The organism is Lawsonella sp. (assembly GCF_011525565.1).
Classification (GTDB): domain Bacteria; phylum Actinomycetota; class Actinomycetes; order Mycobacteriales; family Mycobacteriaceae; genus Lawsonella; species Lawsonella clevelandensis_A.
Map to the genome: position 1 here is coordinate 115,343 of NZ_WVRS01000001.1, position 57,671 is coordinate 173,013.

General features: G+C 48.2%; 52 protein-coding genes and 4 tRNA genes (2 of these 56 running past the window's edge). 18 read left to right on the forward strand and 38 right to left on the reverse strand.

Annotated elements, in window-relative coordinates:
- From QZV76_RS00550 to QZV76_RS00595, 10 genes are all read right to left on the reverse strand, one after another.
- Positions 1–183, reverse strand: partial view of a prepilin peptidase gene (locus QZV76_RS00550; RefSeq protein ID WP_290595292.1) — the 5' portion only. 327 nt of this gene lie to the left of the window's left edge; the window shows 183 of its 510 coding nt (coding positions 1–183); the start codon lies at positions 181–183; its stop codon lies off the left edge, out of view.
- Between the two features lie 43 nt (positions 184–226).
- Entirely contained in the window at positions 227–1,051 is an 825-nt protein-coding gene (locus QZV76_RS00555; protein WP_290595293.1) for a shikimate dehydrogenase, read from the reverse strand.
- 35 nt (positions 1,052–1,086) lie between these two features.
- Positions 1,087–2,367: an endolytic transglycosylase MltG gene (gene mltG / locus QZV76_RS00560; protein WP_290595294.1), complete on the reverse strand. Its 1,281-nt coding sequence runs from the start codon at positions 2,365–2,367 to the stop codon at positions 1,087–1,089.
- Complete coding sequence (gene ruvX, locus QZV76_RS00565) at positions 2,368–2,874, reverse strand: Holliday junction resolvase RuvX (protein ID WP_290595295.1); 507 nt, start codon at positions 2,872–2,874, stop codon at positions 2,368–2,370. It lies immediately after the preceding gene.
- A gap of 33 nt (positions 2,875–2,907) precedes the next feature.
- Positions 2,908–5,592: an alanine--tRNA ligase gene (gene alaS, locus QZV76_RS00570; protein ID WP_290595296.1), complete on the reverse strand. Its 2,685-nt coding sequence runs from the start codon at positions 5,590–5,592 to the stop codon at positions 2,908–2,910.
- A 196-nt stretch (positions 5,593–5,788) separates the two neighbouring features.
- Positions 5,789–7,192 carry a replication-associated recombination protein A gene (locus QZV76_RS00575; protein WP_290595297.1) on the reverse strand — a complete coding sequence of 468 codons (1,404 nt, stop codon included), beginning with the start codon at positions 7,190–7,192 and terminating at the stop codon, positions 5,789–5,791.
- Positions 7,193–7,210: 18 nt separating this feature from the next.
- Positions 7,211–8,344, reverse strand: coding sequence for a hypothetical protein (locus tag QZV76_RS00580; RefSeq protein WP_290595298.1), 1,134 nt, complete (start codon positions 8,342–8,344; stop codon positions 7,211–7,213).
- A complete protein-coding gene (aspS, locus tag QZV76_RS00585; protein WP_290595299.1) occupies positions 8,337–10,145 on the reverse strand; it encodes an aspartate--tRNA ligase in 1,809 nt (602 codons plus the stop codon). The genes QZV76_RS00580 and aspS overlap by 8 nt, the downstream gene beginning before the upstream one ends.
- Positions 10,146–10,270: 125 nt before the next feature.
- Positions 10,271–11,551: a histidine--tRNA ligase gene (gene hisS / locus QZV76_RS00590; RefSeq protein WP_290595643.1), complete on the reverse strand. Its 1,281-nt coding sequence runs from the start codon at positions 11,549–11,551 to the stop codon at positions 10,271–10,273.
- 62 nt (positions 11,552–11,613) lie between these two features.
- Entirely contained in the window at positions 11,614–12,285 is a 672-nt protein-coding gene (locus tag QZV76_RS00595) for an MBL fold metallo-hydrolase (RefSeq protein WP_290595300.1), read from the reverse strand.
- A 79-nt stretch (positions 12,286–12,364) separates the two neighbouring features.
- Here QZV76_RS00595 and QZV76_RS00600 point away from each other — a divergent pair, with 79 nt between their 5' ends.
- Positions 12,365–13,561: a peptidylprolyl isomerase gene (locus tag QZV76_RS00600; RefSeq protein ID WP_290595301.1), complete on the forward strand. Its 1,197-nt coding sequence runs from the start codon at positions 12,365–12,367 to the stop codon at positions 13,559–13,561.
- A 166-nt stretch (positions 13,562–13,727) separates the two neighbouring features.
- Here QZV76_RS00600 and QZV76_RS00605 read toward each other — a convergent pair whose 3' ends face one another.
- The 19 genes from QZV76_RS00605 to QZV76_RS00695 all read right to left on the reverse strand — a co-directional run bounded on the left by QZV76_RS00605 (position 13,728) and on the right by QZV76_RS00695 (position 33,026).
- Entirely contained in the window at positions 13,728–16,010 is a 2,283-nt protein-coding gene (locus QZV76_RS00605; RefSeq protein WP_290595302.1) for a bifunctional (p)ppGpp synthetase/guanosine-3',5'-bis(diphosphate) 3'-pyrophosphohydrolase, read from the reverse strand.
- 47 nt (positions 16,011–16,057) lie between these two features.
- Positions 16,058–16,585 (reverse strand): adenine phosphoribosyltransferase, encoded by a 528-nt coding sequence (locus QZV76_RS00610; RefSeq protein ID WP_290595303.1) that lies wholly within the window; start codon positions 16,583–16,585, stop codon positions 16,058–16,060.
- Between the two features lie 22 nt (positions 16,586–16,607).
- Entirely contained in the window at positions 16,608–18,314 is a 1,707-nt protein-coding gene (locus tag QZV76_RS00615; RefSeq protein WP_290595304.1) for an ABC transporter substrate-binding protein, read from the reverse strand.
- 11 nt (positions 18,315–18,325) lie between these two features.
- Positions 18,326–19,444: a protein translocase subunit SecF gene (gene secF, locus QZV76_RS00620; RefSeq protein ID WP_290595305.1), complete on the reverse strand. Its 1,119-nt coding sequence runs from the start codon at positions 19,442–19,444 to the stop codon at positions 18,326–18,328.
- 2 nt (positions 19,445–19,446) lie between these two features.
- Positions 19,447–21,147 carry a protein translocase subunit SecD gene (gene secD / locus QZV76_RS00625; RefSeq protein ID WP_290595306.1) on the reverse strand — a complete coding sequence of 567 codons (1,701 nt, stop codon included), beginning with the start codon at positions 21,145–21,147 and terminating at the stop codon, positions 19,447–19,449.
- A 71-nt stretch (positions 21,148–21,218) separates the two neighbouring features.
- Positions 21,219–21,692, reverse strand: a complete 474-nt coding sequence (gene yajC, locus QZV76_RS00630) for a preprotein translocase subunit YajC (protein ID WP_290595307.1) — start codon at positions 21,690–21,692, stop codon at positions 21,219–21,221.
- A 50-nt stretch (positions 21,693–21,742) separates the two neighbouring features.
- Complete coding sequence (ruvB, locus tag QZV76_RS00635; protein WP_306558885.1) at positions 21,743–22,798, reverse strand: Holliday junction branch migration DNA helicase RuvB; 1,056 nt, start codon at positions 22,796–22,798, stop codon at positions 21,743–21,745.
- Positions 22,799–22,881: 83 nt separating this feature from the next.
- On the reverse strand, positions 22,882–23,481 hold the full coding sequence (ruvA, locus tag QZV76_RS00640; protein WP_290595309.1) for a Holliday junction branch migration protein RuvA: 600 nt from the start codon (positions 23,479–23,481) through the stop codon (positions 22,882–22,884).
- The gene (gene ruvC, locus QZV76_RS00645) at positions 23,482–24,057 is read right to left on the reverse strand and encodes a crossover junction endodeoxyribonuclease RuvC (RefSeq protein WP_290595310.1); all 576 of its coding nucleotides are present in this window, start codon (positions 24,055–24,057) and stop codon (positions 23,482–23,484) included.
- 66 nt (positions 24,058–24,123) lie between these two features.
- Positions 24,124–24,903 (reverse strand): YebC/PmpR family DNA-binding transcriptional regulator, encoded by a 780-nt coding sequence (locus QZV76_RS00650; RefSeq protein ID WP_290595311.1) that lies wholly within the window; start codon positions 24,901–24,903, stop codon positions 24,124–24,126.
- Positions 24,904–25,053: 150 nt separating this feature from the next.
- Positions 25,054–25,659 (reverse strand): pyridoxal 5'-phosphate synthase glutaminase subunit PdxT, encoded by a 606-nt coding sequence (gene pdxT / locus QZV76_RS00655; protein WP_290595312.1) that lies wholly within the window; start codon positions 25,657–25,659, stop codon positions 25,054–25,056.
- An 18-nt stretch (positions 25,660–25,677) separates the two neighbouring features.
- Positions 25,678–26,571 carry a pyridoxal 5'-phosphate synthase lyase subunit PdxS gene (gene pdxS / locus QZV76_RS00660; protein ID WP_290595313.1) on the reverse strand — a complete coding sequence of 298 codons (894 nt, stop codon included), beginning with the start codon at positions 26,569–26,571 and terminating at the stop codon, positions 25,678–25,680.
- A 90-nt stretch (positions 26,572–26,661) separates the two neighbouring features.
- On the reverse strand, positions 26,662–27,309 hold the full coding sequence (locus QZV76_RS00665; protein WP_290595314.1) for a hypothetical protein: 648 nt from the start codon (positions 27,307–27,309) through the stop codon (positions 26,662–26,664).
- A complete protein-coding gene (locus tag QZV76_RS00670) occupies positions 27,306–28,430 on the reverse strand; it encodes a glycosyltransferase family 4 protein (RefSeq protein WP_290595315.1) in 1,125 nt (374 codons plus the stop codon). The genes QZV76_RS00665 and QZV76_RS00670 overlap by 4 nt, the downstream gene beginning before the upstream one ends.
- A gap of 3 nt (positions 28,431–28,433) precedes the next feature.
- Positions 28,434–29,393, reverse strand: a complete 960-nt coding sequence (locus QZV76_RS00675; protein ID WP_290595316.1) for a phosphatidylinositol mannoside acyltransferase — start codon at positions 29,391–29,393, stop codon at positions 28,434–28,436.
- A 60-nt stretch (positions 29,394–29,453) separates the two neighbouring features.
- Positions 29,454–30,110 carry a phosphatidylinositol phosphate synthase gene (gene pgsA, locus QZV76_RS00680; protein ID WP_290595317.1) on the reverse strand — a complete coding sequence of 219 codons (657 nt, stop codon included), beginning with the start codon at positions 30,108–30,110 and terminating at the stop codon, positions 29,454–29,456.
- A 9-nt stretch (positions 30,111–30,119) separates the two neighbouring features.
- On the reverse strand, positions 30,120–30,716 hold the full coding sequence (locus QZV76_RS00685; RefSeq protein WP_290595318.1) for an HIT domain-containing protein: 597 nt from the start codon (positions 30,714–30,716) through the stop codon (positions 30,120–30,122).
- On the reverse strand, positions 30,703–32,790 hold the full coding sequence (gene thrS / locus QZV76_RS00690; RefSeq protein ID WP_290595319.1) for a threonine--tRNA ligase: 2,088 nt from the start codon (positions 32,788–32,790) through the stop codon (positions 30,703–30,705). The genes QZV76_RS00685 and thrS overlap by 14 nt, the downstream gene beginning before the upstream one ends.
- Positions 32,791–32,954: 164 nt before the next feature.
- Positions 32,955–33,026: transfer RNA gene (locus QZV76_RS00695), tRNA-Val, on the reverse strand.
- Between the two features lie 390 nt (positions 33,027–33,416).
- Here QZV76_RS00695 and QZV76_RS00700 point away from each other — a divergent pair.
- The 7 genes from QZV76_RS00700 to QZV76_RS00730 all read left to right on the forward strand — a co-directional run bounded on the left by QZV76_RS00700 (position 33,417) and on the right by QZV76_RS00730 (position 37,632).
- Positions 33,417–33,492, forward strand: a tRNA-Gly gene (locus QZV76_RS00700).
- 16 nt (positions 33,493–33,508) lie between these two features.
- Positions 33,509–33,579, forward strand: a tRNA-Cys gene (locus QZV76_RS00705).
- An 18-nt stretch (positions 33,580–33,597) separates the two neighbouring features.
- A tRNA-Val gene (locus QZV76_RS00710) sits at positions 33,598–33,672 on the forward strand.
- Positions 33,673–33,935: 263 nt separating this feature from the next.
- A complete protein-coding gene (locus QZV76_RS00715) occupies positions 33,936–34,415 on the forward strand; it encodes a GNAT family N-acetyltransferase (RefSeq protein WP_290595320.1) in 480 nt (159 codons plus the stop codon).
- A 67-nt stretch (positions 34,416–34,482) separates the two neighbouring features.
- Positions 34,483–35,709: a glycosyltransferase family 87 protein gene (locus tag QZV76_RS00720; protein ID WP_290595321.1), complete on the forward strand. Its 1,227-nt coding sequence runs from the start codon at positions 34,483–34,485 to the stop codon at positions 35,707–35,709.
- 74 nt (positions 35,710–35,783) lie between these two features.
- Complete coding sequence (locus QZV76_RS00725; protein WP_290595322.1) at positions 35,784–36,371, forward strand: DUF3000 domain-containing protein; 588 nt, start codon at positions 35,784–35,786, stop codon at positions 36,369–36,371.
- Between the two features lie 7 nt (positions 36,372–36,378).
- Positions 36,379–37,632, forward strand: a complete 1,254-nt coding sequence (locus tag QZV76_RS00730; protein ID WP_290595323.1) for an HRDC domain-containing protein — start codon at positions 36,379–36,381, stop codon at positions 37,630–37,632.
- Between the two features lie 19 nt (positions 37,633–37,651).
- On the opposite strand, the gene dxs is transcribed toward QZV76_RS00730, so the two are convergent.
- The 6 genes from dxs to QZV76_RS00760 all read right to left on the reverse strand — a co-directional run bounded on the left by dxs (position 37,652) and on the right by QZV76_RS00760 (position 43,363).
- Positions 37,652–39,526, reverse strand: a complete 1,875-nt coding sequence (gene dxs / locus QZV76_RS00735; RefSeq protein ID WP_290595324.1) for a 1-deoxy-D-xylulose-5-phosphate synthase — start codon at positions 39,524–39,526, stop codon at positions 37,652–37,654.
- 49 nt (positions 39,527–39,575) lie between these two features.
- Positions 39,576–40,934 carry a TRAM domain-containing protein gene (locus QZV76_RS00740; RefSeq protein ID WP_290595325.1) on the reverse strand — a complete coding sequence of 453 codons (1,359 nt, stop codon included), beginning with the start codon at positions 40,932–40,934 and terminating at the stop codon, positions 39,576–39,578.
- A gap of 20 nt (positions 40,935–40,954) precedes the next feature.
- On the reverse strand, positions 40,955–41,653 hold the full coding sequence (locus tag QZV76_RS00745; protein ID WP_290595326.1) for a DUF3159 domain-containing protein: 699 nt from the start codon (positions 41,651–41,653) through the stop codon (positions 40,955–40,957).
- 2 nt (positions 41,654–41,655) lie between these two features.
- Positions 41,656–42,483 carry a DUF3710 domain-containing protein gene (locus QZV76_RS00750; protein ID WP_290595327.1) on the reverse strand — a complete coding sequence of 276 codons (828 nt, stop codon included), beginning with the start codon at positions 42,481–42,483 and terminating at the stop codon, positions 41,656–41,658.
- Positions 42,484–42,486: 3 nt separating this feature from the next.
- A complete protein-coding gene (dut, locus tag QZV76_RS00755) occupies positions 42,487–42,963 on the reverse strand; it encodes a dUTP diphosphatase (RefSeq protein ID WP_290595328.1) in 477 nt (158 codons plus the stop codon).
- Positions 42,964–43,057: 94 nt separating this feature from the next.
- The gene (locus QZV76_RS00760) at positions 43,058–43,363 is read right to left on the reverse strand and encodes a DUF4193 domain-containing protein (RefSeq protein WP_290595329.1); all 306 of its coding nucleotides are present in this window, start codon (positions 43,361–43,363) and stop codon (positions 43,058–43,060) included.
- A gap of 537 nt (positions 43,364–43,900) precedes the next feature.
- Between QZV76_RS00760 and QZV76_RS00765 the strand changes: the two genes are divergently transcribed.
- The 4 genes from QZV76_RS00765 to QZV76_RS00780 are packed head-to-tail and all read left to right on the forward strand — an operon-like array spanning position 43,901 to position 48,641.
- Complete coding sequence (locus tag QZV76_RS00765; RefSeq protein WP_290595330.1) at positions 43,901–44,479, forward strand: 2-oxoacid:acceptor oxidoreductase family protein; 579 nt, start codon at positions 43,901–43,903, stop codon at positions 44,477–44,479.
- Positions 44,466–45,752 carry a transketolase C-terminal domain-containing protein gene (locus tag QZV76_RS00770; protein WP_290595331.1) on the forward strand — a complete coding sequence of 429 codons (1,287 nt, stop codon included), beginning with the start codon at positions 44,466–44,468 and terminating at the stop codon, positions 45,750–45,752. The genes QZV76_RS00765 and QZV76_RS00770 overlap by 14 nt, the downstream gene beginning before the upstream one ends.
- Positions 45,753–45,764: 12 nt before the next feature.
- Positions 45,765–46,979 (forward strand): thiamine pyrophosphate-dependent enzyme, encoded by a 1,215-nt coding sequence (locus tag QZV76_RS00775; RefSeq protein ID WP_290595332.1) that lies wholly within the window; start codon positions 45,765–45,767, stop codon positions 46,977–46,979.
- 3 nt (positions 46,980–46,982) lie between these two features.
- A complete protein-coding gene (locus QZV76_RS00780) occupies positions 46,983–48,641 on the forward strand; it encodes an NAD(P)-binding protein (protein ID WP_290595333.1) in 1,659 nt (552 codons plus the stop codon).
- 87 nt (positions 48,642–48,728) lie between these two features.
- On the opposite strand, the gene QZV76_RS00785 is transcribed toward QZV76_RS00780, so the two are convergent.
- A complete protein-coding gene (locus tag QZV76_RS00785; protein WP_290595334.1) occupies positions 48,729–49,649 on the reverse strand; it encodes an inositol monophosphatase family protein in 921 nt (306 codons plus the stop codon).
- Positions 49,650–49,887: 238 nt separating this feature from the next.
- On the opposite strand from QZV76_RS00785, the gene ppgK reads away from it, so the two are divergent.
- Positions 49,888–50,661, forward strand: coding sequence for a polyphosphate--glucose phosphotransferase (gene ppgK / locus QZV76_RS00790; RefSeq protein ID WP_290595335.1), 774 nt, complete (start codon positions 49,888–49,890; stop codon positions 50,659–50,661).
- 278 nt (positions 50,662–50,939) lie between these two features.
- Positions 50,940–52,610 (forward strand): RNA polymerase sigma factor, encoded by a 1,671-nt coding sequence (locus tag QZV76_RS00795; protein ID WP_290595336.1) that lies wholly within the window; start codon positions 50,940–50,942, stop codon positions 52,608–52,610.
- An 81-nt stretch (positions 52,611–52,691) separates the two neighbouring features.
- On the opposite strand, the gene QZV76_RS00800 is transcribed toward QZV76_RS00795, so the two are convergent.
- Positions 52,692–52,934, reverse strand: coding sequence for a DUF3039 domain-containing protein (locus QZV76_RS00800; RefSeq protein WP_290595337.1), 243 nt, complete (start codon positions 52,932–52,934; stop codon positions 52,692–52,694).
- A 103-nt stretch (positions 52,935–53,037) separates the two neighbouring features.
- Here QZV76_RS00800 and QZV76_RS00805 point away from each other — a divergent pair, with 103 nt between their 5' ends.
- The 4 genes from QZV76_RS00805 to galE all read left to right on the forward strand — a co-directional run bounded on the left by QZV76_RS00805 (position 53,038) and on the right by galE (position 57,494).
- On the forward strand, positions 53,038–54,591 hold the full coding sequence (locus QZV76_RS00805) for a class I SAM-dependent methyltransferase (RefSeq protein WP_290595338.1): 1,554 nt from the start codon (positions 53,038–53,040) through the stop codon (positions 54,589–54,591).
- 80 nt (positions 54,592–54,671) lie between these two features.
- Positions 54,672–55,649, forward strand: coding sequence for an RNA polymerase sigma factor SigB (sigB, locus tag QZV76_RS00810; protein ID WP_290595339.1), 978 nt, complete (start codon positions 54,672–54,674; stop codon positions 55,647–55,649).
- A gap of 162 nt (positions 55,650–55,811) precedes the next feature.
- On the forward strand, positions 55,812–56,501 hold the full coding sequence (locus QZV76_RS00815) for a metal-dependent transcriptional regulator (protein WP_290595340.1): 690 nt from the start codon (positions 55,812–55,814) through the stop codon (positions 56,499–56,501).
- 3 nt (positions 56,502–56,504) lie between these two features.
- Positions 56,505–57,494 carry a UDP-glucose 4-epimerase GalE gene (gene galE, locus QZV76_RS00820; protein WP_290595341.1) on the forward strand — a complete coding sequence of 330 codons (990 nt, stop codon included), beginning with the start codon at positions 56,505–56,507 and terminating at the stop codon, positions 57,492–57,494.
- Between the two features lie 17 nt (positions 57,495–57,511).
- Here galE and QZV76_RS00825 read toward each other — a convergent pair whose 3' ends face one another.
- Positions 57,512–57,671, reverse strand: the 3' end of a protein-coding gene (locus QZV76_RS00825) for a DUF4192 family protein (protein WP_290595342.1). Its footprint extends 839 nt past the window's final position; 160 of the gene's 999 nt are visible here — the last part of the coding sequence; the start codon falls outside the window, past its right edge; its stop codon occupies positions 57,512–57,514.

The following is a 57,671-nucleotide window of genomic DNA, read 5'->3' on the forward strand; positions in this document are numbered from 1 at the left end:
TACTGCGCGACCGCAGGCACCTTCACTGAACGAATACATGCTTGCTAACACTATTCCGAGTCCCACAAGATATGTAGGGATACGCCGTGCTGCACTGTCCTGCCGCGCTAACCATGCTAGCCATAGCAAAGACAATACTGTGATAGCGGTAGAACATATAAAAGGTATAGAAGATACAGTCACTATTTTTTCCTCACGAGGGTAAATCGCCCTCAGTGTAGGATTTTTAGGACCTTTGTAGGGAAGCTACCATTGCGGCAAAAACATCATCTGTCACAGTTTTTTGGGTGAAGGCTTCTATCTGTGCGACAGCCTGGTGTAACAACATTGTCCGTCCACCGACCACTGTACCGCCATTATCTGCCACTACTTGCGCTAATGAGGTAGGCCATGGTGCATACGTCACATCAATAAGACGTGGAGTTCGACGGAGAAATGTACTGTATCCGGCAGCTGCGTCACCCGGTAAAGTCGAAATAACTAAAGTGGCGTTATGACAGCTAGCGCGCAAAATCTCAGGATCATTGAGAGGTATCCAGGAATAATCCAGTCCTAGCCGTGCAGCAACATGCAACGTGTGTTGTGCACGTTCCTCTGCACGCGACGCAATAGCGACTCTCCCTACTCCTTCTACTCCGGCACTGCGAAGGGCGGAAAGATACGGGCGAGATGTTCCACCTGCACCTAGCAGAAGAACATTGCCGCCGGTGTAACCAGATTTTTTAAGAGAAGCACATGCACCATCAATGTCTGTACAGTCCGCATACCACTCTGTGCCCCGACGAATGAGTGTATTGGCAGATTCCACGATATGTGCACGCTCTGAAACAACGTCAGCAAACCGCAACGCAGCATCTTTGCATGGTCTGGTAACAGAAAATCCACGCATACCGGGATCCGCAGCAGAAACTATTCTAGGAAGATCACTGGCAGTGCACTCAATTTGAGTGTACGTCCAATCATTTAAACCCAGTGCGCGGTAGGCAGATTCATGAAGAAGAGGGGAAAGCGAATGATCGATAGGAGAACCAAGAACTGCTGCGGCAAGCATAGTGACCTTTCTACGAATCCGCGATAAGTACCCTTTTATTGGCTATCGAAAACTCCATTGCGATGAGCTTCTTTAATATCTCGTTCATGGCCTTTTAGCGTGGCATTGAATTTAGTAGTGCCCCGCTTGTCAACTGTCACAAAGTAAAGCCAATCACCTGGAGTGGGATTTTCCATAGCGTGTACAGCATCCATTGTAGGTGAGCAAATAGGGGTGGCTGGTAGCCCCTTCTTTGCATAGGTATTCCATGGGGTCACTGCGGCACGATCTGCATCTGTAGTAGCAACCTGCTGCTCAGACAAACCATAGTTAACAGTTGAATCAAACTGCAGGGGCTGATCACGGTTTAACCGGTTAACAATAACGCGTGCTACTTTCCCGTAATCAGATACTCCTACTTCCCGCTGTATTAGTGATGCTCCTGTCACAATTTCGTACGGCGATAATTTTTGCTTCTTAGCAGCCTCTACTAAACCTGACTGCTGATAGATCTCTGCCGATGCCGTCACAAGATCGTGAATAATCTGGAGGGGACTATGCGTCGGATTGAAAACGTGAACTCCCGGAAGAATAAGCCCCTCGATTTTACGATCAGGATATTTTGCGTGAGCTACCGCATGGTATGCCCACTCGGGAACACCTAACTGGGCAGGATTCGCTTTCGCAACAGCATTCCGGAAGGCTGCACTGCTAATACAATGCTTTTTTTGCGCGTTCATATAACAGGATGCGACAGAAAGATGATGGTAGATACCGAATGTCTTCCCATGCACAACATGAACATCTTCCAGCGTTACACCACCAGGGAGATTAACTGCACCTGCTCTGTTAGAAGGATCGAGAAGCTTCTCAACAGCTTTCACAGCCGCCATTTTTTTACGAAGTTGGTAGTAGCCAGGCTGCATGGACGTAATACGAGGATTATCATTAGCTGCTTGAATAAAAGCACCAGTAGATTTGACGACGCCCATTTCCACTAATGTTGGAGCTAATGAGGCAGCTGACGCCCCTGGAGTAACTTCAACGAGAACCGATCCTGTCCCCGGTCCCTCAAAATCAGGATATGAGTGCCTATTGCGGTGATGGTACAGCATCGCTCCAGCGAAGAGGACAACGACTAATAGCACGACGCCACTGACAATTGAAAACCGCCGACTTTTTACAGTTTTGCCAGATTGCGAAGAAATATTATTCGCATCATTGCTATATCCTTCGGCGTTATCACTGGGCGCCGCGTGTTTATCAGAAGATTCAGCAACGATACTAGATTCTTCCGTATAGTCTTGCGGGTCAATCCCTTTACTGTGCCGTCCCACTCACTGTTCCTTCTCATTATGACAACAATGTCGTCTACGAAGATCGAGCCATGTATTAAGAATTTCTACAGCGGCAGCTTGGTCAACGAGAGCTCGTTGTGCACGGCTCGCTACCTGCGACGAACGGAGTGCCTGGGTAGCAACCACTGTTGATAATCGCTCGTCTACTAAGCGTACAGGTATTTTTGGCCACGACGTGCGAAATTCATCGACAAAACCAATAGCCATCTCTACTGAACTAGACGCGCGTCCATGCAATGTACGTGGTAAGCCGACGATAACTTCAACGGGTTCATATTCCGTTAGAATGCTATCTATTCTCTGCAGGGTAACCTGTGGCCAGGGATAATGCTTTAAATGAATAGTCTCAACGGGAGTCGCCAAGATACAGTCTGGGTCACACGATGCAACGCCTATACGTGCTTTCCCAACGTCAAATGCTATCCGGCGGCCACGTCCCGGGTCATCATCACCCGGGACGTCAGGACGGTAATCATCTAATTCCACAAAAACCCTACACAGTAGCTTTATACGGTACTTTTACACAGTAACTTTCTGCACTGCAGCAGTAACAGTGGTCAGAGCTTCCGCAAGTCCACTAGCGTCACTCCCCGAGCCTTGGGCAAGATCGGGTTTTCCGCCGCCACGACCACCAATTGCAGGAGCGGCAGCCTTCACAATATCGCCGGCTTTCACACCACGTGATACGGCTGAAGAGTTAACAGCAACAACAAATGGGAGCTTTTCCCCAGAACCAGTGAACAGTGCAACAACTGCCGGGTTTTCTCCAAAATGCTTACGAATAGTGCAGGCCAAAGTACGCAGTTGGGCACCATCTGCTCCATGCGGAGCCTCCGCAGCGATCACCTGTACACCGTTAATATCGACAGCCTGCTCAATAAAGGAACCAGCATCCTTCAATACTGCCGCCATACGTACATCAGAGAGCTCTCTCTCAAGATTTTTCACTGTTTCTTGAAGAGCAGCCACACGCGGTACAACATCGTCTGATTTCACCTTAAAACGAGCCATCAGATCGTTGACAATACGCTGGTCATTGCGAGCTGCAGCAAGCGCTTGGAGGCCAACATAGGCTTCTACTCGACGGATACCTGATCCCACAGATGAATCACCAATGAATCGAACTGATCCAATCTGTGCCGTAGATGCAACATGGATTCCACCGCAAAGCTCTTTAGATACGCACGGCTTACCCTCCTCACCAATGGTGACAACGCGAACTTTATCACCATAATTCTCACCGAACAGTGCCATTGCACCAGAAGCTTTAGCATCGTCCAAAGCCATAATTTCCGTTGTTACCGGAAGGTCTTGATCAATAGCAGTATTGACCCACTCTTCAATTTCGGTGAGTTCCGCCGGGGTAAGAGGAGACGTCCAGTTGAAATCAAACCTCAAATATCCAGGCTTATTGAGCGATCCTGCTTGCACAGCTTCTTCACCGAGGATTGAGCGGAGAGCTGCGTGTACCAGGTGAGTAGCAGTATGCGCCTGCGCTCCATGACGCCGATTAACCGCATCTACCTGCGCCTGTGCAGAACCAACAGTGATAGTTCCACTTGTCACGATGCCACGATGCAGCCAAACTTTTTTCCCGATTTTCTGAACATCCCGGACATCTACGCACCCTTGTGCCGTTGTAATTGTTCCACAATCTGCACACTGTCCTCCCGCTTCTGCATAGAATGGGGAGTCTTCCAGAATGACCTCAACATGAGTTCCGGTATCTGCGTGGTCGACATGCTCACCATCGACAACGAGACCAAGAATCTTGGTGTCAGTAGTAAGACTGTTATAACCAGTGAAAGTAGTGGGGTGCTGATCGATAAAATCTCGATAAACACCAAGGTCAGCATGTGCATGCTTCTTCGCGTGCGAATCAGCTTTAGCGCGCTGTTTCTGCTCCTGCATAAGACGATCAAAAGCTGCATCATCAACAGTCATTCCCTGTTCAGCAGCCATTTCACGAGTTAAATCGATGGGGAATCCATGCGTATCATGCAAAGTAAAAGCAACATCGCCAGGAATGACATCCTCGCCTCTAGCTTTTACCGCAGCAGCCTCCACAGCGAACAGCTTCATCCCCGAATCAAGAGTCCGGAGAAATGCTTTTTCCTCTGTTACACAAAGCTTTTGGATATGCTCACGCTTTGTCACCAACTCGGGGAAGGAAGGTGACATAGAGTCGCACACCGTAGCAGTTAGTTCCTCCATAACAGGACCATGCGCGCCCAGCAGACGAGCAGAGCGAACAATACGTCGAATAAGACGTCGCAAAATATAGCCGCGGCCTTCATTACCAGGAGTTACTCCATCAGCAATAAGCATGACGGCAGTACGCGAGTGATCCGCAATAACGCGGAAATAAACAGCATCCTGATGGTCTTCTGGAGCATCACTATAAGTAGACCCAGTTAACCGTTCCGCAGTGGTAATAGTGGGACGAAGCAGATCAGTTTCGTAAACATTTTCAACGCCCTGCAGAATGAACGCCACACGCTCAATACCCATACCAGTGTCGATATTCTTCTGCGGAAGAGACCCAATAACCTTGTAGCCGTCTTTACCGATGCCCTCTCCGCGTTCCTTCTCCATGAAGACAAGATTCCAGATCTCGATATATCGATCTTCATCGACAACAGGTCCACCCTCTTTACCATAGGCTGGTCCTCTATCGAAAAAGATCTCGGAGGAAGGTCCACACGGTCCGGGAACACCCATCGACCAGAAATTGTCTTTCATCCCGCGACGCTGAATGTGATCCTCCCGCATACCAACACCATCACGCCAGATGGAGTAGGCCTCATCATCATCCTTGTAGACGGTAGCCCACAACGAATCTGGATCGAATCCGTAGCCCCCCTCGTCAACTGGGCTCGTCAGCAGAGACCAAGCATGTTTAATAGCACCCTCTTTGAAGTACGCTCCAAAGGAAAAATTACCGGCCATCTGGAAGAAAGTATTATGCCGCGTGGTAATACCAACTTCGTCAATATCGAGCGTACGGACACACTTCTGGATAGAAGTAGCGGTAGAGAAAGGTGCGGTCTGTTGTCCCAAAAAATAGGGTTTAAAGGGAACCATACCGGCATTAACGAAAAGCAGAGTGGGATCTTCTAGTACGAGAGATGCGGACGGAACATGCGTATGTCCAGCTTTCACGTAATGATCAATAAAACGTTGCCGAATTTCGTGGGTTTGCACGGATGGAATCCTTTTTCTTTAAACACCGCGCTGTGGCTACTACGGTCGCCACACCAATAAGGCGCAACAACACGCAAGGGCAGCTGCAGTTCCACAGTGTGCGTATCGTTTTTCTCGCCCTTTAGCTTACCTTGTGACACACGCGGACCCATATCTCAGAGACATAGGCAAAGAAAACCCTCTTTTGTCCTAAGAATTAATTCTTCTTAGTTGCTCCCCGAACAGCTGTCCGTAATTTAGGTAGCCACTGGGCAATTCGTTTTTCTGCACCATGCTCAGTGGGATGATAGTAGTTTTTGCCTACCAAATTGTCAGGCGGATACTGTTGCTTCTGAATTCCCTCAGAAGTGTTATGGGGATACTGATAGCCGATCGCGTTTCCCAACTTTTTCGCGCCCGCATAATGGCCATCACGGAGATGCTGTGGAATAGGACCTACTACACCGTTCCGTACATCTTCTAAAGCGGCGTCAATAGCGGTATAACACGCATTGGATTTTGGTGCCGTTGCTAAATGAAGTGTCGCCTCCGAGAGGATAATACGCCCCTCCGGCATACCGATCATCTGTACTGCCTGTGCTGCCGCCACTGCAGTTTGTAACGCAGTGGAATCAGCCAAACCAATATCTTCAGAGGCGAGAATTATGAGCCGACGAGCAATAAAACGTGGATCTTCCCCCGCGTTTATCATACGGGCAAGATAGTGGAGAGCAGCATCAGGATCCGATCCACGCACCGATTTAATAAAAGCGCTTACAGTGTCGTAGTGCTGGTCTCCATTACGGTCATAGCGCGCCAACGCATCCGGTGTAGAACGCTCAATATCAGAAACAGTAAGCGGATCATCATCATGAAAACGCGCATCAGCTGCCGCCTCTAAATACGTTAACGCGCGACGTGCGTCACCCCCCGCCAACCTTACGAGATCTGTATAAGCGGCATCCTCCACCTCAATATGCCCCCCAAAGCCACGCGGATCAGATACTGCACGCTCTAATAAAATTCGCAGATCGTCGGGTTTTAGCGGTTTAAGCTGTAGGACAAGTGACCGCGATAAAAGAGACGCAACTACCGAAAATGAAGGATTCTCAGTAGTTGCCGCTACCAGCAGAACAACACGGTTTTCCACCGCTGCTAGCAAAGCTTCCTGCTGAGTACGGGAAAACCGATGCACTTCATCAATAAACAGTACTGTGTCAACGCCATACGCAAGACGAGTGCGTGCATCATCAATAACCTGACGTACTTCTTTAACACCAGCAGACAATGCAGAAAGCTCAACAAATTTTCTACCAGTGACCCCCGAAATAAGACTTGCTAATGTTGTCTTGCCTGTTCCCGGAGGACCATAAAGGATGACGGAGTTTACTCCCTCACCTTCAATAAGGCGACGCAGTGGAGATCCCTCTCCCAACAGATGTTGCTGTCCTACTACCTCATCAAGGGTACGTGGACGCATCCGTACAGCGAGCGGAGCTCCCTCCCGAATGTACCGACGAACACCACGCGATGAAGACGAATCCCCGTCAGTAGAAGTATGGTGGGCAACTGTCTCGTCAGAATCATTCATGGTAAAAAGACCCGGAGAAGAGCTATCCATACTTCCTCCATTAATGACTTAAGCCACAGCCGCAAGCGCTACAGATACTGTGCGAGCATGGTCAGCTAACTCGCTATCTTCCCAGTACTCAGCTAGCGTACCAAGTCTTTCTAAATTGCGGATTGCTAAAAAACGCACAATATCATCAGTATCTAATTTGTCTTTACTGGCAGCATGCTCGAAGTTAGGTTCATCTCCAAGGATCCAACTGACACTCAACCACGCCCATGTGAGGGCGCCATCTAAGATACGTTTACGCGATGATTGTTTCCTCCGCATACGAGGCCACATGGCATCAACTTGCTCAACCCACGTATGGGTAACAGCGTCGATTTCCTCTCTTGTCAGTTCATAACCATTAAGATCCGAGGGGAAACCTAACAACACAGCAGCAATATCAACACCGATGTCTCGGTAACCACAGAAAGCAAAATCTAGTAGCCTGATATTACGCTGCGACATGAGAATGTTTTCAGGAATAAGCTCCGCCGCACCAAAGGCTCGATAGCTTCCTTGAACAGCGCGTTTCACACTACGACGACCATGGTCTTGAACCGACTCGACAAGGTCGATTCCTAATTTATCGTGGAGTAGTTTCGGAACACGACGCAATGTATCCGCTAACACTTGCGAAGAAAAAGGAACCGAAAGACCAGGTATCTTTGTTTGCGCACGATGCAACAGTGCGTGAAAATCCTCTTCGCGCCCTGCTGTAGAAACCTGTAGTGAACCAATAAGGGTAGCCAATTCCTGTAATGCTGCAATGGTTACAGCACCATGCTGCCCCTCATTCAAAACATCCTGCAGAGTAGATGTTGTTCCCAAATCGGAAAGGACAAATGCACGTTCATCAAGGTCGTACGCTATTAGTTCCGGACCAAAAGTGGCTGCGCTACTAAGAGAACCGACGAACTGGTACCCCACAATTTCCCGCAACAGAAGTCCATCGCGTTCTTCTCCACGATTGGGGAATACTTTAACGACAACTTTCCGAGAGGGAAGAAAGGGACTATCTGAAGTAACACCACGCACTAAAACTGCGTCAGAGTCGGACGCAATGCGTTCGGTATGCGACAGGGTGACCGGGCTTCCCACTCGGGCACTCAGTATTCGCTCACCGAGCGCAATAGCGTCATCAACAGTGCTAGTCATTATCCTTAGAGTTTTCGCTCTTTACCTCACGCTCACCAGTGCGAACTGGCTTCGCATCAATTCCAGATTCCTTACGCTGCTGGGCAGTAATAGGAGCAGGAGCATCCGTCAGAGGATCAACACCACCACCGGACTTGGGGAATGCAATAACGTCGCGGATTGATTCCTCACCGGCAAGCAATGCAGTAATACGATCCCATCCGAAAGCAATGCCTCCGTGTGGCGGAGCACCATACTTGAAAGCGTCAAGCAAGAAGCCGAACTTTTCCTGTGCCTCTTCCTCACTGATACCCATTACTTTAAAGACGCGTTCCTGTACATCGCGACGGTGAATACGAATGGAACCGCCACCGATTTCATTGCCATTACAGACAATGTCATAGGCATAAGCAAGAGCACTACCTGGATCGGTATCAAACGTATCCATAGATTCAGGCTTTGGAGACGTGAAAGCGTGATGCACAGCCGTCCATGCAGAATTACCGAGAGCAACGTCACCCGAGGCAGTAGCGTCTGCAGAAGGCTCAAAGAGAGGTGCGTCTACAACCCAGGTAAAGGCCCAATCTCCGTCCTTGATAAGACCCAGCTTCTTTGCAATCTCATTACGTGCTGCACCCAGCAGAGCACGCGAAGATTTAACATCGCCTGCGGCAAAGAAGATACAGTCACCCGGCTCCGCGTTAACATGCGCAGCAATGCCGGCGCGTTCTTCATCGGAAATATTCTTAGCAACGGGACCAGATAGCTGTCCATCCTCACCCACGAGAATATAGGCGAGCCCCTTAGCACCACGCTGCTTAGCCCATTCCTGCCAAGCATCCAATTGACGACGGGGCTGCGATGCGCCACCCTTCATAACGACCGCACCAACGTAGGGAGCTTGGAATACACGGAAGGGAGTGTTTTGGAAGAAGTCGGCACACTCTACGATCTGAATATCGAACCGTAGATCGGGCTTATCTGAACCATAGAGACGCATAGCATCTGCGTACGTCATGCGCGGGATAGGAGTCTTGATCTCATACCCAATGAGTTTCCAGAGATTGACAAGAATATCTTCTGCCAGAGCAATAATATCCTCTTGATCAACGAAGCTCATCTCAACATCAAGCTGAGTAAATTCAGGCTGTCGATCAGCACGGAAATCCTCATCCCGGTAGCATCGTGCTATCTGGTAGTACCGTTCCATTCCAGCCACCATAAGAAGCTGCTTGAAAAGCTGTGGAGACTGTGGCAATGCATAGAAGGTGCCAGGCTGCAGACGTGCCGGAACCAAAAAGTCGCGTGCACCTTCTGGCGTGGACCTCGTCATTGTCGGTGTCTCAATCTCAACAAAGTCATGTTGAGCAAGAACCTCGCGGGCAGCTGCATTAACTTTCGAGCGCAGTCGAAGATCGTACGCTGGCTTATCACGGCGCAGATCAAGGTAGCGGTACCGCAAGCGGATCTCTTCGCCAGGCTCATCATCAAGTTGGAAAGGCAGTGGCGCACAGCTATTGAGCACTTCCAGTTCGGAAACGTTGATCTCAATCTCGCCAGAGGCCAAGTTCTGATTCTCGGAACCTTCTGGACGTGCCTCAACAACGCCCGTGACCTTAATGCAGTATTCAGAGCGCAAATGGTGAGCCTGCTCTGCAACATCAGCCTTACGGAAAACAACCTGTGCAATACCGGAAGAATCGCGAAGGTCAACAAAAATAACTCCACCGTGATCACGGCGACGGGCAACCCAGCCCGCGAGAGTAACAGTCTGTCCAATAGCAGCGGCGTTCAATTCGCCAGCAAAATGCGTGCGCAGCACGAGAATCCTTTCATGCTGAAAGTTATAAACAAGCCATAGGCATACGTTGTTTTAGTCTACCCGCTTCTTCACAAGCAGCAGAACTTACCATGCACTATTAGCACATACGTAGTAAAAAGAACGTTTTATTTACCTATGATGTTGAGGGCTCTAGCGACAGCGTCAGTTTTCGCAACTTCCTGCTGCTGACCATTGCGAAGATCCTTCACGACAACAGTTCCTGCAGCAAGTTCATTCTCCCCTATGACCAGAGCAACCACCGCTCCAGATTTATCAGCAGCTTTAAAAGCTCCCTTCATTCCACGAGAACCGAACACCATATCTGTACGAATACCTTGTGTGCGGGCTTCAGCAAGCAATGGCATCATTACTTCTTTTGCAGCGTCCCCCAGCGGTACACCAAACATTTCACAATGTGCCTCCGAACCCGGGACACATCCTTCCTGCTGGCACGCTAAAAGAATACGATCAACGCCAAGACCGAAACCGATACCGGAAAGTGGCTGTCCACCCAGAATCTCCATAAGTCCGTCATAGCGACCACCACCGCCAATACCAGATTGTGCGCCTAGACCATCGTGCACAAATTCAAAAGTGGTCTTGGTGTAGTAATCCAATCCTCGTACCATGCGAGGGTTGACGGTGTACTCCACCCTCAGAGTATCGAGGATACGGAGTACCGACTCAAAATGACTCTTGCATTCATCAGATAGATGATTAAGCATGAGCGGAGCATCCTCCGTCATCTCACGGACCTCGGGTCGTTTATCGTCAAGAACACGAAGCGGGTTGATTTCAGCGCGACGACGCGTTTCCTCATCGAGAGGAAGGTTAAAAAGAAATTCTTGAAGCGCCTCACGATAAGCCGGACGACACGTCCGATCTCCCAAGCTTGTGAGTTCGAGACGATACCCGCGTAACCCCAATGTCCGCAGAGCAGTGTCAGCCATGGCGATTACTTCCGCATCCAAAGCCGGATCATCCACACCAATAGCTTCCACACCAACTTGCTGAAGCTGACGATAACGACCCGCTTGCGGACGCTCATAGCGGAAGAACGGGCCTGCATACGTGAGTTTTAATGGCAATTGGCCACGGTCAAGATTGTGCTCGATAACTGAGCGCATAACGCCCGCCGTACCTTCCGGACGCAGCGTCAAAGACCGCCCTGAGCGATCTTCAAAGGTATACATTTCCTTCGTAACAACATCAGTTGATTCCCCCACGCCGCGCGCAAAAAGCCCAGTCTCTTCGAACATGGGTAGTTCAATATGCGAATATCCATACTTATGAATAGTTGCGGCGAGAGTATCACGGACAGCCTGGAAATGTGCTGAGAGCGGGGGTACATACTCAGGTACACCTTTAGGAGCTCGGAATGATGCAGCTGCTGATCCTTTAGCCATCCGTTTTACTTTCTCTTCGGGAATAATTGTGTCCTGTCTATTATGTCCCATTTACTCTACTGTCAGCGGAAGCGACGTAAGTAGACGTTGTCGGCCCGTTCCGCCGCCATCGTACTAGTAGCCCCATGGCCTGGTGCCACCACAACGTCACCAGGTAGTGGGATAAGTTCACGCTCTATCGAAGCAAGCAGAGTCTGTGCGTCGCCCCCGCATAAATCAGTACGACCAACTGCACCTTTGAACAAAGTATCTCCAGAAAACAATACCGTCGGAGCACTCGAGTCCGTCGACGTATCCGTAACAAGAAGCCCCACTCCCCCCGGAGTATGCCCGGGCAGTGGAAGTACCGTCACTGACAATCCACCAATTAATAATTCATTATCCTGGTATGTTGTCAAGAGACGTGGGGGTTTCCACCCGTTGAAGGGAAACACCGAAGAAAGGCCAGCTCCGACTCCTACCGCCGGATCCTCCAGCATGAACATATCGTCGTGGTGAACAACAACTGGAATGTCATATTTCTCTGATAACTCTGGAGTATTCCAAACATGATCTGCATGGCCGTGGGTGAGATAAATACCTGCTGGATGCAGTTTATTGGTATCGATAATGTCGCAGACTTGCGGTGCTGCATCCTGTCCTGGATCAATGATCATGCACTCATTGCTGTCATCGGAAGAAACAATATAGCAATTTGTGCGAAAAGCACCTGCTGGGAAGGTAGCAATTCTCATACCGACCTCTTTTCTGCACAATAATAAGCAATCGACTAGTCTTAACATGGCCATTTTAAGACTTTGCGGTAGTCTTCTAATGTCTACGTCTGTTGTGAAAGGACGCCTAGTGGCTGTATACGACAAGAATAATAGTGGTGCCGGGGATAATCCTGAGGACAAGCTCAACAGCATGGTTGAAGCAGGAGAAAACGTCTCCCCCGCCGATGATGCCGCTGCAAAAGCTGCGCAGCGCCGTATCGCTGCCCGCGAGCGACTGGAAGCAAAAATCGCGGAAGATAACGAGGCTGAGCGTAAACATCGTCGCAATGTTGCCCTCATCATCACTTCTATCGTGGTCATTATTGCTGTAATTGTCACGATTGTTCTCGTTGTCAACAAGAAGAAAGATGACAAGGCTCGCGAAGATGCCATTGAAGCAGCTAAATGGTCAAGCTGTCACTGGGTGCATTCAAGTGAAACTCCAGACCTTCTGAAGCAACTAACTGATGCTAAAAAACAGACGGAAGAGCAGTGGGAACAGCAAAAACTGCAAATTCCGCAGGCTCAATTAGGGGAAGCCGAAAAGCAGTACAACGAGCGTATGGCCTCAATTGATGCACAGATTGCCTACGCCCCCACTGCCATGGAACTGCTGAAGAATCAAACTCGTACGGTCGATGCTCCTCTCAACGGTACGTACCCGCGTACCGGAAAAGCCATCACCATACTGAAGACGTCAGCTGGCGATATACGGATAAACCTTATCCATCGTCATGCTGCTTGTAATGATGCCGCATTTGAAAAGCTCATTGAGGCTAAGTACTTTAACAACACATCCTGCCACCGCATGTTCAACAGTGAACAAGGCAGTGTTCTCCAGTGTGGTGACCCCACCGGAACTGGTATGGGAGACCCCGGTTTCTATACCCCCGATGAGCTCCCCGAATACCTCATTAATGCCGCTGGGGCCGAGTACGGAATGCAAGCTCAGCAAATTACATACCCCAAGGGAACAGTGGCTGTTGCTAACTCCGGCCCCAATACCGGTTCAGGCCAGTTCTTTATCGCCCTCACAGATACACAACTTGCCCCCAGCTACACCGTCATCGGTGTCGTCGATCCAGCGGACTTCTCAATCTTGGATAAAGTCAAGGGATACGGAATTGTACTTGCCCCCGGTACAGCAGCACCCTCCGACGGCAAGATAACTGACGGTGCACCAGCAACTCCTGTTGATATTAAAACTTGGACTCTGGTGAAAACTGTTGGAGTAGAACAGCATAAAGCGAAATAGGGTGTATAAATACAAATTCATAGCGTAAGACGTAGTGAAGGGGCAGTGCTGAGATGAAGCACTGCCCCTTCACTACATTTGTGCATTTGCTATTCAGCTATTACTAGTGTGCTACTTGCTGGCCAAACACTAGTCAGACATTATGGCACTACAGTTACTATGCGTTCTAAACACTATTAATGCGATAGACATCGTAAACACCCTCAACTTGACGAACCGCATTCAGCACAATACTTAACCGTTGCGGATCTCCGATCTGGAATGCCCACTTAGAAATAGCCACGCGATCATCGAGAGTTTTTACTTGAGCTGATATAACATCAACCTTTGATTCAGAGAGTGCATGTGTAACGTCAGATAAAAGCCCTTGCCGATCCAAAGCCTCCACTTGAATACAGACAAGAAAAACAGCTGCTGACGAGCTCGCCCACTCTACTTTTACCTCACGATTTTTATTTTTTTCAATAAGGTGAAGTCCATTAGGACAGTCAGCACGATGAACTGATACCGATCCCATACGAGTAATGTAGCCAATTATTGCGTCACCTGGCACGGGCGTGCAGCACTTAGAAAGTTTTACACTGATTCCCGGCATACCATCGACAAGAACACCAGCATCATCGGTCGTTTTTACGGCATGATGCGATGTGTGGAAAGCAGTACGCTCAGTGAGCGTTTCTTCTGCTTCTTCCATAGTGCCGAAAAGAGAAACTAAACGACTAACAACGTGCCCAGCAGTAATATTGCCGCTTCCCACTGCGCTATAGAGAGCCGTAGCATCCGCAAAGTTAAGTTCTTGGACAAGTTGCGCCATCGACTCGTTATTGAGGAGTCTGTGCAACGGAAGTCCTCCACGGTGTATTTCCCGTGTTATAGCTTCTTTTCCCGCCTCAATATTTTCTTCACGACGTTCTTTCGCAAACCACTGACGAATCTTTGTTTTAGCCCGCCCCGAAACAACAAATTGAGCCCAGTCGCGGCTTGGTCCTGCACTGGGATCTTTTGATGTAAAAACTTCAACAACGTCGCCATTTTTTAATGTATTTTCCAGTGGGACAAGTTTTCCATTAACTTTTGCGCCAATACAGTGGTGTCCAACCTCTGTATGTACTGCATAGGCAAAATCGATGGGTGTTGAACCCGAGGGAAGGGTAATAACGTCACCTTTAGGCGTAAACACAAAGATTTCTTTAACTGCTAAGTCGTAGCGAAGCGACTCAAGAAATTCACCCGGATCAGCAGCCTCCCTTTGCCAATCAAGCAGCTGACGCATCCATGCCATACGGTCTAATTCTGCAGAATCACCTTTATGGCTACCCTTTGTTTCTTTGTACCGCCAATGCGCCGCAATACCGTACTCAGCAGTTTGATGCATTTCTTGAGTACGAATCTGCACCTCAAGTGGTTTCCCCTGCGGACCCACCACAGTAGTGTGTAGGGACTGGTAAACCCCAAACCTTGGCTGCGCAATATAGTCTTTAAAACGACCAGGCATAGGCTGCCACAATGAGTGAATAACCCCTACAGCCGCATAGCAGTCCCGCAGGTCGTCACAAATAACTCGTACTCCGACCAAGTCATAAATATCGTTAAACTCGCGGCCTCTAACAACCATCTTCTGGTAGATGGACCAATAATGCTTAGGACGACCATAGACGTTAGCATCTATGTTGGCTGCTTTGAGTGCCTGCTCTATCTCTTCAATTACTTGTGCTAAATAACGCTCTCGCGATGGTGCCCGCTCACTGACAAGGCGGACAATCTCATCGTATTGGCGTGGGTAGAGGATATGAAAACTCAAATCCTCTAATTCCCATTTCACCGCTGACATACCCAGGCGAGCAGCAAGCGGAGCAATCACGTCAAGGGTTTGCCGGGCTTTTGCAGCTTGCTTCTCCGGTGGAAGAAAACGCATAGTGCGCATATTGTGAAGTCGATCAGCAACTTTAATAACGAGTACCCGTGGATCTTGCGCCATCGCAATGATCATTTTTCGGATAGTCTCAGCTTCAGCTGCAGAACCTAATGCAACGCGATCGAGCTTAGTAACTCCATCCACCATCGCTGCAATTTCTTCACCGAAATCAGCAGTAAGTTCCTCAAGGGTATAGTCTGTGTCCTCTACTGTGTCATGTAGAAGTGCGGCAGCCAAAGTAGCCGTATCCATACCAATTTCGGCTGCAATGGTAGCTACTGCTAGAGGATGTGTGATGTAGGGATCACCAGATTTACGATAAACGCCCTCGTGCAGACGCTCCGCAGTTTTATATGCGCGGACAAGAAGGTCAACATCTCCACCAGGATGAAAACTATGATGAACCGCGATAAGTGGTTCAAGAGCCGGCGGGACTGTGGTTCGGCTTCCTATCATCCTGCGCGCAAAACGGGCACGCATACTTTGTGAGGAGAATCCCCCTTTGCCAGCAACAGACGGATTATTGTCAACCATCGAATCACCTCCGCCAGTTGCTAATTACACATTACACAAGTGTGATGCTACGCTGTTGTAATCGAAAATATAGGAAGATCTGGAAGATTATTCCTACCACCCAGATCTGCTAATTCTAGAATGGTTGCGAAACCAGTCACTACTCCCCCAGCTATATCGATGAGTTCAAATGCTGCTTGAGAGGTACCTCCGGTAGCAAGGACATCATCAACAACGAAAATATGTTTGCCTTCTATATCAAGACCTTCAGCAGGGATTTCTAGAGCTGCCTCACCATATTCCAATCCATAATCTACATGGTAGACAGGAGGAGGAAGCTTACCAGCCTTTCTTAACGCTAAAACTCCCACATTATTAAGAGCAGCTACTCCCGCAGCAATCAAAAAACCGCGTGCATCTAGTCCCGCAATAATATCTGCGTCACCTGCCCACTCTGCCATCTGGTGCATGATGCCATTAAAGATAGTCGGATCAACTAATACCGGAGTTAGATCAGCAAAATGAATACCATCTTGCGGAAAATCAGGAACCCAGCGAATTGTACTGTGGATCTGTTTCCCTAGATCGGATGTCATTGGAACCACTCTTTCCATTTTCTTATATTCCCCAACGATCCATATTCCATCCCACACTTGCTGCAGATCGTCCTTGCGTCACTCCCTGTAAATCATTTCTGACAAATTGCCATCGTAACTGTACGTAGAGAGGAATGGCATACCCCATGTCATAGACATACTGCTGGAAATGAGCAACAGAATGGGCAAATTCTACATAGCGATCACTACCATCTTGCTGAATTGGCATTGTTTCACCTTGTAGATTATTGAGGCGTCTAACAGTAGCAAAGAGACCGCGTGCATCACCACTAGTGAAATCAGGTAATCTATACGGACTTAATCCAACAAGGCCACTTGCACTATCGAATGAACCACCCGGGCCAACAGCTCCTGCTGTGCCAAAAAGAGCCGCTTGCGCATGGGAAGAGGAAAGAATCTCTCCGGTGTAGACTTCGGTCGGAACTCCTACCACAGAGAAACCGCTACTTTTACAGTCCTCCGACACCAATTTAATAATGTGCTGTGCATGTGAAGATCCTGCGGGATAAACAACATTCACACGTTGTCGCCGTGGTGGTCGCGTACTGGAAGGCCGACGATCCAACGTAGTCCAGGACGATATCTGTTGAGCAACTGGCTCATTGTCCAAAGGCACAATGGCAGCAGGTATATGGCTATGAACTTCCTCGGAATGAGTAGTCGTTACCTCATTATTTCGCGCAATGTATGCAGTGATTTTCTCTAGTGGAATGCACCTCAAAAATGCACGTCTTCTCTGCACATTTGAAAAAACACCATGCGTCGAAAGACGCAGCTGCATGATATTTTCTGAAGAAATTACTGCACTCGTAGATTCTTCAGGTGTTGGCGGATTAGTGTCTTCAGAGGAGATATCTGCTACGCGAACGTGTCCATCACGAATCTGCTGTTTAAGATTAGCTCGTGTGGAATAAATGATAATTTTAGAAACTCGAGCTGGGTCGCCCCACCATTTATCGTTACGTTCCAAGGTAATTGTTCCATCATCCCCTACATTGGCAATTTTATAGGGGCCTGAAGAGACGAACCGATCAAGATCTAAGGGGGAATGGTCTAGACGCCATCCATGGTTCCAGAAATCAGCAACTCGATGGAGTTCTTTACTATTCTTGTCGCTCAGAAGCTTCCGTATATCGTGTACACCCGTTTTTTCTGACACGATATGCCACGGCATGATAGACCCAGCTCCGAATAAGGCGAGCCAATCACGAGGTAATTGTTCAGACCGAAAAACTATCTTTGCGTGTTTAGAGTGAGGATCACACGTAATAGTCGAGATTTCGGAAAGCCCTGGCATCGACATAGCGTGAAAAAGATTATTTTTTTGAGGACGCCGAGCTAACCAGCTCAATAAGATATCGTCACATGTTATGGGCTGGCCATCAGAAAATTGAGCATGCTCATTGATAGACATGTCGACACGAGTCGGTTTTCCCAGTTTAACCTGTACGGTTCCAAACTCTGTGTCGGCAAGTCTATTCCCCATGCCGTCAACATACGAGAATCCCGTATTAACGCGCGGGAATGCAGCTAGACTTCCTCCTGTGTAACCAGCCACAGTGGAAGTGTTGTAATCGATAACGGGACCATCAAGACCGTAACCAACTACATCACTACGTTGATTCCCCAGTGTGCAACCAGAAAATACGATCGATAGTAGACAAGCAATACTAGTAATTCCAATACGCTGAAGTACCGAATTACGCATGTGATTGCACCTTAGTCAGCAGCTGCTTTGACAGTTTTAGTAGTACTTTCTGATGTGCGTAACTCTATAACAGACTTATCGTGTTCCTGGACATCCTTACTAAAGCGTTTCTTGATATCAACCACAAGAGGAGTAGCCAAGAAGACGGATGCGTACGTACCCGTGATAACACCAACAAGCTGAATAAGAGCTAGGTCCTGTAATGTACCGACACCCAGCATCCACACCGCAACAACCATCAATGAAATAATGGGAAGAATAGAAATGATCGCCGTGTTGATTGATCGCATAATAGTTTGGTTAATCGCCAGGTTTGCACCTTCTCCATAAGTATGTCGCTTATGGTGAAGAGCCGCCTCAGCATTCTCTTGTACCTTATCGAACACAACGACGGTGTCGTAGATGGAGAAGGCGAGAATTGTGAGAAGGCCAATAATCGTTGCTGGTGTTACTTCGAACCCGATGAGGGAATACACACCGGCGGTAGTAAATGTACAGAAAACTAGCGATGCTAATGAGGCTAGTGCCATGTCCCGTTCAAAACGAAGGGCGATATACAGACCAACAACAACGAGGAAGACGACCAAAGCTAAGAGAGCTTTTTTCGTTACTGTCGTTCCCCATGTATTAGACACGGTCGAGTCTCCAATTGCAGAAGCACCAGAACGTCCAGAAGAGTCTTCAGGTTTGAACTCCTCCCCCAGCTTCATCTTAATCTGCGCAACTTGACCATTATCGAGGTGCCGTGACTGGATTTCCACCATGCGGCCAGATCCCGACCCCACGATAGAAACATTAGAAGGCTCAAAACCCAGAGTATCTGTAAAGACCTGCTCTACTTGTGATGTCTCAATATTCTTTGAGCCCGCCGGCATATTAAGTTTCGAACCACCGGTGAAATCTACCCCAAAGCTAAATCCTCGAATAATGATAGAGAGAATAGCGATGGCAAGAATAACACCACTGGCGATATACCAATTTTTACGCTTACCGACAATGTCAAAGGCGCCAGTACCAGTGTAGAGACGGGTGAGTCCGGAGTGACGTTGTTTTGCAGGATCATTTGATGAACCATAAGCTTCATCAAATTGCTCAGCGTCAACATCGATCGGAGCAAGATTCTCTGCCATGTTTACTTCTCCTCTCCAGTAGCAGCTTCAGCAACCGGGGCGGTGCGCCTTTCTTCAACTAATCGGGCAGCGGCAGCACGACGCTCTGCAGTAATCTCCTGCAGCTTGCCCAAACCGTTGAAGCGTGGATTCGACATAAACTTCAGATGCGAAGCAAGTAGCACCAGTGGCGAAGTGACAATAAAGACGATCAAAATATCGAAGATAGTAGTCAAACCAGTGGTGAACGCGAATCCGCGAACCTCACCAACTGCAAGAGTGTACAAAACGATCGCTGCAATGAACGTGACGGCGTTACCAGTGACAATAGTACGACGTGCTTTCGCCCAGCCACGCGGAACTGCTGAGCGGAAGGATCGACCTTCACGGATCTCATCTTTAATACGTTCAAAGAAGACGACGAAGGAGTCTGCTGTAGTACCAATACCGATAACAAGACCAGCTACACCAGACAAATCAAGTGTGTAACCAATCCAGCGTCCTAGTAAAACCAAACTTCCGTACACCATAGCGCCAGTAGCAACCAAGGAAATTATGGTGACGACGCCCAAAGCACGATAGACCGCAAGAGCAAAGATAGCAACGAGGACGAGACCGACTAAACCAGAGATAAGACCCGCATTCAGGGATGCAATACCGAGAGTAGCCGGAATCGTGTCAACTTTACCGCCAGGAGTTCCATCTGGTGAAGAGAAATTCAGTGGTAGAGCACCATATTTCAGGTTATTTGCCAAAGAGACAGCTTCGTCTGTATTAAACGGACCAGTAATTTGCGTATTACCGTTTTTAATCGGTTCTTGAATGGACGGTGCAGAAACAACGTTAGAATCCAGCACCATAGCTACTTGTTTACCGGTGTATGTGCTAGTGACACGTGCCCACGTATCAACTCCTTTACCTTTGAAAGAGAAGGATACGTATGTATGTCCCTGTTGATTGTTAAATCCACCCTCGACCGTATCAGCTTTGATAAAAGATCCATCAAGACGTGATCCGTTCGGATTATTCGGATCAATGAGAGGAGCAGGACCTAAAATATATTTCTGTCCTTGCGAATCACACGTGACGAGCGGACGCGAAGGATCATCATTACCGGCAAATCGGTCAGCTTTCTGACATGTCATCTTCGACGCATTTTCACGCAAAATGTGCAACTGTTGATCCGCGGCAAGAGGTTTCCCATCTTCACCATTAAGGGGTGCTTGTCGGAATTCTCGCAGTGCTTCTATTTCACGTTTACGGACATCGACAGATGTTTCATCTGACTTATCTTTAACTTTTGGCTGCTGATCCACCTGAGTGTTGTCAGGGCCGAGAGCTTCCATCACTGGACGCACGACAAGCTTAGCTGTAGTACCAAGGTTACGTGCATCTTCAGCACTCGATCCAGGAACAGTAATGACGAGGTTATCGCCATCACCATCAATCTGCACTTCAGCACCGGAAACGCCCATACCGTTAACACGGTTCATAAGAATCGTCTGAGCTTGCTTCAACTGATCATCAGAAGGATTACCGGAAGGAGTAAGGGTAACCCGGGTACCACCTTGTAAATCGATACCAAGTTTAGGTGCGCCTTTACCACCACCGGTACAGAAAATAAGGCAATACATCAAAATCACGAGGATCGCGAAGACGCTCAACAGAATATACTGAGTAGATTTCTTCGACGATGGCGTCGCGGTCGTGTGGTTAGCAGCCACTGTCGTCGGACTCCTTTAAGTAACGTTTAAGCCAGAAAAGCCGTTAGCTTTTCCAGACTACGGCCATTTGCTTAATTATCCGAATCCTCGGTGGAAGTGTCCTTCGGATGATCTGAATCTTTCCCGTCTATACCGTCTAGACCTTCAGGCGTATCAGGAATGATCAGATTATTCATTTCCTCTTGTTTATTTTCAGTAATCTGCTGAGGCGCAGCTTCCTGCTTATCGGCATCTTTACTATCGCTGTGGGCAGCTGTTTCTAATTCCTCATCGAGATCGCTCTTAGTATCTTCGACTTTTCCGCGTACGGAGTTCAGATCCCACGTCGTAACAACTCCATCGGCGATCATAAGATCGATCTTCGTATCAGAAACTTTTACTACAGTGCCATATACACCGGCAGTAGTGGATACTTCATCACCCGGAAGAAGCTCTGACAGCATACTGTAACGCTGTTCCATCATCTTCTTCTGCTTACGAGACCCGAGCAGCATGAAGACGATCATCGCAATAACGAGAACGATGAGCATTATTGAACCAGCCATATGGTTTCCTTCCCACTAGCGCAATGCGCTTATCTATTATTCTTTCACCATTACAGTGTGCCAGTGTTATCTGAAAATAACCCAGCTTGATTGGTATTGTGAGTTTTTCCCGTAGCTGAGGTGCTAGACGGTGGAGTTAACCCCAAGTGTTCCCAGGCACGTGCAGTCGCAACTCGCCCTCGCGGAGTTCGAGCCAACATGCTTGTTCGTACAAGGAAAGGCTCACACACTTCCTCAATAGTATTCGGTTCTTCACCGACTGCTACAGCGATAGTAGAAAGCCCCACAGGTCCACCATTGTACATGCGAATAATGGTCTCTAAGACCGCTTTATCTAGACGATCAAGTCCAAGATCGTCCACATCATAAACTGACAGTGCAGCGCGCGCGACCTTCCGGTCAATACGTCCTTTCGAGCGAACATCTGCGTAATCTCGAACTCGTCGAAGCAACCGATTCGCAATTCTCGGAGTACCTCGTGAACGCGATGCTATTTCTGCTGCACCACTGGGAGCAATATCGATGTCGAGAATTTTCGCGGATCTGTCAATAATTTCTTCTAGTTCTTCAACCTCGTAAAAATCTACATACCCGGTATATCCAAAACGATCTCGTAGTGGACTAGTGAGTAGCCCCGCCCGAGTTGTCGCTCCTACCAGGGTAAAAGGTGCAAGACTCAGAGGAATAGATGTAGCGCCAGGTCCTTTCCCGACCATGACATCGATACGAAAATCCTCCATTGCCTGGTAGAGAATCTCTTCTGCTTGACGTGAAATACGATGAATCTCGTCAATAAACAGAATGTCCCCCTCCTGCAAATTGGAGAGTATCGATGCAAGATCGCCAGGTCGTTCAAGGGCCGGTCCAGACGTACTACGTAAAGTAGTCCCCATTTCTTTTGCAATAATCATGGCCAGTGATGTTTTGCCAAGGCCGGGAGGACCGCTGAAGAGAATATGATCTGGAACTACTCCCCTACTACGGGCACCACTAAGCACTAAATCAAGTTGTTCTCGGACTCTCTCTTGCCCAATAAAAGTTGTGAGATCAGTAGGGCGAAGGGTTAGCTCCTCATTCTCTCCCCGCAGTACTGTCCCAGCAAGCACATTTTCTTCGGAGGCAGATGAGGCAGACTCATCCCCCAACAGTCCTCGCCGCGCAGAAACAAAATCATCATCTGTAAATTCGATCATGACCGTGCTCCCAAATACGCTAAGGCTTTTCGCAAAACAGTGGAAGTATCTGCATCTGTTTGCTGTTTAAGAATACTAGAAATGGCATTTTCTGCTTCACGTGCAGAGAAGCCTAGACCGGTAAGAGCTTCTTCCACTTCTACTGCAACACTTGAAGTAGTCGGTGTTCCCTCTACACCGGTCGGTTGTACAGCGACAGCATCAACTTTATCTTTTAGTTCAACAACTAGACGTTGCGCGACTTTTTTACCAACACCGGGAACTTTTTGAAGTAGTGCAATATCCTCTTGTGACAATGCTCTACATAAATCTTCAGGAGTAAAAACAGAAAGAATTGATAGCGCCATCTTTGGCCCTATACCAGACGTTTTTTGTAGAAGAATGAAAAGATCTTGTTCGTTGCCATCAACAAAACCATAAAGAGTGAGATCATCTTCGCGAACTACCAACTCTGTCAGTAATGTTTCTGTGCTGCCACACGTTAGGTTCGCGAGTGTACCCGGGGTGGCAAAGACGCGATAACCTACTCCACTAACGTCAATGATGACGCTGTCAAACAGTATGCGAGTAACAGTGCCAGTAAGGGAAGCAATCACTTAAAATTCCTTGCTACGAGTTCTCGTCATAAGAACGCCAACAGCATCCGCAACAGAAGAAGGCGGCTGAATTTCTCGAAGTTTATGTTGTAGCGGATTTCGCCATAAATGGCAGATAGCAATGGCGAGCGAATCTGCGGCATCAGCAGGACGAGGTTCTTCAACTAAACCAAGAATACGTGTCACCATAGCAGTAACCTGTGCTTTATTAGCATGGCCATTACCCGACACTGCCGCTTTCACCTCACTGGGAGTGTAAAACGTTACAGGAATATCACGTCGCGCTGCTTCCATAGCAGCAACCCCCGCTGCCATCGCAGTTCCCACTGCAGTATTGCGATTATGTTGGGTAAAAACTCTCTCAATAGCAACAGCATCTGGCTGAAAACGATCAAGAATAGTGGATACTCCCTCCGATATATCCAGTAAACGACGCGCTATATCAGTATCTATGGGAGTTCGGATAACATCTACAGCAACTGGCTTAATCGCTGCACTATGTTGTTGTAAACACACTACCCCAATACCACAACGAGTGAGGCCGGGGTCAATACCTACAACACACGATTGAGACATGACCACCGTCCTCACTCATCAAGGGAATGAAATTAAGCGAGACAATTTCTTGTACCAGCGTCTGTACTAGCGAGAAGAAAACTGATCTTCGTCGCCATACAACTCTGCAGCTACCTCATCAGAAACTGTCATATTGGTGTATACGTTCTGAACATCGTCGCACTCTTCCAGAGCATCAACGAGACGAACGATCTTTTGCGCACCGTCCAACTCTAACGGCACTTGTACTTCAGCACGGAACTCAGCTTCAGCCGACTCGTAGTCAAGGTCAGCATCCTGGACAGCTTTTCGAACTTCTACAAGGTCAGAGGGACTACACGTTACCTCAAAGGTAGTATCCTGATCGACAACTTCTTCTGCGCCGGCATCCAATACCGCCATAAGAACATCGTCTTCGCTAATGCCGTCTTTCTTCTCCACAGCAACGACACCAATGCGATTAAACAGATAACTCACCGAACCGGCATCTGCCATATTGCCCCCATTACGAGACATAGCGATGCGAACTTCACCTGCGGCGCGGTTACGATTATCGGTAAGGCACTCAATGAGGATAGCAACACCATTAGGTCCGTATCCCTCATACATGATGGTTTCCCAGTCAGATCCCCCAGCCTCGGCACCAGAACCACGCTTAACAGCACGGTCGATGTTATCTGCAGGAACAGAAGACTTCTTAGCCTTTTGAATGGCGTCATAGAGGGTAGGGTTTCCAGCCGGATCTCCGCCACCGGTACGCGCTGCTACCTCAATATTTTTGATAAGCTTGGCGAACATTTTGCCGCGCTTAGCATCAATTGCAGCTTTCTTATGCTTAGTCGTCGCCCATTTGGAGTGGCCACTCATAGTGTCACGTCCTTTCCCTCAACGTGGTACATACATCTTTATATACGTTTATCCGTACTGTAAGCACCACATACGTCCTTATAAACTAAAATTAGCTATATACAATGTACTGCCTAGCTAACGAGCATGCAGAATCTACACGTGCAGAACCTACATGGTACCCTGCACAATCGACAAAAAATACTGGTGCATACGAAGATCTGTAACAAGCTCTGGGTGGAATGAAGTTGCTAAGGCATTCCCCTGCCTAACTGCTACGGGATTAGTGTTACCGTGCGTATCAGTCACAGTGCAGAGAATATCCACAGCTTTCCCAACTTTTTCAACCCAGGGAGCTCGAATAAAAACTCCTCTAAACGGTTTCATCCCAAGCGGAGTAATTGTTAAATCTGCTTCGAATGAATCCACTTGGCGTCCGAATGCATTACGGCGGACAGTAGTATCCATCGCGCCGAAGCAGCGTGCATCTTGACGCGTATCCAGCACTTCTTTAGCCAAAAGGATCATACCAGCACATGAACCATAGACAGGAAGACCCTCCCGCAGCAAATCTGCTATTGGCTCCCACATATCACATACTGTTAGCAGCTTACTGAGCGTTGTAGATTCTCCACCGGGAATAACAAGTCCATCAAGACTATGGAGATCACTAGGCCGACGGACTCTCTGTGTTGTGGCACCACATGCTTGAAAAGCATCAATATGTTCAGTGACAGCACCTTGTATATCGAGAACGCCGATAAGAGGAGCAGACATAAACCTAAATCAGTATCCTTACCAGCCGCGATCTGCAAGACGATGATCGACAGGAAGATCATCAACATTAATACCCACCATTGCTTCACCGAGACTCCGCGAGACATCAGCAACAACACTAGAATCGTCATACATATTGGTTGCTTTAACGATAGCGGCAGCTCGTTTTGCCGGATCCCCCGACTTAAAAATGCCGGAACCAACAAACACACCATCTGCACCAAGTTGCATCATCATTGCGGCATCTGCCGGTGTAGCAATACCACCAGCAGTAAAAAGAACTACCGGCAACTTTCCCTTTTCCGCGACCTCTTTCACTAGCTCGTATGGAGCTTGCAGTTCTTTAGCAGCAACATAGAGTTCATCCGGGTCCATTGCTTGTAGCCGTCGAATACTGGCATTAATAGAGCGGATATGCGTAACAGCGTTGGAGACGTCACCCGTACCAGCTTCACCTTTAGAGCGAATCATCGCGGCACCTTCAGTTATCCGTCGCAGTGCTTCACCTAAATTAGTAGCTCCACACACGAAAGGAACCGTGAAATTCCACTTATTGATGTGATTGCTGTAATCAGCGGGAGTCAGAACCTCTGACTCGTCAATGTAGTCCACCCCAATAGCTTGGAGAACTTGTGCTTCTGCGAAATGGCCAATACGGGCCTTCGCCATCACCGGGATAGTAACGGCATCTTTGATGCCTTCGATCATGTCCGGATCCGACATTCGTGCTACACCACCTTGTGCACGAATATCCGCAGGAACACGCTCAAGAGCCATCACCGCAACTGCACCCGCATCTTCAGCGATACGTGCTTGTTCTGGATTGACGACATCCATAATGACGCCGCCTTTAACCATTTCAGCCATGCCGCGTTTTACTCGATACGTACCGGTCTGATTGTCACTAGTCATTAATGACTCCTGTTCTCTGCTGATCCTGTAAAGGAAATACCAGAATAAAAACTATCCTTAACAGCTTAAACTACTATGCGGGAAGATAAGTCAGTCTTGCTCAGCGTGCGAAGAATTCTCTAACTCTACCGAGTCCCAACTATCATCATGCGTTTGCACATCGATATCCGGCCACGATTGATCAACAATATTGAAAAAGTAGGGCTTTGGAGCGTGCCCCGCTAAATGCAGAAACTGCACCATTGGCATAGTCTGAACTGTGCGGGCTTCCCGAACTGCATTGTTATAAAAGCGACGCGCCAAATTAACTCGCAATGCTGCTTCTTGTAAGTCTGCGACATACTCACGACCGATATAAGAAAAATCTGAACGCCGCAATACCAACGTCAGATCATTTTCGACAGTCTCCCGCTCCCGCATATCAAGTAACTGCGTGCACACCGTCGATTCCACGATATGTGCACAATGGCTAATTGTATTAGCATCAGTCACGATCTCTGCGGCTTTATCCGGATCTGTGGTTAGATCTGCGGCGACTCTTCTCATCTCACGAGCCGCCATTCGCGCAGATAATGCACGTCTATCTAACGCACCTTCAAGAGCAATCGCAGTTTGTTCACAACGCTTATGCAGCCGGTGAAGTCGTTGTGCCGTCAAATACGCCCAGGTAGCAGTGATAATGACAGCAATAGCGACAATGCTAATAAGAATAACAGCCCAAATTGGTAAAGAAATCATTTGAGCTGCACCTTTCCTGCACCTAATGTGACAGTTTCATACACGGCCAGCACTTGCTGAGCTACTACTGACCAGTCATATTGCGCTACCACACTTGTAGCATGAACTACCTTTGCCGTTGTTTCATGCTTATCAGTGAGTGCTTGCACAATTGTCTTGCCTAGCATGTCTGAGTCCCCCACAGAACTCAACCATCCAGCAGCCCCTTTATCTAGCACCGCTGTAAAAGCAGGAATATCACTGGCTACCACGGGAACACCTGCTGACATTGCCTCAACCAGGACAATTCCGAAACTTTCTCCTCCTGTATTAGGAGCAACGTAAATACTGGCAGAACGAAAAGCGGACGCCTTCTCCTCATCAGAAACATGCCCCAAGATAGTGAGGGTACCCACTTTTCCAGCAAGTTTTTCCCGTAATATCGCAGCATCCCCATCGCCGATAACCATTAGTTCAACATCTGGATATTGTGCATAAACCCGTGGAAGTGCATCTATCAAAACATCCATTCCTTTTCTCGGTTCGTCATAGCGCCCCAAGAAAAGCAATACGGGATGATCATTCACTTCATACCCAGGTAAGGGCTTTGCTGTGCGGAATTTTGATACTCTCACCCCATTGGGGATCAGTACCGCATCTCCCCCAATCCCATCCATTTGCCAGCGTCGAGCCATATTAGATACGGCTATATGCCCGCTAATACCCTCTAGCCGCTTCATTAAAAAAGATCGAAATACTCGTACAAGAGCACTAGGTTTTCCAGAAGCATGAAATGTGCTCACAAGTGGCCCCTGTGCCATATATGTAGCCCACATTGTGAGGCTAGGTGAAGCAGGTTCGTGTAAGTGCACTACATCAAAGTCACCTTCAGCAATAAATTTACGAACGGCACGCCAATGCTGTGGGGTAAAACTCAAACGAGCTACTGAACCATTGAAGGGGATAGGAATAGCTTTCCCCGTCAGTGTGACATACGACGGTACACTGTCAGTTTTTTCTCCCGGCCCCAGAACCTCGACATGGTGGCCGAGTTCAATCATCTCATTCGCAATCTCAAGGATGTGTATTTGTACTCCGCCAGGAATATCAAAAGAATAAGGGCAGATCATACCAATACGCATGTGTTAGTCGTCCTTCTCCCGTTCGAGCCTTTTCACACCTTCTTCAATATGAGAAAGATGACCAGCTGATAGATCCTTGAGCCACAAAGGCTGTAACAGATGCCAATCCGCTGGATGCTGAGCGATATTTTTTTCGAAAACATTTGCCAACTTCTGGGTAGTGAATTCCACTCCCCTGCTGGTATCCAACGGCTCTTCTATACGTATTCCCCACCCACGTGATGTATACCAGCAATGAACGGGACAAAGAACAGCACCTGTATCAATAGCCAGTTTAGCTGGCCCAGCAGGCATACGTGTTTTTTCGCCAAAAAAGACTACTTCTACCCCTCGAGCTCGCAAATCACGCTCGCCTAACAGACACACGACCCCATTATGCGACAATGCTTCTCGCAGTCGTTGCATAGGAGCAACTGCTCCCCCCGTAAGAGGGACAACATCAAATCCCAAACTTTCCCGATAATCAACAAAACGTTGATAGAGACTTTCGGGTTTGAGTCTTTCCGCGACAGTAGTAAATGTTCCCACTGTCTGGACAAGCCACACGCCCGCCATATCCCAGTTACCCGAGTGTGGAAGCGCCAGGATAACACCATGACCTTTTTCTAGAGCATGAGTAATATGTTCTTTCCCAGTAACAGAAATATCTAGTTCGGAGAAACGCTCCTCTATATTCATAGTGGGGAGACAGAATGCTTCTCTCCAATATCGAGCGTAGGACCTAATAGAGTCCCGCACTAGGCCATCAGGGACTTCCTCTGGCCCATCAACACCTATAACACGCGCAAGGTTCCTCCGTAATTGTGTGAAATCTTTACAACGCGCAATAACATCGGCAGCCTGATTGAAAAGACATTCAGAAAGAGAACCTGGAAGCGCTTTCACTGCAGCCCACCCTAAGGCATAGGCTTTATCGGATAGTCCTTCGCGCAGCTCCACTAACCAGTTATGTAGCTCAACCATAAAGGTAAAACTCCTTGTTAAAGCGCCGCAAAACTCTCTACAGCGATTTATATAAAAGGATTAATTATCCTGTTCGGTGAAATCTTCTCTAGCATTTGGAGCTTTCGAAGCTACATATAGACGCTGAATAACGGTAAAAATACTACCAATGGCCAAAACCCACATGGCGGCATCAATACAGTACGACAACCACCGTACATTGTAATGAATACCGATACCGGTAAGGCACAGACAGACCAAGGAAATAATGAGGCGTTCAGGCCTTTCAATAAGACCAACGCTGACGGGAATTCCCGAAGCCTCTGCACGTGCTTTGGCATAGGAAATAACTTCCGAAAAGACCAGGGTGACAAGTGTTGTGATGAGAAGCCAGGTATCGCCAGCGCGATTCTCCATAGCCCACCACAAAATTGATCCAAAAACCGCACCATCTGCGACCCTGTCCAAGGTGGCATCAAGGATCGCACCATACGGCGTACCATGGCCGATTTGTCGCGCCATCGCACCATCAACAAGATCGACAAAAACCGTCAATCCCAACAGTAAAGAACCAATGATGATGTGATTAGTAGCAGCAATAAAAACAATAGCCAAAGTAATATTGAGAACTGTTCCAAAAACAGTCACCATATTCGGCGTAACACCAATTTTGAGAAGCCCGCGAGCTATCGGGTTAATTATTTTCGAGATCCCCGGACGAAGATACTTTCCGATCACAGCTTCTCCTTATACCGAACTATCTCTGTCGGCAGTTTGACGTACCCATTCTTCCGACAGTAGTCGGCGTGTTTCTCGCAATGTTTGCGGGAGCACTTTAGTGTTTGCGAAAAGAGTAATAAAGTTGGCGTCACCAATCCAGCGAGGAACAACATGCTGATGTACATGCTCCGACACTGATCCGCCTGCTCCACTGCCAAGGTTAAAACCTATATTAAATGCATCAGGATGCGAAACGGCACGAATCACGCGGATGAGTCTTTGCGTCATCAACGATAACTCTAAAACCTCATCTTCGGTGAGATCCTCATAATGTGCGACTTTTCGATAGGGAATGACCATAGCGTGTCCGGGATTGTAGGGATACAAGTTCAAGCACACAAAACAGAATGTTCCACGCGCAATGATAAGACCAGATTCATCATCCCCTTGCGGAATTTTCACAAAAGGATCATGGTCAGATGGCTCTGCTACTTCCCCATTCTCAGTATTATTCTCCACGGGATCGGGGTTTTCCGCGATATAGGACATACGGTAGGGAGCCCATAAACGTTCGAGTTTATTGGGCTCCCCTGCCCCGGTATCCACATACTCAGGCTTTGGCACGTTCTTCCTTTACCAACTCAGCGGTAGGCGACTCATTGCGCTGGGAACGCGCCCATTCCGTAATAAGATCTATGGCCTCAGCACGAGGTACTCCGTTGGCTTGAGAACCATCACGGAAACGGAACGATACGGCTTCTGCTTCTTCATCGCGAGCTCCCGCCAACAGCATGAACGGGACTTTTTGGGTGGTGTGCGTACGGATCTTCTTCTGCATACGATCATCGCTCAGATCTACTTCAGCACGAATACCGCGTGCAGATAGCTCTGCGATGATGTCCTGCAGATATGGAGCAAAAGCATCCGCAACAGGAATTCCCATCACCTGTACAGGTGCTAGCCACACGGGGAAAGCACCTGCATAGTGTTCTGTCAGAACTCCGAAGAAACGTTCAATAGAACCGAAGAGCGCACGGTGAATCATGACAGGACGCTGCTTGCTACCGTCAGGAGCAGTGTATTCCAAACCAAAACGCTCAGGCAGATTAAAGTCCAGCTGTACAGTGGACATCTGCCACGTGCGGCCAATAGCATCACGTGCCTGTACAGAAATCTTCGGGCCATAGAAGGCAGCGCCCGCCGGATCTGGAACAAGTTCCAGTCCAGATGCCTCTGCGACGCGCTGCAAAGTACTGGTGGATTTCTCCCAAATCTCATCTGATCCAACAAACTTATTGGGATCCTTCGTGGATAGTTCTAGGTAGAAGTCATCCAAACCATAGTCACGCAGTAGTGAAATGATGAAGTTCAAAACGTTGGTGAGTTCTTCTTCAAGCTGATCCTCTGTGCAGTAAATATGGGCATCGTCCTGAGTAAACCCACGTGCACGAGTGAGACCATGAATAACACCTGACTTTTCGTATCGGTACACAGTGCCGAATTCAAAAAGACGCAGAGGGAGTTCTCGGTATGAACGACCGCGCGAAGCAAAAATAAGATTATGCATCGGGCAGTTCATCGGCTTGACGTAATAATCCTGCCCAGCCTTACGAACTTCCCCATTTTCATCGAGTTCCTCATCTAAATGCATAGGAGGAAACATGCCATCCGCATACCAGTCAAGGTGACCAGAAGTCTTAAACAGATCCCCCTTCGTAATGTGGGGGGTGTAAACGAATTGGTAGCCGGCTTCGATATGACGACGCCGTGAGTGCTGTTCCATCTCGTTGCGGATAATGCCACCTTTGGGATGGAATACGGGGAAGCCCGAACCAATCTCATCGGGGAAGCTGAAGAGATCAAGCTCTGTACCTAGACGACGATGATCACGCTTCGCTGCTTCTGCCATACGATCGAGGTACTCGTCCATGGCTTCCCGCGATTCCCACGCAGTTCCGTAGATACGCTGCATCGCGTCATTTTTCTGGTCACCGCGCCAGTATGCTGCAGATGAGCGCGTCAGATGAAATGCGGGAATGAACTTCGTGGTTGGTACATGCGGGCCACGGCACATATCGCTCCACAGTACTTCCCCAGTACGCGGATTGGCATTGTCATAAACCGTGATGTCACCATCATTGATATCGCCAGATTCTTCACCAGTGAAGGTGGCACCCTGCGCTTTTTCACGAAGAAGCTCTAGCTTATAAGGCTGATCAGCGAGAAACTCTTCCGCCTCAGCCAAACTGCTAAATGAGTATTTCCGGAACTGCTGCCCTTGTTTGATGATCTTACGCATAGCTTTTTCAATCGCTTTAAGATCATCTGGAGTAAATGGTTCATCGACTTTGAAATCGTAATAAAAACCGTTCTCAATAGCTGGCCCTATACCGAATTTGACGTTAGGAAACAGCTGCTGAACCGCTTGCGCCATCACGTGGGCAGCAGAGTGGCGAATAATAGTACGACCCTCTTCTGTGTTGGCGGGGATACCCGTAACAGTAGTGTCACTATCGGCTACCCAACCAAGATCGTGGATAGTCCCGTCACTAGTGGTGACACCGAGTATTGCCGTGCTGCCTTTTGTCGGTAGGTCAGTATCGCGAAGTGCGGTACCAGCGCGCGTACCAGCAGGGACAGAAAATACAAGATCGGCCGCTGTGAAGGCGGCCTGCTGAGAAGATGAGTCATTCGACACGAGGAAATGCTCCTTGATTGTGGTGCGGTGCTACATACCTGGTAGCTACCGACGTTGCCTGATCATCTTAGCGCGAAGAAGCACGAATATTCCACGCAGCGTAGTGAGGATCCTTCTTACTGCTGGAGAAGAGTGAACCAGGAGCAGTACTACGATACAAAAAGTGGTCCCAGCTGGGATCGAACCAGCGACCTCCCCGGTGTGAACGGGACGCTCTTCCACTGAGCCATGGGACCCTTTGCATATCGATGCCATTCAGCCGTTCTGTGAGTGTGTCACTCGCCCAGATAGCATCAACTACAATGAGAAGAATCTAGCAGACTGCAGCTTCTTTGTCCAAGCAGCACGTGACATGCCAGTAGTACTGCCCAGAGGATCTCCTAGAGTGTTGCTCGAAGCACTGTCCACGTAGCGTGTCCACGTAACGTATTGCCACACGATTGTGAAGTGACCCATTCTGGACCGTGCCAGCGGATAACTTGTCTACGCTAAAACGAGTTCGTAAACAACATGCAACACACCTGTGAACAGGCGATTTTGCACAGGGGCTTGTTGTCCGCTAATGTAATCGGAGCAAGCCCAAGAGCGAGCGTCGTTCGAAAGAACATGAGTTCAGGGAATGTAATGCGGATGTAGCGCAGTTGGTAGCGCATCACCTTGCCAAGGTGAGGGTCGCGGGTTCGAATCCCGTCATCCGCTCCATGGTGGAAACACCTGCGGTGGAGTGGCCGAGTGGCGAGGCAACGGCCTGCAAAGCCGTGCACACGGGTTCGATTCCCGTCTCCACCTCTCTTTTTTTTGAAGCCTGCGCGATTAGCTCAGCGGGAGAGCGCTTCCCTGACACGGAAGAGGTCACTGGTTCGATCCCAGTATCGCGCACCACTTAATGTGACGGTCGAAAGGCCGTCACATTGCTATTTGCCACTGCTTAGTTTGTTTTATCCGTTCATGGAGAGTGCAGTCACTCCTCTTTTCCGCTTTTGTTATGGGGAATCGTTAGATGATTACGTCTCAGCTCGAAATAAAGACTCTTCTTCCTTTACACTGATAGTCATGCTTTCTCAGCCCACTCCCTCTTGTACTATTCGGTCTGCTAGAGAAGATGATATTCTGCGGTTAATGAACTTGCGTACATAACATTTCCCATGGCATGTCCCGACAGTGTTGGTCCTGAAGATATTATCGAGCACTGTGCGTCTCAGTTCAGTACAGAGCGTTTACTGAACCATCTCTGTAATATAGCTCACTATTTAGTAGTGGCGGAGGATCAAAATTCGCACCAACTACTAGGCTATATGCTGCTTGTAGCCGGTGCGGAAATGGATCCCACGGCCTATGAGAATCTGCAAGAAAAACCGTCACTAGGCGTGGATAAGCTATATGTAAGAAAAGAATTTCACGGGTGTGGTATTGCTACGGCTCTCATGGAACATGCTGTTGAACAGGCCTTTGCATGCGGATATTCAAGTCTGTGGTTAGCAACTAATTCGTATAACAAGCGTGCTTTGCGTTTTTATGAAAAGCAGGGTTTTACACCTGTTGGAACGAGAATCTACTACGTAGGCAAAACTCGTAATGATGATGTCGTTTTAGAGAAACCTCTTATTAGTTCTCTATCTAAGTAAGCTCATAGACTAGGTTCAGTAACGGTACCGCCTAACCGTCAATCACCTGATATCCACGAGGAAAAGAATGGCATCACCTGCGCCTTTATCAACAGCTAGTACATGGGATAAACACTCCCTCAACAAAGTACTCACTGTTGTATTTTGGCCGCTTACGGTATTCGTCATACTGTATAAAGTCTTTATTCAAGCAGTTAATGGCTATATCACTAATGACTTCGCTCCTGTTTATGACGCAGTAAAGCAATTTCTCGCAGGTCAGCCCGTTTATACAGATAATTACAATTTTACTAATCCACATTATCTCTACTCCCCCTCGGGTACTCTCCTCCTGGCTCCATTCGGATTTATTACTAATGAGACGATCAGCCGCTGGGTGTTCATAGGGTTTAATGCGCTCTGTATAGTGCTTGCCTCCATTATTTTGGTGAAAATGTTTGAGTTCAGTCTGAAAGGCTGTGCTCTTCCTATCCTTCTTTTCGCTAGTTTTATCTCCGAAGGCGTTACCAACACACTGGTATTCAGCAATATAAATGGAGCTGTCTACTTATGCGAAGTCGGTTTTCTCTACCTGCTTTTACACAATAAAAATTGGTGGGCGGGAGTCCCACTAGGTATATCGCTGGCAATAAAGCCTATGCTGGCTCCGCTTCTTCTTCTCCCCATTTTGTTGAAACGATGGCGGCCTTTTATTACCGCGTTCGCAATTCCTGCTGTCCTCAACATTATTGGATACTATATCGCTGCTGATCCTGCAGAATATTGGACTCGCACCGTTAAATATCTAGGTGAAGTACGTGACTACTACAATAATTCCATTGCTGGCTGGTTAGCCTATTGGGGCGCACCACCGGCCTTTACATGGACTATTCGAATTATTGTCATCATGCTTGGCCTAGCCACAATCGTATTACTGCAGCCTTATCGAACTATTGATTGTCGATTGTGGCTTACAACAGTTACAGGAACTGTGCTCCTCATCGCTTTTTTAGGTGGATCGCTCGGCCAACGGTACTACTCCATCATGCTTATCCCCATGGTGATGACAATTGTAAGCAAGGCCAGTTTTCTTAAAAATTGGCCAGCCTGGCTTGCTATATATCTTATTCTGGGAGAACACCGCTGGTATTCCACACGCTGGATTACCTACGGACGCTGGTTCGAATATAGCCGTGCCACTATCGGATGGCTGCTCCTACTTATCATCATCTTCATCGTGTCTTTGTGGCGGTATCGTGTAGCCCGAAAAATACAAGACCCTACTTATCCAACAGGTAAAACTGCATTCTTATAGGGAAACTCGCTCAAAGTTGTCAAAGCTCGGCGCGTCAACTGGGAATCTTCTCTCAGTGTTTTAGCGTAATAATCGTGACCAGCGAAGAAAATAGCCTCGACACTACAGCCTTTGATAGTGCAGTCGATTCTCTTAAAACCGCTCAATTCCGTCCTGAAATTGAAGTTGGACCTATTCGTCCTCCGCAACGACTTGCTCCCCTTAGCTATGCCGTTGGTTTGGAAGTATCCCACCCGGACGAACTTATTATCCCTGAACAAAGCGAAGGTGATGCGTACGGACGCTTCATCATTCTCTGTGACCCTAGTGGTCAAGATGCCTGGAATGGGACAACTCGCATTGTGACCTATATTCAGGCAGATATGGATGCTGCGGTAGCGGAAGACCCCATGCTCACTGAAGTTGCCTGGACATGGTTAGTAGATGGTTTACACGAACGCGATGTTAAATTCTCCATGCTGGGTGGCACCGTCACTGCAACGCATTCAGTTCGTTACGGAGATATATCTGGGCCACCACGTGCCTACCAGCTAGAGTTAAGAGCTTCGTGGACGGCAGAAGATAATGCTATGACATCCCATCTTGAGGCTGTTGCCGAAACTCTCGCATTTGTCGCAGGATTACCTCCTGTCGGAGTAACAAACCTTTCGAAACATCATTAAGGACATCATGCCTAATGGTTCATCGACGCCACCAGAACCACTAACACCTGACTCTGCGCCCATTCCAGTAAATGCTCCACGAGAAGGACTTCCCCCTCTTTTAAACACTACCCACGATATAGCAAAGGCAGCTGAGTCGTTATCTGCTGGCGTAGGGATCCTGGCACTTGATACTGAGCGTGCAAGCGGATTCACTTATTCTCAACGGGCTCAGCTTATTCAACTTCGCCGGAGGGGTGCAGGAACCTATCTCATTGATCCCACAGCTTTCTCCCATCCGCAAGAAGACCTCGCTCCACTCGCATCGGCCATCAATCCACTCACGTGGCTCCTTCATGCCGCAGATCAAGATCTTCCATGCCTACGGGAGTTAGGGCTCACTCCTCAATATCTGACAGACACACTACTTGCCGGACGCCTTCTGGGATATAAACGATGCAATTTGGGACACCTTACCGAAGAAATTCTTGGTCTACATCTTGCTAAAAACCATAGTGCTGAAAACTGGTCTCGCCGACCACTCCCCGACTCTTGGCTTAACTATGCAGCTCTTGACGTTGAATATCTCGTAGAACTATGGGATGAACTATACAAAGAAGCATTAGACCGCGGACGGTCCGAATGGATTGACCAAGAATGCGAATTTGAACGGTGTAAACCCAGTCCTGCACCGAAAAAAGATCCTTGGCGCAGTATCTCACACATCCATACTCTAAAAACCCGGCGAGACATGGAAATAGCTCGTCAGCTGTGGATATCACGCGATGCATTAGCGGCAGAAAAAGATATTGCCCCTGGACGACTTCTTCCTGACCGTCTCATCATTACTCTAGCGAAAGCTAAGCCAACGACAGCAGCGGACCTACAGACTCTTAAAGGAACAGGACGACTCCGCTACCGTAATCGTTGGCTGCACACCGTTAAAAATGGTTTACATACTCCCGCGAATAGACTGCCACCTCTACTGCTTCACAGTGATCAGCCCATACCTCATCAATCTCAATGGAAACGACTAAATCCAGATGCGGCACACAAATTATCACAGTGCCGCACGGTTACTGAGCGTATTGCAGAAGAACTAGGAATTGAGCCACAAGATCTTATTGCGGGTGAGGCACTGCGGACACTCAGCTGGACGCTGACAGAGGAGAACTCGCCGGAATCTATTACTGCCAGTCTTGTTGCCTCGCAGGCACGTCCCTGGCAAATTGCTCATGTAGCAGGAGCATTAGCGGAAAAGCTCGCTGTTCCAGTTGAGTAACAGATATCTCTTGTGGCGTTTACCCGCTAATTTTCTGGAACCATTCTTTTATACGGTGAGCTGCACTACTGCTGTCCAAACCGTAATTTTTCAGAAGATCCTTGCGGGTACCGACCGGTAAAAATTCTTGTGGAAGTGCTAACTGTCGTAACGGTACATCACATTCACGTCGATGTAAGGCAGTACTCATAACAGAACCAATACCTCCGTTGACGGCATTATCCTCATAAACAACCACTAGACGATACTTACCTGATTCCTGGAGAAGATATTCCGGAAGAGGAAGTACCCAACGAGGATCCACAACGGTGACGCCAATATTCTCTTGTACCAATTTCTGCGCAGCAGTTACTGCACGGCGTGCAAAAGTCCCGACACCCACAATAAGGACATCTTTTCCCTCTTCAAAAAGGATATCAACACCATCTTCAGTACGGCGTATAACAGTGAGATCGTCAGTAACTGGTCCTTTAGGGTAACGAACTACTGTTGGACCATCGTCAATGGCGACGGCCTCATTGATCTCTTCACGCAGTGTGCGCGGATCACGAGGTGCAGCAACACGCATTGTGGGAATAACACTCATTAAAGAAAGATCCCACATACCATCATGACTTGCACCATCTGGTCCTGTTACCCCAGCTCGATCAAGCACGACTGTAACCGGTTGATGGATGAGAGCAACATCCATCAAGAGCTGATCAAAAGCACGGTTAAGGAAGGTAGCATACAAAGCTACTACGGGGTGTTTACCGCCCAATGCCAACCCTGCAGCAGAAGCAATAGCATGCTGTTCCGCAATACCTACATCAAAAAATCGATCAGGATATTTATCACGGAATGGAACAAGACCTACTGGACCTGCCATGGCTGCGGTAATGGCCACAATATCTGGTCTTTCTGCACCAAGTCGGAGCATTTCTTCTGAAAAGACTTCTGTCCATCCTGGCCTATGCAGAACGAGGGAGATACCTGTCTCTGGATCTATAGCCTCCGTGGTATGCATATGATCGCGTTTATCATGTTCTGCGAACGGGTACCCTTCCCCTTTTCGAGTAACCGCATGCACTATTACCGGGCCATCAAAATCTCGTGCTCGTTTCAAAGCAGTTTCTATAGCACGTTGATTATGCCCATCAACTGGACCAATATATTTCAACCCTAGATCACTATAAAGAGGTTCGGGGACAACTGTATCTTTAATACCCGTTTTAAAACCGTGCAGAAGCGAATAGACAAATTGTCCGAATTTACCCCTCTCCTTCAGTTTTTTCTTCGTTTGATACATCGCCCACTCATAGGCGTTTTCAGTACGTAGCCGCGTTAAACGCTCTGCTAATCCCCCGATAGTAGGAGCGTAGGAGCGACCATTGTCATTAACAACAATGGTTAACGACGCATGCTTATGTTCAGCAATATTATTGAGGGCCTCCCACGTCATACCTCCGGTGAGAGCCCCATCGCCAACAACAACAACGATGTTACGGCGAATGCCATCAATAGCGAACGATTTTACAAGACCATCTGCATAGGACAGCGAAGCTGAAGCGTGAGAAGATTCAACCCAGTCATGACAACTTTCTGAGCGACTGGGATAACCAGATAGTCCACCTGCCTGTCGTAAGGTATTGAAGCGTTCTCTCCGACCAGTGATGATCTTATGCACGTAACTTTGATGGCCAGTATCAAAAATAATAGCGTCCTGCGGAGATGTGAAAACACGATGTATTGCGAGAGTCAGCTCCACAACGCCTAGATTAGGACCAAGGTGACCACCAGTTTGGGAGACACTATGAATAAGAAATTGGCGGATCTCTTCAGCTAATTCTTGCATTTCGGGATACGTCAACCCCGCCAAATCTGCAGGTTCATTAATATGCTCCAGAAGCGACACGGATGGCACCTCCTTAACAATAAACTCGTCCGCTGAGGACTAATACAGTTTAGAGTAGACGCCTCAACAGAGCGAAACACTCCATGTGAGGGGTATTAGGAAAACTATCAAAAATGCGCACTTCAGAGATACCGTAACCATTCTCTTTCCACAAATGGAGATCGCGTGCAAAAGCTGCAGCATCACACCCAAAATGCATGACAGTTCGAGGTTGATGGGCTGCAACTCCACACACGACATCTTTCCCCGCCCCTGCGCGTGGAGGATCCAACACTACTGTAGCGGGTGCAGTATCGTCAGCAGAAACACCTTTGTGCAGCCACTGTGAAACAGAACTTTCCACCATAGAAATTTTTTGGCCAGTGTGGCGAAAACTAGCTTTTCCCGCAGCTATTGCTGGGCCTGCAGTATCAACGGAAACAACAGCGCAGGAGTGGGATGCTGCACGCGATAATGCATGGGCAAAAATACCGCATCCGCCATATAAATCCCAGGCTGACTCACCATCATGTAAATCCGCACAATCACACACAAGCTGGGCATATACAGCTGGTGCAGCATAATGCGCCTGCCAGAATGAATCAGCTGGTATATGCCATTCCTGTCCCAGAACTCTCTCCGTCGCCATTCCAGATCCTTCTAAAACTTCACGACGAACAATATGGGAAGTATGAGCACGACGGGCAGTAGCTTGTGCACGGCGAGATCCACGATAGTGCCGTTGTTCGCGCGTTAGAGAAACGATATGGCGTTCCCCTAATGAGTCAGCCGCCAAGACTAGCTCAGATGACGTACCTGCCAAAGAAGCTACTTCATCCGCGATCCCCCATTCTCGAGGAGAACCGGATAATAGTGGTACTACCTGCGAACACGTAGCCGCAATAACAGTGTGAGAACGCGCTGCTAAAGGTCCCACTTCTCCACGACTATTAATACTCAACCGCTGACGTACTCGCCACTGTGTTCCATCCGTATTGGGTTCTCCAGACAATGTTTCTCCAGAAAGCGGAGTAACAGACCCCTTCCAGGGAATATGAGAACAACCACCAATACGGTGAAGAAGATCATCAACAATCTGTGCCTTCATCGTTCGCTGCAGAGTTAATGAGGCATTATCCCATGTACAGCATCCGGCTCCAGCCGCTGCTGCTTCACACACGTGGTCTCGTCGTTCAGGATTCGCTGAATGAATATCGACGACATATCCGCGTACAAAAGATTTTTTCTCCTCCGTAACACAGACAGTAACGTCTTCATTGGGTAATGCACCGTCAACAAAAATAACGCGACCATGATGTCGCGCCACCATAGCTCCCCCATGCGCAGGACCACCACACTTAACGCGTATACAGTTATCGAGAGTCTCTGCCTCTGGGTCTGGCAAGCACTTCGTAGAGTCGTTATGCACTTTCTACACCACCCTCACTCTCACGAATCTGTTTTTGAACAAGATTCAGACTGTTCCCGTGTTGTCTTCTTGACAGCCCAAACAGTGATAACGACGGCAACAATAGTAAGCGGCCATCCCATGACGATACGAGTAACCCCCAAAGCAGTTGCTGCATCTTTAAGATAAAGCCACTGTTGTATAGCAAAGCGAGCGGCGAATACTAAGGCCCACGCAAAAGTAGCAAGATCATACCAATAGCGACTGGTCTTGTTCTTTTGCCACGATTGGTCATGCCCATTCAATAGATTCAGTACAACACCAATTAAAGGCCACCGAACCACAATGGAAATGATAGATATCACTGCATAGGCAGCCGATACCCAAATTCCCCAGACAAAATATCCCTTAGCATTGCCCATCCGATAAGCAATAAAGGCACACAATGCCACCGCTATTAGGCCAGATACGGCAGGGGTAAGTTTTTCTCGACGAATAAGACGGAGAAGAAAAATGACGACGGCGACAGCGAAAGCACTCCATAGCGCGGGCATAAGTCCCTTCCACGCGTTAACGGGCACAAAAACCACAACTGGAAGCGTGGAGTACACCACCCCACGCCATCCGCCCATACGCTCCAAGAGAGTCTCTTCAAGAGCGTCGTTATCCTCTTGAAGAGTGCAGTCTTTATCTTGTTCTTGCTGTGGATCTTCGCACGGAATTGAGGAGGAAGAACTCATATTTAGGACTCGGATTGGTCAAATTGTTGAAGCGCTTCGCCATTATCTGCAGCATCACGCTTCCGCGCCTGTTCGGCAGCCAATTTCGTGTCCTCTTGCTGACGAAGTTGTTCGGCCTGTATCTGTTCGAGAATCTCCATGGGAAGCACCAACGGAATGGGGGTACGCGCAGGCATGGGATTTGTACCACGACGTACTACAGTATGGCTCAACATTGTGCGTGCTATTTCAGCAGATTGTTCAGCTTCTGCTGGACTACTGACGATAACAGCTCGGAGCATCCACCGAGGGCCATCCACACCGATAAAACGAATAACGGACTCTGCGGCGGATCCTATGACCTCACGGCCCCAAGGACCATCTTGGATAGAAACCTTTGCACCTTGGTTACGTAAACCATCTGCTAGCTCGGAGGCGACAAATCTCCATTGGCCCCCCGTTTTAGGAGCCGCATACGCATCTATCGTAATATTGCTTTGCCCTGACAGAACGTGTACAACAAGGTTCTGTTCTTCAGATGACTCAATCTGAAGTTGTGTATTGACAGGAGGAACGAAAGCATAGGCCCCAAAATCAAGAATGCCAAGTCCTTCACCATCGGGGTCGAGAAGCCCCGTTATAGTGCCATCTGACTCATCAAACGGACCTTCCTGAGGAGGAACCTGACTGCCAGTATTACTGGAGCTAGCTGTTGAAGTGACGACACTGTCTACCGAGTTCTCAGAGGTATCTCTCGTGCCTTCAGCACTCGCGTTTTTAACACTTGTCTCTTCTGCTACAGCGCTCTTTTTCTGTGCTGCTTTCTTTTTTTTCTTTCCGAATCCAAACATTAACTAGCCTTCTACAAGCGTTGAATGACCACCGGTAGAGCCATAGCCATTCTCTCCTCGCTCGGATACACCAAGCTTTTCTACTTCATTAAATGTAAACATTTCAACACGTTGAACCAGCAACTGTGCAATGCGATCTCCACGTTTAATTTCAATAGACTGCTGTGGATCAAGATTGATAAGGCACACTTTGATCTCTCCACGGTAACCAGCATCCACAGTACCAGGCGCATTAACGATAGAAAGACCACTACGAGCAGCAAGTCCTGAACGTGGATTGATAAAACCTACCGTCCCAAAAGGAAGTTCAATAGCAATACCAGTACGGACAAGTTGTCGCTGTCCGGGTTCTAGTGTGAGAGATTCCGCAGAGTAAAGATCCACCCCTGCATCATCATGATGAGCACGCATGGGAAGAGGAAGCTCCGAATCAAGGCGAACGATATTAACAACACAAGAGGTAGGTGTGAGTCCAGACATGATCTTGAGTGTACCGCTGCATTAATTGCTATGGAGACCTAAAGGCCACGCAAAGATTTTCCTTTGCATGGCCTTTAAGGAACTGCACAATAGATTATCCAGCACAATCCTGGCACACCATGGTGCCATCCTCATCGATATACGCAAGGCGGCTAATGTGCTGTACGAGAAAACATACACCACACGTGAATTCGTCTTTTTGTTTAGGAACAACGCGGACAGTAAGTTCCTCATCAGACAAGTCGGCGCCAGGCAGCTCATACGACTCGGCAGTATCTACTTCATCAATTTCTGCAGAACCAGCTTGGTTCTCCCCGCGGCCTGCTTGTAATTCTTCAAGAGAATTACTTTCAAGACCGTCAGCGTCGTTATTACGCGGTGCGTCGTAGTCAGTCGCCATAATTCATTCCTTAATCGTCGCAGTAAGAGACGAGATGGTGCCTATACCCACATAATGTAGGCCTAGCTCGACAACGGCATATTACAGAAAGAAAGGCCCTAATGCTAGCTAATGCGAACATTTTTCATAGCTTTCTCTGCTAGAGATTCTCGCATTTTTGTCAAGTCTCAAAATTACGCGCGTATAGCCTCTCTCCACACTCTCGATTTTCCTCTATGAGATCGTCATAGCCGCATTGTTATACCGTTTATCACGTGATCCAGATAAAGCACTTGTACATTACAAATAATTAGGATAGGCTTACCTTTTAATAGAGCAATTATGGAAATAATATTCCACAATACGGAAATTAGCTGATAAAAGGCTATATGGAGTTCATCTACCAGAACTTTCCCATACAGCAAATCTAAGAAATATTGTCTCTATATATAAAAATTTAAAAACAATGCTATTCGTTCCAATATATGTAGCGTAATTACGCTATAAACGCCGCTACTACACAGGTAACCTCTCCATTTCAGCCGTATAGTTCTAAATATGGTTGAGGTACGAATTCATGGACGAGGCGGACAAGGTGTAGTTACTGCATCTGACCTTCTCGCCTTTGCTGCATTTGAAGATGGACACTGTGCGCAAGCTTTCCCCAGCTTCGGCTCTGAACGCACCGGCGCCCCAGTAGTGTCATATTGTCGTATCCGGGATACAGAAATCCGCACTCGCGAACCTGTACTTGAACCGGATCTCATCATTGTCCAGGATCCCACCCTGCTGGCAATTATGGATGTCTTTTCAGGTTTAAAACCTGACGGTTATGCCCTTATCAACTCAACAAAAACATTTGATGAGTTAGATCTCAACGACCTTGTCAACAGTCATATCCCTGGACATATCCGTCTTATTCCCGCTACCGATCTCGCATTCCAATACGTGGGGCGCAATGTCCCAAATGCGGTTCTTCTCGGTGCCGTTACTGCTTTCACCGACATTGTCTCTATGGAAGCTGTTACGAAGGCTATTCATTCAAAGTTCCCTAAGCCAATTGCAGAAAAGAACATTGCTGCAGCTCAGGCTGCCGCGGAACTGCTCTCTCACGAAGAGGTACATGCCAGTGCTTAAGCAAATTGAAGGCTCACAGGCCATGGCACAAGCTGTTGCCGCTTGTAAACCACAGGTCGTTGCCGCATACCCTATTAGCCCCCAAACTCACATCGTCGAAGCCCTTTCTAAATTAGTTAAGGATGGAGAACTCCAGGACTGCGAGTACCTCAATGTGGAGTCCGAGTATGCTGCTATGTCAGCTTCCATTGGTGCTTCCGCAGTAGGTGCTCGTGCTTATACTGCAACAGCATCACAGGGCTTGCTCTTCATGGTGGAAGCCGTATACAACGCTTCTGGTCTCGGCCTTCCCATTGTTATGACAGTGGCCAACCGCGCTATTGGTGCCCCTATTAACATTTGGAATGATCACACTGACGCTATGAGCCAGCGTGACTCCGGGTGGCTACAGCTTTACGCAGAAACAAACCAAGAAGCTGCCGACCTCCACGTCCAGGCATTCCGTATTGCGGAGGAACTTTCACTACCTGTCATGGTATGTATGGATGGCTTCATCTTGACTCACGCAGTCGAGCAAGTAGATGTCCCGGAAGAAGAACAAGTCGCTAAGTTCCTCCCCCCGTATGAACCACGCCAGGTACTCGATCCTGAACACCCCATGTCCATTGGCGCCATGGTCGGTCCTGAAGCATTCACCGAAGTTCGTTACCTCGCACACCACAAACAAAAGCAAGCTCTTGAACTTATCCCACAGGTTCAAAAAGAGTTTGAGAAAATCTTTGGCCGTCAATCTGGTGGACTTATTCACACCTATCACTGTGATGACGCCGACACCATCATCGTGGCTCTTGGCTCCGTTGTGGGAACGCTCAAAGACGTTGTTGATGAACGTCGTGCACAAGGCGAAAAAATCGGTGTTCTTTCCATCTGCTCCTTCCGACCTTTCCCCTTCGAAGTCGTTGGAAATGCCCTAAAGAATGCCAAAACCATCATTAGCTTTGAAAAAGCTTTCCAAGTTGGAATTGGTGGTATCGTCTCCTCCCACATTTTCCATTCTCTCCGCGATATCGACCCCGATCTCCATCCCGATCTGTACGAAGTAATTGCAGGTCTTGGCGGACGTAATATCACCAAACATTCCATTCACGACATGCTTGATTCTGCCCAGAAGAATGAGCTTGAACCGCTTACTTTCCTCGATCTCGACCGCACTCTTGTGGAGGCCGAGCTTGAGCGCCAAGAAACAGTTCGCCGTTCTGGTCCGATGGCAGAAAACATGCTTCGAGACGTGAATACTCGTGCTAATCAAGCGGCAAATGCCCGCAACAACTAGGAGGTAAATACAATGAGTGAAGTAAGTCTTCCCCTCCCCAGCATGCCGTCAACTCGCGAGACCTCCATTCCAGCTCGTGAAAAAGTTAAGTTCTACCAGGTTGGTTCCTACGCAGTTGGTAACCGTCTTGCTGAAGAACAACTTCGTTCTGTGCAGTCTGATCCCGACCGTTACAACTCTCTAACATCTGGTCACAGAGCATGCCAAGGCTGCGGTGAGGCCCTCGGTGCCCGCTATGCGCTGGATACAGCCATGTCTGTCACAGATGGCCAGCTAATTGCCGTCAATGCCACAGGCTGTCTGGAAGTATTCTCTACTCCGTACCCAGAGACATCTTGGACATTGCCATGGCTCCACTCGCTATTTGGCAATGCCCCGGCAGTTGCAGCAGGTGCTGCTGCTGGTCTGCGCGCCCAGCACAAGGACGATATCCGCGTTATTGCACAAGGTGGTGACGGCGGCACTGTCGATATTGGTATGGGTTGCCTGTCAGGCATGTTTGAGCGTAACGACGATGTCCTCTACCTCTGCTACGACAACCAGGCCTATATGAACACTGGTGTGCAGCGCTCCGGCTCTACACCCCCTACCGCACGTACTGCTACTACTCAGCCAGTTGGTTCACACCCCGGTAATGAGTTTGGTAAGGGTAAAGATATGGCGCGCATTGCCATGGCTCATGAAATTCCCTACGTAGCTACAGCAACTGTAGCTGACCTGCGTGACCTTGAATATAAAGTCACAAAGGCTATGCAGTATCACGGAGCTCGCTATATCCATATCTTGGTGCCGTGCCCGCTCGGTTGGGGATCAATCTCCCGCGATACTGTTAAACTTGCCCGTCTTGCTACACAGACTGGCCTGTTCCCGGTCTATGAGGCAGAAGCTGGCGAAATAACGTCAGTCATGAAAATTCGTCGCCCAGTGCCGGTCGAAGAATACTTACGACCGCAACGTCGATTTGCGCATATCTTCAAAAATAAAGACACGGAGACACTGACTCGTCTGCAGGCTATGGCTGACCGCAATATTCGCCGCTATGGGCTGATCGATGAGGAAGGTCTTGACGATGACGTCCTTAAACGCGTGATGTCAGCAGGAGATGACCCCGAGGGTCGTTTTGCCAGGGCTGTTCGTGACGCTGCTAAAACGACTCAAGCTGATAAAGAAGCGAAAAAGCATAAGCAACACATTCTTGATGCTAAAAGCGAACATAAGGAGAAGTAGGACATGACTGTCCCGGAATCTAAAGGTGCTGCCCACACCTCTGAACCGTTTGCTATCACATTGGAAGTTGGTTCTTCTCTTGCAAACGAAACGGGCTCATGGCGTACCGAACGCCCTGTCTATGTTCATAACTTGCCTCCTTGTAACAAGGCCTGTCCTGCTGGTGAAAATATTCAAGAATGGCTTTACCATGCCGAGGAGGGAGATTACGAAGCTGCTTGGCGGGAGATTATGGTTAATAATCCCTTGCCAGCAACGATGGGACGCGTGTGCTACCACCCATGTGAAACAGCATGCAACCGCGGCCAGGTTGATGAAGCCGTAGGTATTAATGCCATCGAACGCTTCCTTGGAGATAAGGCCATCGCAGAAGGCTGGACCGTTCCCCTCCTACAGGAAGAGACTGGGAAAAAAGTTCTCATTGTCGGAGCTGGCCCCTCCGGACTTTCCGCTGCCTATCACTTGCGTCGTGCCGGACACACCGTCACCATTCGTGATGCAGGCCCAGAGGCTGGCGGTATGATGCGATTTGGCATTCCGGCTTACCGTCTCCCCCGCGGCATTCTCCGCTCGGAAATCGAACGCATCGAAAATATGGGTGTCACCATTGAGCTCAATACCAAAGTTGAGAATGTCGATAAGGAAATTGAGAATTTCGACGCAATATTTCTTGCTGTTGGTGCCCAGATTGGTAAAAACGTCAATATCCCAGCAGGTTCTGCTGCCAATATGGTCGATGCTGTATCCGTCCTCCGCGGCGTAACAGATGAAGACGCTGAAGATAAGCCATTGCTTGGCCGTCGCGTTTATGTCTATGGTGGTGGCAATACCGCTGTTGACGTCGCCCGTACAGCTCGCCGTCTCGGCGCATCTGAATCCGTCATTCTTTACCGTCGTACACGAGACCAAATGCCCGCCCATGATTCTGAGGTAAAAGAAGCCGAAGAAGAAGGCGTACTCATGCGTTGGCTCTCCACCGTCAAGCATGTTGACCAGGGCGAAATCCAGATCGAGAAAATGGAACTCGACGAAAATGGTTTCCCTCAACCAACTGGCGAGTATGAAACCTTACAGGGCGATTCTCTCATCATGGCACTGGGGCAGGATGCCGACCTGTCGCTTGTAGAAAATGATGATGAGATTGAAATTAGTAATGGCGTTGTGCAGGTGAATAACCAAATGATGACCGGCCACCGCGGTATATTTGCTGGTGGCGATATGGTTCCGTCTGAGCGCACAGTAACCGTCGCTATTGGACATGGAAAGAAAGCTGCTCGTTATATTGATGCTTTCCTCCGTGATACCGAGTACCACCCGGCTCCGAAGCACGCAGATGCTACTTTTGATCGCCTTTCCACGTGGTACTACGCGGATGCCCCCGTACAGGTTCGAGAGAAGCTAGAGGGTGCTCGTCGTGCTTCTACTTTTGATGAGGTTGTCCTTGGTTTAGATGAAGGCTCTGCACTATTTGAGGCACGTCGCTGCATGTCCTGCGGTAACTGCTTCGGATGCGATAACTGCTTTGGTGTTTGCCCCGACAACGCAATTACCAAGATCAAACCGGGCGAATACGAATTTAAGTACGACTACTGCAAGGGCTGCGGTATATGCGTTGAAGAATGCCCCTGTGGTGCTATCGATTTAGTGCCGGAGCAGTCCTAACTTTATTTGCTGAACTAAAAGATAATGGCAGGGTTCCTAGCCTCAAGGAGATGGGAACCCTGCCATTATTTTCACCAACTGGGAGTGTTAAGGCAGCGGCATGGGCTGCAGACCACCTGCTTCTTCCATCATGGCGAGAAATTCTTTCGCTACAGAAGGCGCTACTGCGTAGTTGAGAGTACCTTTATGACCAATCTCTGCAGGATCTGGAATAGCGGTGACGGCACCTGCTTCCTGTGCAATAATTCCACCTGCAGCACGATCCCATGGATGTAGACCGTGCTCGTAGTAGGCATCTAAACGACCTGCTGCAACAAAGCATAGGTCCAACGCTGCCGAACCCAATCGACGGATATCACGGACATGCGAAATCACTTTGGAGAAGAGCGCGCCCTGAAGAGCTCGCTTTGAAGCAGTGTAGGAGAATCCCGTACCCAGTAGTGTTACCCCCAAATTGGCGGGCTCATTGCAGCTGAGACGCGGAGCAGTACGCGCATTCTGAGGATCAGCAAGAGCGTCTTCTACACTGATTGCGCTTGCTCCTCCTCCGCGGTGTGCAGAGAAGATTTCATTACCCACGATATTGGCGACGGCACCAGCGACAACTTTACCGTTCATAGCGGCAGCAATTGATACTGAATATGCGGGAATATTGTAGAGGAAATTGACGGTTCCATCGATGGGATCGAGAATCCAGGTGACGGCGTTCTCGTCACCTGTCATGACTTCTCCCCCACCTTCTTCTCCCAAAATTGAATCGTGTGGACGAGTACTGGTGAGGAAATCACGCAGAGCTTTCTCATTTTCTTTATCAACGACAGTGACAGGATCGCATTCCGTTGTCTTAAGTTGCTGTCCAAGTGCAGTTGCCGTGCTGGCAGTGTTTCCAGACAGCAATTCTGCGCGTCGGCGGGCAACGAGCTGGGCGGAGTTTGCCGCCATCTTAACAGCTAAGTCGCGCAGTTCAGCGGGAGTAATTAGAGATGAAGAGGTAGTAGGATCAGCCATATCGATACGTCTTTCTGAAAATCACTTATTTACGATGCCAGCAATAAGATCAGAGAAGCTCTGATCTGTCACTTACTATGCTACGTCTGGCAACAGAGTTGGCAGAACTCGTTTTACCCTCCATAATCATATCTGGAGCGATTCAGTATCTTCTAGCGTGATCTTTGCCAGGTTATGTTGACTAAGATATTGGTAGAGCACCATGACCTCACAGGCTTCTCCAGTGCAAAGGAACACCATGACGGAAAACGGTCTCCAGTCACAACTTCGTGGATTCGGCATTGACGTTGGCGGCAGCGGTATCAAAGGCGCACTCGTCGATCTCAATACTGGGCAGTTCATCGGTGAACGCATAAGAATTGCTACTCCCAAGCCTGCTACCCCCGATGCAGTAGCCGACGTTATTGCTGAAATTACTCACCGCTTCGAATGGGACGGACCGGTGGGAATCACTCTACCTTCCGTTATTCAGCAGCAAACTGCTAAAACTGCTGCCAATATTGACAAGTCGTGGATCGGCACGAATGTACCAGACCTCTTTACGCATCATCTTCCAGGCCAGGAAATCACGGTTGTCAATGATGCTGATGCAGCGGGTATTGCCGAACTACACTTTGGTGCCGCAAAAGATGTTGAAGGATTAATAGTACTTTTAACGTTTGGTACCGGAATCGGTTCAGCAGTTCTCTACAATGGCATTCTCGTGCCAAATACTGAATTCGGTCATTTTGAACTGGACGGTATGGATGCTGAAGCTTATGCGTCCGCAGCAGTACGAAAACGTGAGGATCTTTCCTGGTCCGAGTGGGCAGCACAGGTAAGCACTATGCTTCGTGGAATGGAAAAATTCTTTTGGCCGGAACTTATTATTGCTGGTGGTGGCATTTCTCGCCGTTACGAAAAGTGGATGCCCGACCTTGATATTCGCACTCCAATAGTACCTACTGAACTGCGTAATCAAGCTGGAATTGTAGGTGCCGCCTATGCTGCTGCCAACGGTATTCGCCCCTAGATTTACTCGGTTATAACTTCTCGGACAACACCGCTGCGTCTTATCTCAGATCTAGCTGATAATCGCCACATTGCGCATGTCGTTTTACCGCATTGTGACACGCGTCTTATAACAGTGTTTCGGCAATATCATGAGCTAGTCGGTACAATGGCTGTGTGTGCTTTCCGCGCCCGTGTACTTACAGTGTACTTACCCTATATTTACACTGAATATTTATTGTATTTATTGCGCGGAAGCAATAATTGACGTCATATTCGCCTAGTCTTGAAAGGTTTTTTGTGGCAGCCTCTAAGAGCGAATCTACCTCCGCCTCCACTACTTCAGAGAAAAAGAAAACGACCCGTCGCACTACTGCGCGGCGTCGTCCAACTTCTTCTGCATCAACAAAGAATGTAGATTCTGCAACGACTGGTACTGCAACATCTCAAGCTGCTTCTCAAAAAAAGAGCACTGGACGCAGCGCGTCAAGTACAGCAAAAACAACAAAAAAGGCGAAAAGCGAAACAGCTGCTAAAAAGACGAAACGTAAGCGTACAAATACAAAAACTGTTTCTACACGTGGCACTAAAAAAGGTACTAAGAAACGTACCGAGAAAACTGATAAAGAAGAAAACATCGTCCTCAATAATGAGGAAACTGCTGAAGACGCACTTGAGAATGACAATCTTGACCTTGACGAGGGTCTCGACAACGATCTCGACGAGGATTTAGACGATGATCTTGACAGCGCCGCTCTTACAGATGACGACCTTGGATTAGACGACGATGTCACACCCCTCGATGACGATGAAGACGAAGACGATGATGATGACGACATAAACGACGTTGTTATTGAGGGCGAAGAAGACGATGACGAGGAGGAAGAAACTCCTGTCATTGACAACTCCCCTGCTTCTCGTGTTCTCTCTAAGACATCCACGGGCAGAGCCCTTCCCAAAAAGAAGAAGAAAGTCACTCCGAAGGACTTTGTATGGGATGAAGAGGAATCTGCCGCCCTCAAACAAGCTCGCAAAGATGCTGAGCTTACTGCATCTGCGGATTCAGTGCGCGCCTATCTTAAACAAATCGGCAAGGTAGCACTGCTCAATGCGGAAGAAGAGGTAGATCTCGCTAAGCGTATCGAGGCCGGCCTTTATGCTGAGCACTTTTTGAAAGAGCTGGAAGCCGGAGGAGAGAAAGTTCTACCCTCACAACGCCGCGATCTTAAACTCGTCATTCGAGATGGAGACAAAGCGAAGAATCATCTTTTGGAGGCCAACCTTCGTCTCGTTGTGTCATTAGCTAAGCGCTACACTGGCCGCGGCATGGCCTTCCTTGACCTTATCCAAGAAGGCAACCTCGGTCTTATCCGCGCTGTTGAAAAATTCGACTATGCCAAGGGCTATAAATTCTCCACATATGCCACCTGGTGGATTCGCCAAGCCATTACCCGTGCTATGGCAGATCAGGCGCGTACTATCCGTATTCCTGTGCACATGGTTGAGGTTATTAATAAGCTCGGTCGTATTCAGCGAGAACTTCTACAGGATCTAGGTAGGGAACCTACTCCAGAAGAACTTGCTAAAGAGATGGATATTACTCCTGAAAAAGTATTGGAAATACAACAATACGCGCGTGAGCCTATCTCTCTTGACCAAACTATTGGCGATGAAGGCGATTCCCAACTCGGTGATTTCATCGAGGACTCTGAGGCGGTTGTTGCTGTTGACGCTGTGTCTTTCACCTTGCTGCAGGACCAACTACAGGATGTTTTAGATACCCTGTCTGAGCGCGAAGCGGGTGTTGTACGGCTTCGTTTTGGTCTTACTGATGGCCAACCTCGTACTCTTGATGAGATTGGTCAAGTTTATGGAGTTACTCGCGAGCGTATTCGCCAGATTGAGTCCAAGACTATGTCTAAGCTCCGTCACCCCTCACGATCCCAAGTTTTGCGCGATTATCTGGACTAGAAACAACATCAGAAAATAAAAGCGGGAGGCTAGCAATAACGCTAGCCTCCCGCTTTCTAGATTCTCACACCATAAGTACAATTATCGAGATTTTTGCAACGTATCGTAGATTCGCTGGCATTCTGGGCAGACGGGTGATCCCGGCTTGGGTGTTTGTGTCACCGGGAAGACTTCACCGCACAAGGCAACTACGTAGCTTCCCGTAACGGCACTTTCCACTATCTTGTCTTTCTTGACATAGTGAAAATATTTAGGAGCTTCATCGGTAGTTTTTTCTTCAACGTCAACATCAGGACGTTCTAAAACATCATTCGCTGTACTCACAGGCTACATTGTCCTCCAATTTATGTTATCCATCCACTCTTTCCACTGTTTATGTCTGTAAGGTTGGCACCTGGTTAGTTCGAACTATGTCAGAATAAGTGACGTGACTATTCCTCATACTGTTATTGATACTCTCCGGCAGACTTTTATTCGTCTTAACTACACAATTGATGGACTGCACGATTTACTGGGCGATGTAGCTTTTAGCGCACTTTTCCGTCATGAACCGGTACCGGTATGGCTTGCTACTGACCATAGTAGAGATAATGACACGCACGACTTGGCACAGCTTGTACGCCTACTCCTTTTAGGCGATTCGATGAGTGCTCAGGATATTGGTGCTCTCTTCCGCATACAAGATGATGACACCCTCGCAAGTTTTCTGAATTGTGCTCTTTTTACATCTAGTGACGGCATGAATTATCAAGTGTCACTTGATGTTCGTCCTATAGATACAGGTTTTGGAGTACAGTGGGTGTTTTCAGATCTCGATGGGGCTCTTTTCCCTGCAAAAACCCATGACGACCATGTTTTAGGAGTAGGAGAAGCATCCCTGTCGCTATTGCGGTCAACTCCTATTGAGCCAGTTAATTCTCTTCTAGATATAGGAACAGGCTGTGGAATTCAGACTCTTCACGCAGCACATTACGCTAATGACATTGTGGCAACGGATCTTTCACCACGGTGTTGTGAATTAGCAAAGGCTACGTTGGCTATAAACCAGATTCCCGTAGCATCCCGCGATGATTCTTCTGCTACTGCACAGACAATGGTAGATATCCGACAGGGATCATGGTTTGAGCCAGTACATGATCAACAATTCGATGCCATTGTCGCAAATCCTCCATTTGTCGTTGCCTCACAACACATAACCCACTCCTATAGAGATTCAAGTTTAGATCTTGATGGGGCTACCCAACTAATGATTGAGAATGCTCCACTTCACCTTAAAGAGGGAGGACACGCCACCATATTAGGAGCATGGGTACATTGTTCTGATGAAGATTACCGCGCTCGCTTGTCGAGCTGGATAGCCCCTCATGGTGTCGATGCATGGATTGTCGAACGAGACTGTGTAGATCCGGCTCTCTACGTCTCTACATGGATGAAAGACTCCGGTAGAGACCCTGCAGATCCACAGTGGCACAACTATGCTGCCGATTGGCTTACTCACTTCAGTGATAACAATGTAGAAGGTGTGGGCTTCGGCATCATTTTCCTTCGTAAAACGACGAAACCGTCAAGTCTTATGATTGAGGAACTCACTACTCCTTCTGGAGATGCTCTTGCTGCAGAATGTCTTGCCCGCTGGGAAAGATGGGATAATCTTCAGCGATGGGATGACGAGAACCTCTTATCACAACATTTCGCTTTATCCCCGCAAACTGTCTTTATAGAGACTGCAACCCCATCACTGCAGGGACAAGGTACGACAACGAGCAGCCTTGTCGTGTCTCGTGCTGACATGCCCAGCTTCCGTCATACGATTGATGAGTCTCTTCGTGCGTTTCTTAATGGTCTTTCCCGAGAAGGACTTTCAGCCGGAGAAACGGCACAACTGTTGTGCACTGTTCAGAATGAGGACTGGACTGTTTTTCGTTCAGCTATTTGTCAGGCTCTCTATACTCTCTACCTGCACGGAATCATTACGCTGTAATTAATTTCCTAATTTGGGAACTCTTTTGGCCGGTTATGCGTTGAACTGAGTGAATCGACATCATGATGAGGAGGATCCTCATGACCTCAGGCACCGCAGCAACCGCAATCGTTGATAGAACACAAGGACAAGATCTCGACCGCCCTTCACAAACAGCGGATCTTGTTCGTGTCTATCTTAATGAAATCGGTAAACGGCCATTGCTGACTGCTGCAGAAGAGGTAGAGCTAGCCAAACGTATTGAAGCAGGGATTTATGCGGATCACCTACTCAAGGAACATCCACGATATGGAGCTACTCGTCGTGCTCAGCTTCGTATGCTTGCCCGCGATGGTGAACTAGCTCGTCAACAACTTCTTGAAGCGAATCTTCGCCTTGTTGTATCGCTGGCAAAACGTTATACCGGACGCGGCATGCCACTACTTGATCTCATTCAAGAAGGAAATCTTGGCCTTATTCGTGCTGTAGATAAGTTTGACTATGCCAAGGGATTTAAGTTCTCCACGTATGCCACCTGGTGGATTCGTCAAGCCATCACGCGAGGCATGGCGGAACAGACCCGTACTGTCCGTCTTCCTGTTCACCTTGTAGAACAGTTCAATAAGATATCGCGCATTAAGCGAGAACTTAACCAGCAGCTAGGTCGCCCAGCTACGTGGGAAGAAATTTCGGAAGAGTCTGGTATTCCAGTTGAAAAAATTCTTGATTTAGTCGATAAAGCACGCGATCCTATTAGCCTCGATACCAAAGTGGGTTCTGACGATGACTCTCCTTTGGGGTCTTTCATCGAGGATGACGATGCATTAGATGCTGTCGAATACACGATGACTCGCTTCATGGCTGATGATGTCCACGCCGTTTTAGAGGGTCTTAGCGAACGTGAGCGCAACGTCATACGGTGGCGTTATGGTCTCGCAGATGGCGAAACTCACACGCTCGACTATATTGGCAAGAAATTTGGGCTATCGCGTGAGCGTGTACGCCAGATTGAACGAACGGTGCTCGAGCGTCTTCGTGAAAGCGAAGATATTGATCACCTTCGTGCTTACGCCAGTTAACCCTCAATTTTGCGCTAGCTGCTAGCGAAATCGCAGAGATCCTGTCTAGATTCTCTTCTTATGAAAGTCTTTTAGGCAGGGTCTTTATGTATTTTTGTCCTAAGATAAATATGGCTAATGTGTTATTAATCCGGTCTGCTCATTAAGGAGAAAAACTCTCATATGAAAGAGCTTGTTGATACTACTCAGATGTATCTGCGGACCATCCTTGAACTCGAAGAGGAAGGTATTACTCCGCTCCGCGCTCGTATCGCCGAACGCCTTGAGCAGTCAGGTCCTACTGTCAGTCAGACAGTAGCACGTATGGAGCGCGATGGACTTCTCACCGTTGAAGCCAACAGAGAGCTGCATCTCACCGATAAAGGACGTGAAATTGCTGTTGCAGTAATGCGCAAGCACCGTCTTGCAGAACGTCTTCTTGTTGACGTTATCGGCATGGATGTTGCAGAGATTCACGATGAAGCGTGCCGTTGGGAGCATGTCATCAGTGAGAATGTAGAGCGTCATCTCATGGATGTACTGGACCATCCACATCGATCTCCTTATGGCAATCCTATTCCTGGGCTAGATAAAATTTCGGCTGATAGCGAGGATCTCTCTATCTATCCTCGTCTTACTGAAATTGATCTTGGGGACGACCCCGCTATTGTTACGCTGCGTCAGGTAGGAGAAATTGCACAAACTGACCAGGACCTTGTCGATAGTCTTATCGCCAATGAGGTTGGTCCCGGTGCACGTGTTAGTGTGAAAGAAAATAGTGGCATTATTTCCTTGCGTTCGCTAGGTGGAGAATGGATTACCATTCCTAACGATATGGCACACGCGTTTTACGTTGAACCTGTAAAGAGGTAGTAAATGAAATTACTGGTTACTGGTGGAGCCGGATACGTTGGTAGCTGCGTAGCTACTGTTCTCGTAGAACGCGGTCACGACGTCACTATTATCGATAACTTATCCACTGGTACCAGAGATGCCGTTCCAGCAGGAACACGTTTTATCGAGGGCGATGTTAAAGACATCGCGCAGGATGTTCTTTCTGCAGAGCACTACGATGGCGTCCTCCATTTCGCAGCTCGTTCCCTTGTTGGGGAATCGTGTGAAGTACCGGATCAGTACTGGCAGGGCAATGTTGTAACTACACTGGCTCTACTTGATGCGATCCGCGATAACAGTGTTCCTCGTTTAGTGTTCTCCTCAACCGCTGCCACTTATGGAGAACCGGACGTTGTGCCTATTACAGAAGATATGCCTACTCGTCCTACTAACCCTTACGGAGCGACGAAGCTATCTATCGATATGGCCATCACCTCATACTGCAATGCCTATGTTCTAACAGCAACGTCACTTCGCTACTTTAACGTTGCTGGTGCTTACCATGGTGCAGGCGAAAATCGTAGAGTAGAAACCCATATTGTCCCGTTGGTCTTGGAAGTGGCCATGGGATATCGCGATAAAATCTACATTTTCGGAGATGACTGGCCTACCGCGGATGGCACGTGTGTTCGCGACTATATTCATGTTCTTGATTTAGCTAATGCACACATTTTAGCTTTAGAAAAATCCCCTGCTGGTAAGCATTCTATTTTTAATTTGGGTTCTGGAGAAGGTTTTTCCGTTAAGGAAGTAGTAGAGGCTTGTCGTAAAGTTACCGGCCGTCCTATTCCTGCCGAAATTGCGCAACGTCGTATGGGTGATCCTGCCACGTTAATAGCCTCGTCGGATAAAGCTAAGCAAGAACTTGGATGGAATCCGCAGCATACTGATATTGAAGAGATTGTTAGCGATGCGTGGAACTTCACCCAAGGGCTAGGCGATCGCGCTTTCGCTGCACACAAAAATCGCTAACTCATTGACACAGTCTTCTATTGAGATCCTGCAATTTCATCAATAACGGTTCGTATAGCGGCTGGTTCTACACAGAGATTGAGTAACTGTCGTAGCGTAATCACACTCGCGCACGTCGGGTCTATCGATTCCGCCTGGTCAAGAAGAGTATGAGTTCGGAATCCGTCACCGTGCATA

What these genes read in the sequence shown, in the direction of transcription:
- QZV76_RS00555 (WP_290595293.1), bottom strand. Translation starts at nt 1,051, where the DNA reads ATGCTTGCCGCAGCAGTTCTTGGTTCTCCTATCGATCATTCGCTTTCC.
- QZV76_RS00575 (WP_290595297.1), bottom strand. Translation starts at nt 7,192, where the DNA reads ATGGATAGCTCTTCTCCGGGTCTTTTTACCATGAATGATTCTGACGAG.
- QZV76_RS00580 (WP_290595298.1), bottom strand. Translation starts at nt 8,344, where the DNA reads ATGACTAGCACTGTTGATGACGCTATTGCGCTCGGTGAGCGAATACTG.
- hisS (WP_290595643.1), bottom strand. Translation starts at nt 11,551, where the DNA reads ATGGCTAAAGGATCAGCAGCTGCATCATTCCGAGCTCCTAAAGGTGTA.
- QZV76_RS00595 (WP_290595300.1), bottom strand. Translation starts at nt 12,285, where the DNA reads ATGAGAATTGCTACCTTCCCAGCAGGTGCTTTTCGCACAAATTGCTAT.
- QZV76_RS00600 (WP_290595301.1), top strand. Translation starts at nt 12,365, where the DNA reads ATGTCTACGTCTGTTGTGAAAGGACGCCTAGTGGCTGTATACGACAAG.
- QZV76_RS00605 (WP_290595302.1), bottom strand. Translation starts at nt 16,010, where the DNA reads ATGGTTGACAATAATCCGTCTGTTGCTGGCAAAGGGGGATTCTCCTCA.
- QZV76_RS00610 (WP_290595303.1), bottom strand. Translation starts at nt 16,585, where the DNA reads ATGACATCCGATCTAGGGAAACAGATCCACAGTACAATTCGCTGGGTT.
- QZV76_RS00615 (WP_290595304.1), bottom strand. Translation starts at nt 18,314, where the DNA reads ATGCGTAATTCGGTACTTCAGCGTATTGGAATTACTAGTATTGCTTGT.
- secF (WP_290595305.1), bottom strand. Translation starts at nt 19,444, where the DNA reads ATGGCAGAGAATCTTGCTCCGATCGATGTTGACGCTGAGCAATTTGAT.
- yajC (WP_290595307.1), bottom strand. Translation starts at nt 21,692, where the DNA reads ATGGCTGGTTCAATAATGCTCATCGTTCTCGTTATTGCGATGATCGTC.
- ruvC (WP_290595310.1), bottom strand. Translation starts at nt 24,057, where the DNA reads ATGTCTCAATCGTGTGTTGTAGGTATTGACCCCGGCCTCACTCGTTGT.
- QZV76_RS00650 (WP_290595311.1), bottom strand. Translation starts at nt 24,903, where the DNA reads ATGAGTGGCCACTCCAAATGGGCGACGACTAAGCATAAGAAAGCTGCA.
- pdxT (WP_290595312.1), bottom strand. Translation starts at nt 25,659, where the DNA reads ATGTCTGCTCCTCTTATCGGCGTTCTCGATATACAAGGTGCTGTCACT.
- pdxS (WP_290595313.1), bottom strand. Translation starts at nt 26,571, where the DNA reads ATGACTAGTGACAATCAGACCGGTACGTATCGAGTAAAACGCGGCATG.
- QZV76_RS00665 (WP_290595314.1), bottom strand. Translation starts at nt 27,309, where the DNA reads ATGATTTCTTTACCAATTTGGGCTGTTATTCTTATTAGCATTGTCGCT.
- QZV76_RS00670 (WP_290595315.1), bottom strand. Translation starts at nt 28,430, where the DNA reads ATGCGTATTGGTATGATCTGCCCTTATTCTTTTGATATTCCTGGCGGA.
- QZV76_RS00675 (WP_290595316.1), bottom strand. Translation starts at nt 29,393, where the DNA reads ATGGTTGAGCTACATAACTGGTTAGTGGAGCTGCGCGAAGGACTATCC.
- QZV76_RS00715 (WP_290595320.1), top strand. Translation starts at nt 33,936, where the DNA reads ATGGCATGTCCCGACAGTGTTGGTCCTGAAGATATTATCGAGCACTGT.
- QZV76_RS00720 (WP_290595321.1), top strand. Translation starts at nt 34,483, where the DNA reads ATGGCATCACCTGCGCCTTTATCAACAGCTAGTACATGGGATAAACAC.
- QZV76_RS00730 (WP_290595323.1), top strand. Translation starts at nt 36,379, where the DNA reads ATGCCTAATGGTTCATCGACGCCACCAGAACCACTAACACCTGACTCT.
- QZV76_RS00745 (WP_290595326.1), bottom strand. Translation starts at nt 41,653, where the DNA reads ATGAGTTCTTCCTCCTCAATTCCGTGCGAAGATCCACAGCAAGAACAA.
- QZV76_RS00750 (WP_290595327.1), bottom strand. Translation starts at nt 42,483, where the DNA reads ATGTTTGGATTCGGAAAGAAAAAAAAGAAAGCAGCACAGAAAAAGAGC.
- dut (WP_290595328.1), bottom strand. Translation starts at nt 42,963, where the DNA reads ATGTCTGGACTCACACCTACCTCTTGTGTTGTTAATATCGTTCGCCTT.
- QZV76_RS00760 (WP_290595329.1), bottom strand. Translation starts at nt 43,363, where the DNA reads ATGGCGACTGACTACGACGCACCGCGTAATAACGACGCTGACGGTCTT.
- QZV76_RS00765 (WP_290595330.1), top strand. Translation starts at nt 43,901, where the DNA reads ATGGTTGAGGTACGAATTCATGGACGAGGCGGACAAGGTGTAGTTACT.
- QZV76_RS00770 (WP_290595331.1), top strand. Translation starts at nt 44,466, where the DNA reads ATGCCAGTGCTTAAGCAAATTGAAGGCTCACAGGCCATGGCACAAGCT.
- QZV76_RS00775 (WP_290595332.1), top strand. Translation starts at nt 45,765, where the DNA reads ATGAGTGAAGTAAGTCTTCCCCTCCCCAGCATGCCGTCAACTCGCGAG.
- QZV76_RS00780 (WP_290595333.1), top strand. Translation starts at nt 46,983, where the DNA reads ATGACTGTCCCGGAATCTAAAGGTGCTGCCCACACCTCTGAACCGTTT.
- QZV76_RS00785 (WP_290595334.1), bottom strand. Translation starts at nt 49,649, where the DNA reads ATGGCTGATCCTACTACCTCTTCATCTCTAATTACTCCCGCTGAACTG.
- ppgK (WP_290595335.1), top strand. Translation starts at nt 49,888, where the DNA reads ATGACGGAAAACGGTCTCCAGTCACAACTTCGTGGATTCGGCATTGAC.
- sigB (WP_290595339.1), top strand. Translation starts at nt 54,672, where the DNA reads ATGACCTCAGGCACCGCAGCAACCGCAATCGTTGATAGAACACAAGGA.
- QZV76_RS00815 (WP_290595340.1), top strand. Translation starts at nt 55,812, where the DNA reads ATGAAAGAGCTTGTTGATACTACTCAGATGTATCTGCGGACCATCCTT.
- galE (WP_290595341.1), top strand. Translation starts at nt 56,505, where the DNA reads ATGAAATTACTGGTTACTGGTGGAGCCGGATACGTTGGTAGCTGCGTA.